The organism is Streptomyces sp. Je 1-79, assembly GCF_025195125.1.
Taxonomy (GTDB): domain Bacteria; phylum Actinomycetota; class Actinomycetes; order Streptomycetales; family Streptomycetaceae; genus Streptomyces.
Genome location: NZ_JAMGSL010000015.1, coordinates 110,874 through 165,227 on the forward strand (window position 1 = coordinate 110,874; position 54,354 = coordinate 165,227).

At 71.5% G+C, this 54,354-nt stretch carries 59 protein-coding genes and 3 pseudogenes (2 of these 62 running past the window's edge); 24 read left to right on the forward strand and 38 right to left on the reverse strand.

Features of this window, described 5'->3' with window-relative positions:
• The 6 genes from M5362_RS27710 to M5362_RS27735 all read right to left on the reverse strand — a co-directional run.
• Positions 1–259: the 5' end (the start) of a DoxX family protein gene (locus M5362_RS27710; protein WP_260230522.1), read on the reverse strand. The gene continues 1,322 nt to the left of window position 1, outside the view; the window shows 259 of its 1,581 coding nt (coding positions 1–259); the start codon lies at positions 257–259; its stop codon lies beyond the left edge, outside the window.
• 152 nt (positions 260–411) lie between these two features.
• The gene (gene rlmB, locus M5362_RS27715; RefSeq protein WP_260230523.1) at positions 412–1,371 is read right to left on the reverse strand and encodes a 23S rRNA (guanosine(2251)-2'-O)-methyltransferase RlmB; all 960 of its coding nucleotides are present in this window, start codon (positions 1,369–1,371) and stop codon (positions 412–414) included.
• A 76-nt stretch (positions 1,372–1,447) separates the two neighbouring features.
• Entirely contained in the window at positions 1,448–2,845 is a 1,398-nt protein-coding gene (gene cysS, locus M5362_RS27720) for a cysteine--tRNA ligase (RefSeq protein ID WP_260230524.1), read from the reverse strand.
• Positions 2,846–2,922: 77 nt separating this feature from the next.
• Complete coding sequence (ispF, locus tag M5362_RS27725; protein WP_260230525.1) at positions 2,923–3,447, reverse strand: 2-C-methyl-D-erythritol 2,4-cyclodiphosphate synthase; 525 nt, start codon at positions 3,445–3,447, stop codon at positions 2,923–2,925.
• Positions 3,437–4,186, reverse strand: coding sequence for a 2-C-methyl-D-erythritol 4-phosphate cytidylyltransferase (gene ispD, locus M5362_RS27730; protein WP_260230526.1), 750 nt, complete (start codon positions 4,184–4,186; stop codon positions 3,437–3,439). The genes ispF and ispD overlap by 11 nt, the downstream gene beginning before the upstream one ends.
• 477 nt (positions 4,187–4,663) lie before the next feature.
• A complete protein-coding gene (locus M5362_RS27735; protein WP_003953493.1) occupies positions 4,664–5,146 on the reverse strand; it encodes a CarD family transcriptional regulator in 483 nt (160 codons plus the stop codon).
• Positions 5,147–5,854: 708 nt separating this feature from the next.
• On the opposite strand from M5362_RS27735, the gene M5362_RS27740 reads away from it, so the two are divergent.
• Positions 5,855–6,523, forward strand: a complete 669-nt coding sequence (locus M5362_RS27740; protein ID WP_260230527.1) for a DUF461 domain-containing protein — start codon at positions 5,855–5,857, stop codon at positions 6,521–6,523.
• Between the two features lie 161 nt (positions 6,524–6,684).
• Here M5362_RS27740 and M5362_RS27745 read toward each other — a convergent pair whose 3' ends face one another.
• Positions 6,685–7,365, reverse strand: a complete 681-nt coding sequence (locus M5362_RS27745; protein ID WP_017242433.1) for a response regulator transcription factor — start codon at positions 7,363–7,365, stop codon at positions 6,685–6,687.
• Positions 7,362–8,591: a cell wall metabolism sensor histidine kinase WalK gene (locus tag M5362_RS27750; protein ID WP_260230528.1), complete on the reverse strand. Its 1,230-nt coding sequence runs from the start codon at positions 8,589–8,591 to the stop codon at positions 7,362–7,364. Before M5362_RS27750 ends, M5362_RS27745 begins: the two co-directional genes overlap by 4 nt.
• A 262-nt stretch (positions 8,592–8,853) precedes the next feature.
• Between M5362_RS27750 and phoU the strand changes: the two genes are divergently transcribed.
• Together phoU and M5362_RS27760 are read left to right on the forward strand one after the other, a co-directional pair.
• Complete coding sequence (gene phoU, locus M5362_RS27755; protein ID WP_260230529.1) at positions 8,854–9,534, forward strand: phosphate signaling complex protein PhoU; 681 nt, start codon at positions 8,854–8,856, stop codon at positions 9,532–9,534.
• Positions 9,535–9,697: 163 nt separating this feature from the next.
• Positions 9,698–9,853, forward strand: coding sequence for a hypothetical protein (locus M5362_RS27760; RefSeq protein WP_260230530.1), 156 nt, complete (start codon positions 9,698–9,700; stop codon positions 9,851–9,853).
• Between the two features lie 77 nt (positions 9,854–9,930).
• Here M5362_RS27760 and M5362_RS27765 read toward each other — a convergent pair.
• The 4 genes and pseudogenes from M5362_RS27765 to M5362_RS27780 all read right to left on the reverse strand — a co-directional run.
• Positions 9,931–10,200: pseudogene (locus M5362_RS27765) on the reverse strand (GNAT family N-acetyltransferase); the annotation flags it as partial.
• Positions 10,201–10,265: 65 nt separating this feature from the next.
• Complete coding sequence (locus tag M5362_RS27770) at positions 10,266–11,510, reverse strand: hypothetical protein (RefSeq protein WP_260230531.1); 1,245 nt, start codon at positions 11,508–11,510, stop codon at positions 10,266–10,268.
• A 322-nt stretch (positions 11,511–11,832) separates the two neighbouring features.
• Complete coding sequence (locus tag M5362_RS27775) at positions 11,833–12,093, reverse strand: hypothetical protein (protein ID WP_260230532.1); 261 nt, start codon at positions 12,091–12,093, stop codon at positions 11,833–11,835.
• Between the two features lie 379 nt (positions 12,094–12,472).
• Complete coding sequence (locus M5362_RS27780; protein ID WP_260230534.1) at positions 12,473–12,985, reverse strand: ArsI/CadI family heavy metal resistance metalloenzyme; 513 nt, start codon at positions 12,983–12,985, stop codon at positions 12,473–12,475.
• Positions 12,986–13,089: 104 nt separating this feature from the next.
• Here M5362_RS27780 and M5362_RS27785 point away from each other — a divergent pair, with 104 nt between their 5' ends.
• The 4 genes and pseudogenes from M5362_RS27785 to M5362_RS27800 form a co-directional block, all read left to right on the forward strand.
• Positions 13,090–13,476, forward strand: a complete 387-nt coding sequence (locus M5362_RS27785) for a helix-turn-helix transcriptional regulator (RefSeq protein WP_260230535.1) — start codon at positions 13,090–13,092, stop codon at positions 13,474–13,476.
• A complete protein-coding gene (locus M5362_RS27790) occupies positions 13,473–14,213 on the forward strand; it encodes an aquaporin (protein ID WP_260230536.1) in 741 nt (246 codons plus the stop codon). The genes M5362_RS27785 and M5362_RS27790 overlap by 4 nt, the downstream gene beginning before the upstream one ends.
• 26 nt (positions 14,214–14,239) lie before the next feature.
• Complete coding sequence (locus tag M5362_RS27795) at positions 14,240–14,659, forward strand: arsenate reductase ArsC (protein WP_260230537.1); 420 nt, start codon at positions 14,240–14,242, stop codon at positions 14,657–14,659.
• Positions 14,660–14,662: 3 nt separating this feature from the next.
• Positions 14,663–14,732 (forward strand): annotated as a pseudogene (locus tag M5362_RS27800) (integrase); the annotation flags it as partial.
• Between the two features lie 100 nt (positions 14,733–14,832).
• On the opposite strand, the gene M5362_RS27805 reads toward M5362_RS27800, so the two are convergent.
• Positions 14,833–15,591: a phosphoglyceromutase gene (locus M5362_RS27805; RefSeq protein WP_260230538.1), complete on the reverse strand. Its 759-nt coding sequence runs from the start codon at positions 15,589–15,591 to the stop codon at positions 14,833–14,835.
• A gap of 126 nt (positions 15,592–15,717) precedes the next feature.
• On the opposite strand from M5362_RS27805, the gene M5362_RS27810 reads away from it, so the two are divergent.
• Positions 15,718–17,130: an MFS transporter gene (locus M5362_RS27810; RefSeq protein WP_260230539.1), complete on the forward strand. Its 1,413-nt coding sequence runs from the start codon at positions 15,718–15,720 to the stop codon at positions 17,128–17,130.
• Here the strand turns inward: M5362_RS27810 and M5362_RS27815 are convergent.
• The 3 genes from M5362_RS27815 to mshA form a co-directional block, all read right to left on the reverse strand.
• Positions 17,120–18,793 (reverse strand): glycoside hydrolase family 55 protein, encoded by a 1,674-nt coding sequence (locus M5362_RS27815; RefSeq protein WP_260230540.1) that lies wholly within the window; start codon positions 18,791–18,793, stop codon positions 17,120–17,122. The genes M5362_RS27810 and M5362_RS27815 overlap by 11 nt on opposite strands.
• A gap of 120 nt (positions 18,794–18,913) precedes the next feature.
• Entirely contained in the window at positions 18,914–19,444 is a 531-nt protein-coding gene (locus M5362_RS27820) for a YbjN domain-containing protein (RefSeq protein WP_260230541.1), read from the reverse strand.
• Positions 19,437–20,780 (reverse strand): D-inositol-3-phosphate glycosyltransferase, encoded by a 1,344-nt coding sequence (gene mshA, locus M5362_RS27825; protein ID WP_260230542.1) that lies wholly within the window; start codon positions 20,778–20,780, stop codon positions 19,437–19,439. Before mshA ends, M5362_RS27820 begins: the two co-directional genes overlap by 8 nt.
• Before the next feature lie 295 nt (positions 20,781–21,075).
• On the opposite strand from mshA, the gene M5362_RS27830 reads away from it, so the two are divergent.
• From M5362_RS27830 to M5362_RS27840, 3 genes are all read left to right on the forward strand, one after another.
• Entirely contained in the window at positions 21,076–21,867 is a 792-nt protein-coding gene (locus M5362_RS27830; protein WP_260230543.1) for a class I SAM-dependent methyltransferase, read from the forward strand.
• Between the two features lie 245 nt (positions 21,868–22,112).
• Positions 22,113–23,192 (forward strand): C40 family peptidase, encoded by a 1,080-nt coding sequence (locus tag M5362_RS27835; RefSeq protein ID WP_260230545.1) that lies wholly within the window; start codon positions 22,113–22,115, stop codon positions 23,190–23,192.
• A 351-nt stretch (positions 23,193–23,543) separates the two neighbouring features.
• Positions 23,544–24,791, forward strand: a complete 1,248-nt coding sequence (locus M5362_RS27840; protein WP_260230546.1) for a PP2C family protein-serine/threonine phosphatase — start codon at positions 23,544–23,546, stop codon at positions 24,789–24,791.
• An 81-nt stretch (positions 24,792–24,872) separates the two neighbouring features.
• Here M5362_RS27840 and M5362_RS27845 read toward each other — a convergent pair whose 3' ends face one another.
• From M5362_RS27845 to M5362_RS27860, 4 genes are all read right to left on the reverse strand, one after another.
• Positions 24,873–25,214 (reverse strand): DUF2516 family protein, encoded by a 342-nt coding sequence (locus M5362_RS27845; protein WP_260230548.1) that lies wholly within the window; start codon positions 25,212–25,214, stop codon positions 24,873–24,875.
• A gap of 86 nt (positions 25,215–25,300) precedes the next feature.
• On the reverse strand, positions 25,301–25,891 hold the full coding sequence (locus M5362_RS27850) for a hypothetical protein (RefSeq protein WP_260230549.1): 591 nt from the start codon (positions 25,889–25,891) through the stop codon (positions 25,301–25,303).
• Positions 25,892–25,919: 28 nt separating this feature from the next.
• Complete coding sequence (locus tag M5362_RS27855; protein ID WP_260230550.1) at positions 25,920–26,366, reverse strand: helix-turn-helix domain-containing protein; 447 nt, start codon at positions 26,364–26,366, stop codon at positions 25,920–25,922.
• Between the two features lie 191 nt (positions 26,367–26,557).
• Positions 26,558–26,908 carry a helix-turn-helix domain-containing protein gene (locus tag M5362_RS27860; RefSeq protein WP_260230551.1) on the reverse strand — a complete coding sequence of 117 codons (351 nt, stop codon included), beginning with the start codon at positions 26,906–26,908 and terminating at the stop codon, positions 26,558–26,560.
• Between the two features lie 50 nt (positions 26,909–26,958).
• Here M5362_RS27860 and M5362_RS27865 point away from each other — a divergent pair, with 50 nt between their 5' ends.
• From M5362_RS27865 to M5362_RS27875, 3 genes are all read left to right on the forward strand, one after another.
• Entirely contained in the window at positions 26,959–27,882 is a 924-nt protein-coding gene (locus M5362_RS27865; protein WP_260230552.1) for an NAD(P)-dependent oxidoreductase, read from the forward strand.
• 40 nt (positions 27,883–27,922) lie between these two features.
• Positions 27,923–28,408 (forward strand): MarR family winged helix-turn-helix transcriptional regulator, encoded by a 486-nt coding sequence (locus M5362_RS27870; RefSeq protein WP_260230553.1) that lies wholly within the window; start codon positions 27,923–27,925, stop codon positions 28,406–28,408.
• 194 nt (positions 28,409–28,602) lie between these two features.
• Positions 28,603–30,144: an MFS transporter gene (locus M5362_RS27875; protein ID WP_260230554.1), complete on the forward strand. Its 1,542-nt coding sequence runs from the start codon at positions 28,603–28,605 to the stop codon at positions 30,142–30,144.
• Here M5362_RS27875 and M5362_RS27880 read toward each other — a convergent pair.
• Positions 30,029–30,991 (reverse strand): annotated as a pseudogene (locus M5362_RS27880) (DMT family transporter); the annotation flags it as partial. The gene M5362_RS27875 and the pseudogene M5362_RS27880 sit on opposite strands and share 116 nt — an antisense overlap.
• 72 nt (positions 30,992–31,063) lie before the next feature.
• Here M5362_RS27880 and M5362_RS27885 point away from each other — a divergent pair.
• The 3 genes from M5362_RS27885 to M5362_RS27895 all read left to right on the forward strand — a co-directional run bounded on the left by M5362_RS27885 (position 31,064) and on the right by M5362_RS27895 (position 33,956).
• Positions 31,064–31,933 carry a LysR family transcriptional regulator gene (locus tag M5362_RS27885; RefSeq protein WP_260230555.1) on the forward strand — a complete coding sequence of 290 codons (870 nt, stop codon included), beginning with the start codon at positions 31,064–31,066 and terminating at the stop codon, positions 31,931–31,933.
• 365 nt (positions 31,934–32,298) lie between these two features.
• Positions 32,299–32,946 carry a hypothetical protein gene (locus tag M5362_RS27890; RefSeq protein ID WP_260230556.1) on the forward strand — a complete coding sequence of 216 codons (648 nt, stop codon included), beginning with the start codon at positions 32,299–32,301 and terminating at the stop codon, positions 32,944–32,946.
• Positions 32,947–33,014: 68 nt separating this feature from the next.
• Positions 33,015–33,956, forward strand: a complete 942-nt coding sequence (locus tag M5362_RS27895) for a hypothetical protein (protein WP_260230557.1) — start codon at positions 33,015–33,017, stop codon at positions 33,954–33,956.
• Here the strand turns inward: M5362_RS27895 and M5362_RS27900 are convergent.
• The gene (locus M5362_RS27900; RefSeq protein ID WP_260230558.1) at positions 33,881–34,678 is read right to left on the reverse strand and encodes a TetR/AcrR family transcriptional regulator; all 798 of its coding nucleotides are present in this window, start codon (positions 34,676–34,678) and stop codon (positions 33,881–33,883) included. The genes M5362_RS27895 and M5362_RS27900 overlap by 76 nt on opposite strands.
• 69 nt (positions 34,679–34,747) lie before the next feature.
• Between M5362_RS27900 and M5362_RS27905 the strand changes: the two genes are divergently transcribed.
• Both M5362_RS27905 and M5362_RS27910 read left to right on the forward strand, forming a co-directional pair.
• Complete coding sequence (locus M5362_RS27905) at positions 34,748–35,683, forward strand: ATP-binding cassette domain-containing protein (RefSeq protein ID WP_260230559.1); 936 nt, start codon at positions 34,748–34,750, stop codon at positions 35,681–35,683.
• Positions 35,676–36,419, forward strand: coding sequence for an ABC transporter permease (locus M5362_RS27910; RefSeq protein ID WP_260230560.1), 744 nt, complete (start codon positions 35,676–35,678; stop codon positions 36,417–36,419). The genes M5362_RS27905 and M5362_RS27910 overlap by 8 nt, the downstream gene beginning before the upstream one ends.
• Before the next feature lie 22 nt (positions 36,420–36,441).
• On the opposite strand, the gene M5362_RS27915 is transcribed toward M5362_RS27910, so the two are convergent.
• A complete protein-coding gene (locus tag M5362_RS27915) occupies positions 36,442–37,686 on the reverse strand; it encodes a GNAT family N-acetyltransferase (protein WP_260230561.1) in 1,245 nt (414 codons plus the stop codon).
• 147 nt (positions 37,687–37,833) lie between these two features.
• Positions 37,834–38,412: an ABC transporter substrate-binding protein gene (locus M5362_RS27920; protein ID WP_260230562.1), complete on the reverse strand. Its 579-nt coding sequence runs from the start codon at positions 38,410–38,412 to the stop codon at positions 37,834–37,836.
• Positions 38,413–38,538: 126 nt separating this feature from the next.
• Between M5362_RS27920 and dtd the strand changes: the two genes are divergently transcribed.
• Positions 38,539–38,964, forward strand: a complete 426-nt coding sequence (gene dtd / locus M5362_RS27925) for a D-aminoacyl-tRNA deacylase (protein ID WP_260230563.1) — start codon at positions 38,539–38,541, stop codon at positions 38,962–38,964.
• Positions 38,965–38,980: 16 nt separating this feature from the next.
• Here dtd and M5362_RS27930 read toward each other — a convergent pair whose 3' ends face one another.
• The 6 genes from M5362_RS27930 to M5362_RS27955 form a co-directional block, all read right to left on the reverse strand.
• Positions 38,981–39,946 (reverse strand): folate-binding protein YgfZ, encoded by a 966-nt coding sequence (locus tag M5362_RS27930; protein ID WP_260230564.1) that lies wholly within the window; start codon positions 39,944–39,946, stop codon positions 38,981–38,983.
• Positions 39,947–39,956: 10 nt separating this feature from the next.
• Entirely contained in the window at positions 39,957–40,394 is a 438-nt protein-coding gene (locus M5362_RS27935) for a Fur family transcriptional regulator (protein ID WP_260230565.1), read from the reverse strand.
• A 50-nt stretch (positions 40,395–40,444) separates the two neighbouring features.
• A complete protein-coding gene (locus M5362_RS27940) occupies positions 40,445–41,017 on the reverse strand; it encodes an FABP family protein (RefSeq protein ID WP_260230566.1) in 573 nt (190 codons plus the stop codon).
• A 250-nt stretch (positions 41,018–41,267) separates the two neighbouring features.
• Positions 41,268–42,227 (reverse strand): hypothetical protein, encoded by a 960-nt coding sequence (locus tag M5362_RS27945; protein ID WP_260230567.1) that lies wholly within the window; start codon positions 42,225–42,227, stop codon positions 41,268–41,270.
• On the reverse strand, positions 42,224–43,027 hold the full coding sequence (locus tag M5362_RS27950; protein WP_260230568.1) for a hypothetical protein: 804 nt from the start codon (positions 43,025–43,027) through the stop codon (positions 42,224–42,226). The genes M5362_RS27945 and M5362_RS27950 overlap by 4 nt, the downstream gene beginning before the upstream one ends.
• Positions 43,024–43,839, reverse strand: coding sequence for a hypothetical protein (locus M5362_RS27955; RefSeq protein ID WP_260230569.1), 816 nt, complete (start codon positions 43,837–43,839; stop codon positions 43,024–43,026). Before M5362_RS27955 ends, M5362_RS27950 begins: the two co-directional genes overlap by 4 nt.
• 104 nt (positions 43,840–43,943) lie before the next feature.
• On the opposite strand from M5362_RS27955, the gene M5362_RS27960 reads away from it, so the two are divergent.
• Entirely contained in the window at positions 43,944–44,306 is a 363-nt protein-coding gene (locus M5362_RS27960) for a DsrE family protein (protein WP_260230570.1), read from the forward strand.
• A gap of 1 nt (position 44,307) precedes the next feature.
• On the opposite strand, the gene M5362_RS27965 is transcribed toward M5362_RS27960, so the two are convergent.
• The 8 genes from M5362_RS27965 to M5362_RS28000 form a co-directional block, all read right to left on the reverse strand.
• A complete protein-coding gene (locus M5362_RS27965; protein WP_260230619.1) occupies positions 44,308–44,592 on the reverse strand; it encodes a DUF3099 domain-containing protein in 285 nt (94 codons plus the stop codon).
• Between the two features lie 610 nt (positions 44,593–45,202).
• The gene (locus M5362_RS27970) at positions 45,203–46,345 is read right to left on the reverse strand and encodes a hypothetical protein (RefSeq protein WP_260230571.1); all 1,143 of its coding nucleotides are present in this window, start codon (positions 46,343–46,345) and stop codon (positions 45,203–45,205) included.
• Positions 46,346–46,522: 177 nt separating this feature from the next.
• Positions 46,523–46,810 (reverse strand): DUF1416 domain-containing protein, encoded by a 288-nt coding sequence (locus M5362_RS27975; RefSeq protein ID WP_260230572.1) that lies wholly within the window; start codon positions 46,808–46,810, stop codon positions 46,523–46,525.
• A gap of 34 nt (positions 46,811–46,844) precedes the next feature.
• The gene (locus M5362_RS27980; RefSeq protein WP_260230573.1) at positions 46,845–47,684 is read right to left on the reverse strand and encodes a sulfurtransferase; all 840 of its coding nucleotides are present in this window, start codon (positions 47,682–47,684) and stop codon (positions 46,845–46,847) included.
• Between the two features lie 527 nt (positions 47,685–48,211).
• The gene (locus M5362_RS27985) at positions 48,212–48,901 is read right to left on the reverse strand and encodes a DUF2993 domain-containing protein (protein WP_260230574.1); all 690 of its coding nucleotides are present in this window, start codon (positions 48,899–48,901) and stop codon (positions 48,212–48,214) included.
• Positions 48,902–48,988: 87 nt separating this feature from the next.
• Positions 48,989–50,167 (reverse strand): hypothetical protein, encoded by a 1,179-nt coding sequence (locus M5362_RS27990; protein WP_260230575.1) that lies wholly within the window; start codon positions 50,165–50,167, stop codon positions 48,989–48,991.
• Positions 50,168–50,177: 10 nt separating this feature from the next.
• Entirely contained in the window at positions 50,178–50,432 is a 255-nt protein-coding gene (locus tag M5362_RS27995) for a MoaD/ThiS family protein (RefSeq protein WP_260230576.1), read from the reverse strand.
• Between the two features lie 45 nt (positions 50,433–50,477).
• Positions 50,478–51,281 carry a S9 family peptidase gene (locus M5362_RS28000; protein ID WP_260230577.1) on the reverse strand — a complete coding sequence of 268 codons (804 nt, stop codon included), beginning with the start codon at positions 51,279–51,281 and terminating at the stop codon, positions 50,478–50,480.
• A gap of 231 nt (positions 51,282–51,512) precedes the next feature.
• Here M5362_RS28000 and M5362_RS28005 point away from each other — a divergent pair, with 231 nt between their 5' ends.
• From M5362_RS28005 to M5362_RS28015, 3 genes are all read left to right on the forward strand, one after another.
• The gene (locus M5362_RS28005) at positions 51,513–52,310 is read left to right on the forward strand and encodes a response regulator transcription factor (RefSeq protein ID WP_260230578.1); all 798 of its coding nucleotides are present in this window, start codon (positions 51,513–51,515) and stop codon (positions 52,308–52,310) included.
• A gap of 24 nt (positions 52,311–52,334) precedes the next feature.
• Complete coding sequence (locus M5362_RS28010; RefSeq protein WP_260230579.1) at positions 52,335–53,360, forward strand: LacI family DNA-binding transcriptional regulator; 1,026 nt, start codon at positions 52,335–52,337, stop codon at positions 53,358–53,360.
• A 160-nt stretch (positions 53,361–53,520) separates the two neighbouring features.
• Positions 53,521–54,354 carry the 5' portion of a S1C family serine protease gene (locus M5362_RS28015; RefSeq protein WP_260230580.1) on the forward strand. 234 nt of this gene lie beyond the right edge of the window, so 834 of the gene's 1,068 nt are visible here — the first part of the coding sequence; the start codon lies at positions 53,521–53,523; its stop codon lies off the right edge, out of view.

Sequence of the window (54,354 nt, forward strand, 5' to 3'; positions counted from 1 at the left end):
CGGTGGCTCCGGGCGAGGACTTTCCGGTCCATACGACGGGGCGGCGGCGCCCGGCGGCCCCGCCCGCCGCTGCTGCGGCTCCGGCGAGGGCCGGGCCGCGGGAGGCTGCGGCGAACTTCGGCTGCTGGGCCGGGGCGAGCCGCACACGGAAGCTGGCGTGGTTCACGATGACCTGCGCGGGATCGGAATCCACTTTGAGCATGCTCAGCGCGGGCTGATCGTCGAACCCTGGCCGGGGCGTTCTGGTGTCCACACTCATCTAACCGAGTGACGCGGGGTTAGGACACTGCCTTGACGGGCTCGGAATGTCCGAGACCCGTCAAGATCGCGCCATGTGTGCCGGTGTACGGGAAAGGGCCCAGCTCAGCGAGGTGGGCCCTGTCCGGGATCGTACGGCGGTGTGTGCCGAGGTCAGTTCGCGCGGCGGCGGGCGACCTCGTAGAGGACGATGCCCGCGGCGACACCGGCGTTCAGCGACTCGGCGCCACCGGGCATCGAGATGCGGACGCGGTAGTCGCAGGTCTCGCCGACGAGGCGGCCGAGGCCCTTGCCCTCGCTGCCGATGACGATGACGACGGGGCCGTCGAGCGCCTCCAGGTCCTCGACCGTGTGCTCGCCGTCGGCGGCGAGGCCGACGACCGTGAGGCCCTCCTTCTGGAATCCCTCCAGGGCGCGGGTCAGGTTGGTGACGCGGGAGACGGGCGTACGGGCGGCGGTGCCGGCCGAGGACTTCCAGGCACCCGCGGTCATCCCGGCCGCGCGGCGCTCGGGGACGACGACGCCGTGACCGCCGAAGGCGGAGACGGAGCGGACGATTGCGCCGAGGTTGCGGGGGTCGGTGACGCCGTCGAGGGCGACGATCAGCGGGTCCTCGTGGGCGTCGTGGGCGGCCGCCGTGAGGTCCTCGGGGTGGGCGTACTCGTAGGGCGGGACCTGGAGGACGAGGCCCTGGTGGTTCAGGCCGTTCGTCATCCGGTCGAGCTCCTGGCGGGGGGCCTCCATCAGGTTGATGTTGCCGCGGTCGCCGGCGAGCTTGAGCACGTCGCGGACGCGCTCGTCGTTGTCGATGAACTGCTGGACGTAGAGCGTGGTCGCGGGAACGCCGTCGCGCAGCGCCTCGAAGACCGGGTTACGGCCGACGACCATCTCCGAGGTGCCCTTGGGGCCGCCGCGGCGCGGGGCGGGGCGCCGGGCGACGGCCTGCCTCGCCTGGGCGTTGGCGATGCGGTTCTTCTTGTGTCCCTTGCGGGCGGAGGCGGGCGGCGTGGGGCCCTTGCCCTCGAGGCCCTTGCGCCGCTGGCCACCGCTGCCGATCGTCGCGCCCTTCTTGTTGGACGTACGGCGGTTCCTGCGCTGGCTGTTCCCGGCCATGACTACCTAATCCTCGGTGTTGCGTGCATAGGTCTGTAAGTGAAGTGTGCCGCCCGGCTCCCCGAGCGGCACGTCATCAGCGGTTTCCCAGCGTCCAGCGGGGGCCGTCGGGGCTGTCCTCGATGGCGAGGCCGGACTGGCTCAGCTGGTCGCGGATCGCGTCCGCGGTCGCCCAGTCCTTGCGCTCGCGGGCCGACTCGCGCTGCTGGAGCACGAGCCGTACGAGGGTGTCGACGACGCCGTGGAGCTCCTCGCCGCGGTCGGTCTCCTCGGCCCAGTGCGGGTCGAGGGGGTCGAGGCCGAGGACGCCGAGCATGGCCCGGACCTCGGCGAGGCGGGCGATGGCCTCGTCCTTGTCGTCGGCGGCGAGGGCGCTGTTGCCCTGGCGGACGGTGGTGTGGATGATCGCGAGCGCCTGCGGGACGCCCAGGTCGTCGTCCATGGCCTCGGCGAAGGCCGGCGGCACGTCGGGGGCGGGCGGGACGGTCTTGCCGGCCTTCTCGGTGACGCGCTGGACGAAGCCCTCGATGCGCGCGAACGCGGACTCGGCCTCGCGCAGGGACTCCTCGCTGTACTCGATCATCGAGCGGTAGTGCGGGGTGCCCAGGTAGTAGCGCAGGACGATGGGGCGCCAGTTCTTGACCATCTCGGAGACGAGCACCGAGTTGCCGAGCGACTTCGACATCTTCTCGCCGCTCATGGTGACCCAGGCGTTGTGCACCCAGTACGAGGCGAAGTCGTCGCCGTAGGCCTTGGCCTGGGCGATCTCGTTCTCGTGGTGGGGGAAGATCAGGTCGAGGCCGCCGCCGTGGATGTCGAAGGCGGAGCCGAGGTACTTGTGGGCCATGGCCGAGCACTCCAGGTGCCAGCCGGGGCGGCCGCGGCCCCACGGGGTCTCCCAGTCGGGCTCGCCGGGCTTGGTGGCCTTCCACATGGCGAAGTCGCGCGGGTCGCGCTTGCCGGAGACGCCCTCGTCGGGCTGGCGGAGGTCGTCGATGTCCTGGTTGGAGAGCGAGAGGTAGCCGGGGAAGGAGCGGACGTCGAAGTAGACGCTGCCGTCGGCCTCGTAGGCGTGGCCGCGCTCGATGAGTCCGCGCATCATCTCGACCATCTCGGTGACATGGCCGGTGGCGCGGGGCTCGTACGTGGGCGGGAGGCAACCGAGTACGTCGTAGCCGGAGTTGAAGGCGCGCTCGTTCTCGTAGCCGATGGACCACCAGGGGCGGTCCTGGTCGGCGGCCTTGTTGATGATCTTGTCGTCGATGTCGGTGACGTTGCGGATGAACGTGACGTCGTAGCCGCGGTACTCGAACCAGCGGCGCATGATGTCGAAGTTCAGCCCCGAACGGATGTGGCCGATGTGCGGGGCGGCCTGGACGGTGGCGCCACAGAGGTAGATCGAGACATGGCCCGGTGTGAGCGGGACGAAGTCGCGGATCTGCCGGGCGCTGGTGTCGTACAGGCGAATAGTCACCACTCCAGGGTAGTGGGCGTGTGGTAGTGCCCCGCGACCGATCGCGGGTCGCGGGGCGGGATTTTTCCGGTGGTGCGTCAGGCGGGGCGGTACACCAGCGCGGTCGCCAGGGCGGCCAGGCCCTCGGCGCGGCCGGTGAGGCCGAGGCCGTCCGTGGTGGTGCCGGAGACGGAGACGGGGGCGCCGACGGCCTCGCTCAGTGCCTTCTGCGCCTCGTCGCGGCGCTTGCCGACCTTGGGGCGGACGCCGATGACCTGGACGGCGACGTTGCCGATCTCGTACCCCTCGGCGCGGACGATGCGGGCCGCCTCGGCGAGGAGGGTGACGCCGGAGGCGCCGGACCACTCCGGGCGGGAGGTGCCGAAGTGGGCGCCGAGGTCGCCGATGCCGGCGGCGGAGAAGAGGGCGTCGCAGGCGGCGTGGGCGGCGACGTCGCCGTCGGAGTGGCCGGCGAGGCCGTAGCCGTCGTTCTCGGGGCCGTCCCACAGGAGGCCGGCGCACCACAGTTCGCGGCCCTGCTCGAAGGCGTGGACGTCGGTACCGATGCCGGTACGGGGGATCAGGGGGCCGGTACGGGGGATCAGGGGGGGCTCAGAAGCCATCGTTGGCCCTCCTGCGGGCGAGTACGGCCTCGGCGAGTACGAGGTCGAGGGGGCGGGTCACCTTGAACGCCTCCTCGTGGCCGGGGACGACGACGACGGGCGCGCCGAGCCGTTCGACCATGCCGGCGTCGTCGGTGGCGCCGTCACCGGTGAGGGCGACGGTCGCGTGCGCGTTGACGAGGGTCTCGTAGTCGAAGCCCTGCGGGGTCTGGACCGCCCGGAGCCGGGAGCGCTCGGGGGTGGCGACGACGCTCTCGGGGTCGCCCTTGGTCTGCGCGGGCTCGACCTCCTTGACGGTGTCGGCGACCGGCAGGGCGGGGACGACGGCGACGGCCCCGTCGCGGACGGCCTCGACGACCGCGTCGACGGTGTCGACCGGGACGAGCGGGCGGGCCGCGTCGTGCACGAGGACGGTGGAGACGCCCTCGGGCAGGGCTTCGAGGCCGAGGCGTACGGATTCCTGGCGGGTGTCGCCGCCGGGGACGACGAGGTAGTCGGTGCGCTCGGGGAGCGCGTGGGCGTCGAGGAGGTTCTTGACCTCGGCGGCCCCGTCGGAGGGGGCGACCACGACGACGAGGGAGACGGCGCGGGAGGCGGCCATCGCCCGGACGGCGTGGATGAGCATGGGGGTGCCGTTCAGCGCGCGGAGCGCCTTGGGGGCGCCCGGGCCGAGCCGTACTCCCCGGCCTGCCGCGGGGATCACCGCTGCGGTGCGCGCGGGACGCGTTTCGTCTGTCATCGGTTGCACTCCGGCAGGTTTGTTTCCTCGGCCGACATGGGTATGGCCTCAGCGTGCTGGACGCGACGCCTTGACCGGGCCCCTTCCGTGACGACGGTCGAGGCGTTGCGCGTGGCACAAGGACCGTGGGGCGTGAGGGGGCTGGGGTACGGGAGTTTCGTGGACGGACGCGTCACGAGACGGACGTCACTGGCGGAACCCGGACGTGTGATCACCAGGACATGAGATCACCCGGGGGACCCCGGAATCACCCGGACGTCGACATCGGGGACGTCCGCGGCGGGCGTGCGGGGGATGCCGAAGACGCGGCCCTCGGGACCGTCGCGTGAACGGGCCTCGGGAACGCCGTGCGAACGGGCCTCAGGGACGTCACGAGAGCGGACCTCGGGAACGTCCGGAGACGCGACATGCCGCAGCGCCCGGCGACGGCGCTGTGTGGAACACAGCACGTCATCGGGCACCGCGGCATCGCTTCACTCAGGACGCGAGGACCTCGTCGAGGAGAGCCTCGGCCTTGTCCTCGTTGGTGTTCTCAGCGAGCGCCAGCTCGCTCACCAGGATCTGCCGCGCCTTGGCGAGCATGCGCTTCTCACCTGCGGAGAGACCACGCTCGCGCTCCCGGCGCCACAGGTCGCGAACCACTTCGGCGACCTTGATGACATCGCCGGAGGCGAGCTTCTCGAGGTTCGCCTTGTAGCGTCGGGACCAGTTCGTGGGCTCCTCGGCGTACGGCGCGCGCAGCACCTCGAAGACCCGGTCCAGCCCATCCTGGCCGACCACATCGCGAACACCGACGAACTCCGCATTGTCCGCCGGCACACGAACCGTCAGGTCGCCCTGAGCGACCTTGAGCACCAAGTAGGTCTTGTCCACGCCTTTGATCTGGCGAGTTTCGATGGCCTCGATCAGCGCGGCCCCGTGATGGGGATAGACCACGGTGTCGCCAACCTTGAACGTCATGTGACAGGTACCCCTTCCGTGGCTATCCAGGGTAACACGGATACGGCTTCTTCTGAATGGCGTTTTCGCAGGTCAGGGCATATCTCGGGGCTTGACAACAGCGACGCGAACGTGCTGCGCCAGGCTTCCGGAAGCCGGTATTCGCAGGTCGGAGCGGCTGCGCGGACGGAGAGAAACGCGGACGTTACACCCATCCGGAGATCCCGGGAGGTGACGTGATGTCCCGTTTTGTCGGGTTCAGAGCGGGCATCTTCACGTACTCCGTTCGAGGATCGGTCACCCGTGCGGATGCATCCCGGACCGAATCCCGAATTGATCACCCGACGGTGTGACACGGGTTTTTCCGTGGGGCGGCCGATGGAATGCGCGGACGGCCACCGAATTGATCAAGTCGGTTATGTGAACGGAGCGCCAATGCGACGTGATCCGGCCATCGTGAAGCGGGTCGGCCACTCCCCCGGTCGACGCCGTGGCGACTCCACGTCGGCTCCTCTCCGGGCCCCGACGACTCCCCTCCGGGTCCCGCCGTCGGCCGCGCCGTGCGGCCGGGAGCCCGAAGGGGCGGGTCGGGTGCGGGCGGGAGAGGGTGGCTCGGTAACCTAAGCGCGCTGACGCACCTTTAGCTCGCCCTTTGGCCGGTTGGTCCTCAAGCTCGACCTCAGCCGGCCCGTCCATGCCCGTCCGTACGTCCTAGGAGATGCCGCCGCCGTGAGCCGCAGCCTTCGACGCGGCGCCCTCGCCGCCACCGCCATCGTGATCTCGATCGCCTCGCTGTCCGCCTGTGGCGCCGGCAACAACGCACAGACGCTCGGGGTCAAGCCGGACAACGCCGCCGTCACCGTCGAGGACGTGAAGATCCAGAACGCCCTGGTGATCACCCAGCCGACCGCAGGCGCGCCCGGCCCGGCCGTCGTCTCCGCGACGGTGTTCAACAACGGCAGCGCGCCGCAGACGCTCGACTCGATCACGCTGGGCGGCACCGCCGCGCCGGTCGTGCTCAAGGCGGCCACGGGCTCGGGCCCGATCACCATCCCCGCCGGCGGCTCGGTCGTCATCGGCGGCAAGGGCAACGCCTCCGCCACGATCGAGAACGGCCGCGAGGCCGTGAAGGACGGCGGCGCGCAGGAGCTCACCTTCAAGCTGAGCCGTACCGGCGACGTGGCCATGGAGGCCTTCGTCGTCCCGGCGGCCGGCTACTTCAAGGAGTTCGGCCCGACCGAGATCCCGCAGCCCCCGGCCGCCAAGCCGACCGCCACCGCCACGCCGACCGGCGAGGCCGGCCACGGCGGCGAGGCCAACGGGACCCCCTCGGGCACCGCCACCCCGAAGGACGGCACGACCCCCTCGGGCGACGCGAGCCACGCGGCCGGTCACTGACCCGCCCGGCGGGGCCGGCCACCGGCCCGCCCCGCAAGGCCGGCCACCGGCCCACCCGTACGGCGAAAGGGGCGCCCCACCGGATCACTCCGGCGGGGCGCCCCTTCGTATGCGTACACGCATGCCTACACGCATCCTGCGCGCATCCGTACGCGTGCGGTCTACGGCTCGAACTTGTAGCCCAGGCCGCGCACCGTCACCAGGTACCGCGGCGCGCCCGGGTCGGGCTCGATCTTCGCCCGCAGGCGCTTCACGTGGACGTCGAGGGTCTTGGTGTCGCCGACGTAGTCCGCCCCCCAGACCCGGTCGATCAGCTGCATACGGGTCAGGACTCGGCCCGCGTTGCGCAGCAGCATCTCCAGGAGGTCGAACTCCTTCAGCGGGAGGTCGACCTTGCCTCCGGAGACCGTGACGACGTGGCGGTCCACGTCCATACGGACCGGACCGGCCTCCAGGGCGGCCGGGGTGACCTCCTCCGGCTCGCCTCGGCGGCGCAGGACCGCGCGGATGCGGGCGACCAGCTCCCGCGAGGAGAAGGGCTTCGTCACGTAGTCGTCGGCTCCTATTTCCAGCCCGACGACCTTGTCGATCTCGCTGTCCTTGGCGGTCACCATGATGACCGGGACGTTCGAGCGGCCGCGCAGCTGGCGGCACACCTCGGTGCCGGGCAGCCCGGGCAGCATCAGGTCGAGGAGGACGAGGTCCGCCCCGTTGCGCTCGAACTCGTCGAGGCCGTCGGGCCCGGTCGCGGCGACCGCGACCTCGAAGCCTTCCTTGCGGAGCATGTACGACAGGGCGTCGCTGAAGGATTCCTCATCCTCGACGACAAGCACTCGGGTCACGGAAGGACCTCCGGGGCAGGGAGCGGTTCGGTCATGAGATCGGGGGTGGGGGAGGCAGGCGGACGGCGTTCCCGTACGGAGGCCGCCTCGGGCAGCCGCAGGGTGAAGGTGGAGCCCTGGCCTTCGGTGCTCCAGACCGTGACCTCCCCGCCGTGCGAGGCGGCCACGTGCTTGACGATGGCGAGGCCGAGCCCCGTGCCTCCGGTGGCGCGGGAGCGGGCCGGATCGACACGGTAGAAGCGTTCGAAGATCCGCTCGCGGTCCCTCTCGGAGATGCCGATGCCCTGGTCGGTCACCGCTATCTCGATCAGGTCGCCGCCGGGGGCCGCCACGCGGCGGGCGGCGATGCCCACCCTCGTACGGGCCGGTGAGTAGTTGACGGCGTTCTCGACGAGGTTGCCGAGCGCCGCGGCGAGCTGGCCGCGGCTGCCCCAGACGTGCAGGTCCGCGGTGCCTCCGGAGGCCATGGTGATCTGCTTGGTGGAGGCCGCGTGCCGGGAGCGGTCGATGGCCTCGGCGACCAGTTCGTCGACCCGTACGGGCTCGGAGTCCTCCAGCGGATCGTCGTTCTGCACCCGGGAGAGGTCGATGAGCTCCTGTACGAGGTTGGTGAGCCGGGTCGCCTCGATCTGCATACGGCCGGCGAAGCGGGTGACCGCCTCGGGGTCGTCCGAGGCGTCCATGACGGCCTCGGAGAGCAGGGAGAGGGCACCTGTCGGAGTCTTGAGCTCATGGCTCACGTTGGCGACGAAGTCGCGCCGTACCGCTTCGATACGGCGGGCCTCCGTCAGGTCCTCGACCAGCAGCAGCACCAGGCGGGAGCCGAGCGGCGCCACCCGTGCGGAGACCGCGAGGGCCTCGCCGCGTCCGGTGCCGCGCCGCGGCAGGTCGAGTTCGACCTGGCGTATCTCCCCGTCGCGGCGGGTGTCGCGGGCCATGTTGAGCATGGGCTCGACGGCCAGCTTTCCGCCGCGGACCAGTCCCAGGGCGTACGCCGCCGAGCTGGCCTTGACCACGGAGTCGCTCTCGTCGAGCACGACCGCAGAGGAGCGCAGCACGGAGAGCACGGTGTCGACACCGGGCGGGAGCACGGCGTCGGTGTGCAGGGAGGTCCGCGTGGGCCGCGCCTGGTCGCGCTCGCTCCAGCGGAACGCCAGCATGGCGATCACGCCGGTGCACACCCCGGCGATCGCTGCCAATGCGGCGACCGCCGCGTTCACGTCCATGCCATCCAGGTTATGCGGGTCGACGGACACTCTCCCAGCCGTCCGAGTGGCTGCTCGAACAGTCGTCGCCCAGAGTTCACCGTGGGGACCGTGGTGGTTCATTTGGACTGTCCGGAACAGCGGCGTACGTCGCCCAGAGTTCACCGAGGAGAAAGAGCTCATTCACTTGGGGTGGACGCGCCTGACTTGTCGGGGGCCGAACGTGGCAGCGTGGGGGTCCGAGCCCCACAGGACCCCGGACATCTGCGAGAGAGGGACATCGATGCGGGACGCGTACCACGAGGAACTTGACTCGATCGGCGAGGGCCTGGTCGAGATGGCCCGCCTTGTCGGGTCGGCTGTCGGGCGCGCCACGACGGCCATGCTCGACGCCGACCTGAAGCTCGCGGAGAGCGTGATCGCCGCGGACCAGAAGGTAGACGACCTGCAGCACGACCTGGAGGCCCGGGCGATAGCGCTGCTGGCGCGCCAGCAGCCGGTCGCCACGGACCTGCGGATCGTCGTGACGTCGCTGCGGATGAGCGCGGACCTGGAGCGGTCGGGCGACCTGGCCCAGCACGTGGCGAAGCTGGCACGGCTGCGGTTCCCGGCGACGGCGGTGCCGCGCGACCTGCACGCGACGATCCTGGAGATGGGCCAGCTGGCGCAGCGCCTGATGGCGAAGGCGGCCGAGGTCATCATCACGAAGGACGTCGACCTGGCGCTCCAGCTGGAGCAGGACGACGACGAGATGGACCTGCTGCACCGGACGCTCTTCCAGCACCTGATGGACGACCGCTGGAAGCACGGCATCGAGACGGCGGTCGACGTGACGCTGCTGGGCCGCTACTACGAGCGGTTCGCCGACCACGCGGTGTCGGTGGCGAAGCGTGTCGTGTACCTGGTGACGGGCGAGCACGCGGACGAGCTCCAGCAGTCGGACGCCCCGGTCGAGGGCGCGTAGCCCTGGGGCGGGCGGCATAGCCCTGGGGCGGGCGGCATCCGGCGGGCGGCGGGGCGCGTGGTCGGCGGCCGATGGTGTTCGCACTCCTGTGCGCCGTTGATGCGCCCGGCGGGGTGGGCATGCAATGGGGAGAGGCGATGTACGCCTTCGAGGAGGGACCCCCATGGCCGATTCCGCCACCACCGATCCCCAGCCCTCGCAGGAGGCACCGCGCGACGCGGTGTTCCTGCCCGTTCTCGGCGCCTGCGGGTGCGGCTCGGGCTGCGGCTGCGGCTGCCAGTCCGGCGGACCGTGCCAGTGCGGGGGCTGCTCGGGATAGCCACGCGATCGTGGAGCCCCGCCCGGTGCCTTCCGGGCGGGGCCCTCGCGTCACACGCGGGCGTCACAGGCAGGGCGTCACATGTCGAGCACGCCGAAGGTCTGGCCGCCGGTGGTCTCGCCGGTCGTACGGAAGCCCAGCTTGAGACAGAAGTCCCCGGGCCCGTCCTCCCCCGGCTCCCACGACACGTACATCAGGGTGCCGCCGCGCCGCCGTATCTCCTCGCGGACGGCCTCGACGGCGAAGCGCCCGTACCCCTTGCCCTGGTGGTCGGCGGCGAAGATGAGCCGGGGCCAGGCGGGCTCACCGAAGGCGTACGCCTCCGCCAGCGAGTTCGCGACGGGGGCGGAGAAGCCACGTCGGAAGCCCCCTCGCCCGCCGGGAATCGGCGGGCGAGGGGCTTCCCGGCCGGTCAGCGCTGGGCGCGGCGGCGCGTGGTGAACCAGGCCAGCGAGCCGAGGGCCACGAGAGCGGCGGCCGTCAGGGCGGCGTACAGCGACGTCGTCGAGTCGGAGCCCGTGGTGGCGAGGGAACCGGTCGTGGCCGGGGCGGAGGCGGCCGGCGGCGTCGAGGACGCGGACGCGGCCGGCGCGGCGGCGGAGCTGCTGGTGGAGGGCGTCACGGACGGGGTGGTGGAAGGCGTCGTGGACGGGGTGGTGGAGGGGGTCGTGGTGGGCGTGGGGGTGGCCTTCACCGGGCCGAGCGTGATCTTCGTGTCGGCGGCACCCGCGAAGGGATAGCTGTTCCCGGCGTCCAGGAACGTCTCGGTCCGCAGGGTGATCGGCGTGGGGCCGGTGACCGCGGTGCCGGCGGCCAGCTTGATCCGCAGGGGCACGACGCGCTCGCCCGCGTCGACGCCGAAGCCCTTCGGGATCGACGGGAGGGTCGCGAGGAAGTCGTCGCCCTTCATGACCTTCCACCGGCCGTCCACCTTCGCCTCCACGACCAGGCCTGCGTTCCGTACCTTGCTGTCGCCGTAGGAGGCGATCAGCTGGGTACGGATGGCCTGGTTGAACGCGCCGTGCCCGCCCACCTCGTAGTGCAGGTCCAGGCTCTGGCACCGGGTCTCGGGGAGACCCTCGCAGCCGCCGGTCCGGTCCAGCCAGGTGCGGAACGTGCCAGGCTGGTTGTTCGGGGCCACGTCGAAGGTCAGGGTGTCCGGGCGCTCCAGTTCGTGCTGGACGCTGGAGGCCGTCAGCTCGAAGCCGCCGTTGACCGTCGGGTAGGACTTGGTGAGGCCGATGGTGACCTTCCACGTCAGCTTGGAGCCGGCCGGGACCTTGAAGCCGTCGCCGGCGTTGCCGGAGGCCGGGTGGAAGAGGCCCTGCCAGCCACCGTCCTGGTGGCCGACGAACGCGGCGGTCGCGGGCGCGTTCACGGGCTCGACGCGGTAGGTGACGTCGGCGGTCTGGAGCGGGCTCGGTCCGTTCTGGTCGAGCAGCAGCCACGGGTGGTACTGGCGCGCCTTGGTGCCGGGGTTCTCCACGGTCAGCTCGAAGGTCTCGGTGGCGCCGCCCCGGGTGAGCGGCCCGCTCGAGGCGGGCGTTCCGAGCTCGACACGGAGCAGCGGCCGGCTGTCGGCGTGGGCGGTGAAGGGGACGAGCGCGGTACCGGCGATCGCGGCGACGACGACGGCGGAGCGGGCGCGAGCGAGCATGAGTGGATTCCCCCCAGGAATCGTCGAGGACGCGCTGACGCGGGGTCAGCGAGCCCTTGAGGGCATGGCGGTGCGGTGTGATCTGATGCGCAGAGGTGCGAGGAGTCGGCAGAGCGCCGACTCCGTGGAGCGAAGTGCTGGACTCCCGCTTCCCGTCCGGTCTTGCATTCCCCCCGGCGGCCTGCGGTGTGCCCTCATGATGGGCCACGCACGGTCGCTGATTCATCGTCACCGTGTCACCACTGGGCAACAGAGGTTCCCGGGCGTTGCCCGGCACCACGCCCGGGCCTGACGGGCGGTCAGGCTCGCGGGGCCGACCGGCTCACTCGGCCGCGTAGGCTCCGGCGAAGTAGTCGAGCCCGGGATCAGGCGGCCCGCACCGCAGGATCGCTTCCACGGCCGGCCACACCTCGACCGGTACGGGATACCAGTCGAGCATCCAGGGGTCGCCCGGGTCCGGCGTGATCACTTCCCGGAGCCGTAGAAGCTGCTCGCGACTGACGGGAAACTGCGTACGCAGGAATTCGTCCGCCTTGCTGTACCCCTCCAGGGTCCAGACGACATGGGGCTCTTCTGTGGACATCCCCGGATCGTACGAGACGAGGCCCGCCCCGGCCGTCGTGCACGGGGCTACGGTGACTCGACGGTCCTACCGCTCCGGCGAGGCCTCCCCCGGTAGATCACCCAGAGACTGACCAGAACCAGTAGCGTTCCGCAGATCGGCCACCCCACGGACCCGCCGTCGCGGTAGGTCTGGATGCCCGTCGTAAGAAGCAGGACGGAGACGGGCAGCCCTGCCCAGTCGGCTGCTCTGCTCAATCTCGCGGGGAGGGATGACTCGTTCACAGCCTGATCCTGGCAGTCGCTCACCCCTCCCACCAGATGTCATCGTCCGCCGGTGGCCACGGATCACGGATTCGCTTGCCTGCAGCCTGGCGGCTCCACCCCGCAGGGAGATGTCATCAACAGGCGCCGCACGAACAGCCGGCGGCCGCCTTCGCCTGCTCCGGCGTCTGCGCCGGGTCGATGGCCTGCTCCTCGGGGGTGCAGCAGGCCGTGGTGCCGCAGCAGGCGTCGGGCGTGGTCTCGGCGGCCTTGGTGAGGGTGTCGGCGTCGGCCTTCACGACGTAGACCTCCCAGGGCTCCTTGCCGGGGGCGGTCACCCAGACCTTGTCCTGGAGGGCGTAACAGCATGCGGTGTCGTTCTCCTCGAAGGTGGCCAGTCCGGCGTCCCTCAGGCGGGTGGTGGCGCCGGTGACCTGTTCGGTGCTCTCGACCTCCACGCCGAGGTGGTCGAGCCGGGTGTCCTCACCGGCCTCTCCCTCGATGAGAACGAGCTTGAGCGGCGGCTCGGCCACCGCGAAGTTGGCGTATCCGGGGCGACGCTTCGCGGGTTCGACACCGAACAGCTTCGAGTAGAACGCGACGGAGCCTTCGAGGTCGGCGACGCGGAGAGCGAGCTGGACGCGGGACATGGCGGTCTCCCTGATCTTCAGGTCCGGCACTGTTTCGATACTTGTCGATACAGCTTGGCAGGGTCGACGTTGCCACCGGATTAGATGCCTGTCAACATAGACGCATGTCGAAATCAGAGGTGCTGGTGATCGGACAGGACGAGCAGGCGGCGTGCTGCTCGCCGATGGTCCGTGAGCCGCTGGGCGAAGAAGACGCCGTCGACCTGGCCAAGATGTTCAAGGCCCTGTCGGACCCGATTCGGCTGCGCCTGCTCTCTCTGATCGCCTCGCATGAGGGCGGCGAAGCCTGCGTGTGTGACCTGACCGGCCCGTTCGACGTGTCCCAGCCGACGATCTCCCACCACCTGAAGGTGCTGAGGGAAGCGGGCCTGGTGGGCTCGGAACGACGCGGCACCTGGGTCTACTACTGGGTGCTGCCCGCCGCCCTCGCCCGACTCTCCTCCCTCCTCCAGGGGCCGGCCGAAGCCGTACCGGCCGGAGTGGGCAGATGACGCCTTCCCTCGGGCGCCGCGCCCTGGCCGAGCTGGTCGGTAGCGGTGCCCTCGTCGCGATCGTGGTCGGCTCCGGCATCCAGGCCACCGCGCTGACCCATGACACCGCCCTCCAGCTGCTCGCCAACTCGCTCGCCACGGTCTTCGGTCTCGGCATGCTGATCGCCCTGCTCGGCCCGGTCTCGGGGGCCCACTTCAATCCGGCCGTGACACTCGCCGTGTGGTGGACCGGACGCCGCGAGGGGGACGGGCTGGAACTGCGCGCCGTAGCGGCCTACGTGCCCGCGCAGGTCGTCGGCGGTATCGGCGGAGCCGTACTGGCGAACGCGATGTTCGCCGAACCCCTCGTCCGGCTCTCCAGCCACGACCGGTCCGCCGGTCACCTGTGGCTCGGCGAGATCGTCGCCACCACCGGTCTGGTTCTCCTGGTCCTCGGCCTGGGACGCACGGCTCAGCAGCGTCTCGGCCCGGTCCTCGTGGCGTCCTACATCGGCGCGGCCTACTGGTTCACCTCGTCCACCAGCTTCGCCAACCCGGCCGTGACCATCGCGCGCGCCTTCTCGGACACCTTCGCGGGCATCGCCCCGGCCTCCGTGCCGACCTTCATCGCCGCCCAACTCCTCGGTGCCGGGGTCGGCGTCGCCCTGGCGGTCGCCCTCTTCGGCCGTTCCGCGCCGGCGCCCGACGCCGTACCCGCATCGACAGGCGAGCCGGAACTCGCTGCCGCCGGCCGCTGAACCGCCCCGACACAGGAAGTCCGCCCGTGAGCACTCCCGCGATCCCGTCCGTACTGTTCGTCTGCGTCCACAACGCGGGCCGGTCCCAGATGGCCGCCGCCTTCCTCACCCACCTCGGCGGCGACCGGGTCGAGGTCCGCTCCGCCGGTTCCGCCCCGGCCGACACGGTGAACCCGTCCGTCGTCGCGGCCATGTCGGAAGTCGGCATCGACCTCTCCGCCGAGACACCGAAGGTGCTCACCACCGAAGCCGTCCAGGCGTCCGACGTGGTCATCACCATGGGCTGCGGCGACGCCTGCCCCTACCTCCCCGGAAAGCGCTACCTCGACTGGAAGCTGGAGGACCCCGCCGGCCAGGGCGTGGCCGCCGTACGTCGGATCCGCGATGCCATCGCGGAGCGCATCCGCGGCTTGCTGGGCGAACTCGGCATCGAGGCACGCCCGTAAAGGCTCCGCGTATACGCCCACCTGATGCCGAGCAGCCGTGAGCGGACCCGGAAGGCGATCGCGTCCGTCTACGCGGCCCCGTCGCCCTGCCGGCCCCCGGACGGCCCACGGGCACGAAGAAGCCCCCTACCCGCTGGGAACCAGCAGGTAGGGGGCCATCTCGTACGCGGTGGTTACTTCTTGCCCTGGTTCTTCACGGCCTCGATCGCCGAGGCCGCCGCCTCCGGGTCGAGGTACGTGCCGCCCGGGTTCAGGGGCTTGAAGTTCTCGTCCAGTTCGTACGTCAGCGGGATGCCCGTCGGGATGTTCAGGCCCGCGATGTCCTCGTCCGAGATGCCGTCCAGGTGCTTGACCAGGGCGCGCAGGCTGTTGCCGTGGGCCGCGATCAGGACCGTCTTGCCGTCCAGGAGGTCCGGGACGATGCCGTCGTACCAGTACGGCAGCATCCGGTCGACGACGTCCTTCAGGCACTCCGTCCGCGGGCGCAGCTCCGGCGGGATCGTCGCGTAGCGCGCGTCGTCGGACTGCGAGAACTCCGTGCCGTCCTCGAGCGGCGGCGGCGGGGTGTCGTACGAGCGGCGCCAGAGCATGAACTGCTCCTCGCCGAACTCCGCGAGCGTCTGCGCCTTGTCCTTGCCCTGGAGCGCACCGTAGTGGCGCTCGTTCAGGCGCCAGGAGCGGTGGACCGGGATCCAGTGGCGGTCCGCGGACTCCAGCGCCAGCTGCGCCGTGCGGATGGCGCGCTTCTGGAGGGAGGTGTGCAGTACGTCGGGCAGCAGGCCGGCGTCCTTGAGCAGCTCACCGCCGCGGACCGCCTCCTTCTCGCCCTTCTCGGTGAGGTTGACGTCCACCCAGCCGGTGAACAGATTCTTCGCGTTCCACTCGCTCTCGCCGTGGCGGAGGAGGATCAGCTTGTACGGTGCGTCGGCCATGCGCCCGAGCCTAATCGACGCCCGACGCTTGACGCTCCCCGTCAATTCGCTGGCGTCCGGCATGAGAGATGCGTAAGTTACGAACGCCGTGAGAGGGACTTACGCATGACAAGGGGCCGGCCACACATGTCCATCGACTCGCTCAGACGATCAGCTCGTGCGACGGTCTCCGGTCTTCCCGGCGGCTTCTGGTGGCTCTGGCTCTCCACCCTGGTCAACCGGACCGGCGCGTTCGTCCTCACCTTCCTGTCGCTCTACCTCACCCAGGAACTCGGCCACTCCGCCTGGTTCGCCGGACTCGTCGTCGCCCTCCACGGCCTCGGCGGCGTCGCCGGTTCCCCGCTCGGCGGCACGCTCACCGACAAGTGGGGCCGGCGCCCCACGATGGTCACCATGCACCTGGTGACGGCCTCCTGCGCCGTCGCCCTCGCGCTGGTCTCCACCGCCTGGGGCATCGCCGCCGTCGTCCTGCTGATGGGCGTCTCCATGCAGGCCGTCCGGCCGTCCATCCAGGCCACCATCGCCGACATGGTCCCCGAGCACGACCGCCGCCGGGCCTACGCCCTCAACTACTGGGCCCTCAACCTCGGCTTCGCCGTCGCCGCCTTCGGCGGTGGCGCCGCGATCTTCCTCGGCTACCGCACCCTCTTCCTCGTCGAGGCCGTCGCCACCGCGCTCTGCGCCGTGATCGTCTTCCTCCGCCTCCCCGAGACCCGCCCCGAGGCCCGCCGGAACCCGGCCGGCGAGATCGAGGAGAAGGACCGCGTCAGCGTCCTCGACGTACTGCGCGACGCGCCCTTCCGCACCCTCGTCCTGCTCAACCTGCTCGTCTGCCTCGTCTTCACCGCCCCGTGGGTCGGTCTGCCCCTCTCGATGGCCGCCGCCGGTCTGGAGCCGGGTGCGTACGGCGCGGTCATCGCCGTCAACGGCGTCGTGATCGTCGCCTTCCAGCTGCTGGTCAACAAGGTCACCGACAAGCGCTCGCCGGCGATGCTGCTCACCGTCTCCTCGCTGCTCTTCGCCGTCGGCACGGGCGCCACCGCGCTCGCCGGTACGCCGCTGGTCTTCGCCGCCACCGTCATCGTGTGGACCATCGGCGAGATGGTCCACGTCCCGACCAACGCCGCCGCCACCGCCAAGCTCGCCCCCGAGCACGCCCGCGGCCGCTACCAGGGCGTGATGGGCATGTCCTGGGCGCTGTCCGGTTTCCTCGCCCCGATCCTCGCGGGGTGGGTCGTGGACGGCCCCGGACCGGACTTCCTGTGGATGGCGACGGGAGTCGTCGGCGCCGTGGCCGCCCTCGGTTACGCGACGCGGCTCCGCAAGGTCCTCGACGAAGGCGAGTCCACCGATCGGGCGGGGGGCGGGGGCACGCCGCCCGCCGACGGACTCCACCCCGAGCCCCCCGCCGTCGGACTCCACCCCGAGCCCCCCGCCGTCGTCGGCGAGGACCCCGAGCCGCCCCTCGGCCAAGGCACCAGCACCGGCACCGGCACCGGCACCGGCAAGCCCGCCGCCACCGCCCCGGTCAGCGCCTGAGCGTCCGCTGTGCCTCGTACAGGTTCCGGGGGCGCACCGCCCCCGGACTCCCGTACGCCTCCACGCGCGCGTGGAGCTCCCCCACGAAGTCCGGTACGTCGATCTGGTCGAACTCCCGCACCTCGCTGATCCCGACCGTCGCGCTGTACGGCGCGATCGTGTCGATCTTGACGAGCCCCGCCCGGCCGTTGGTGACCGTCACGTTCCAGTGGGCGAAGCGCGCGCCGTACAGCGGTCCGGCCGAGGCGTCTCCGCCGTGCCGGCCGTTGTTCTCGACCGTGATCTCCGTCCGTACGTTGGCGAACGGCATGCCCCGGTGGGTGTCGAAGGTGCCCATCTCCATCACCCCGCGCGACCAGACGTTGTGGCTGGAGAGACCCTCCACGTTGATGCCGTGGAGCTGGGTGCCCGCCGGGGCGGGGACGGTACGGGCCGCGATACGGAAGTCCTCGATCAGGTTGTCGTGCGCGCCTTCGCGACAGAAGTACGGGTGGTGGGAGCCGCGTCCCTCGACCCGGGTGCGCCGCAGGGTGCAGGCGGAGGCGGCGACGAGCCCGAAGCCGTTGTCCACGTGCCGTACGACGACGTCCTCGGCCCAGCAGTCGTACGCGCACTGGAAGGTGACGCCGTTGTAGCCCTTGTCCAGGAGGTGCGGGGACTGGGGGGTCTCCACCGCTTCCAGGGTGAGGCCCTCGACGCCCGAGCCCGTGAGGGGTGCGGCGAGCGTGGTCAGGCGGGGGTCCCACTCCGGGCGGACGTCAAGCGGGAGGGGGCGTTCGAGGGTCACCTTCCGGCCCCGTACGGACATCACGCGGACCGGCCACTCGTACGGCACGTACGAGGTCAGCTTGGTCTTGTCGTCCCAGGTGTACGCCTCCGGGCCGACGCCCCCGCCCGCCATGTGCTCCAGGAGCGTGTGGCCCGCGTCGTCGGCGAGGCGGAGCAGAACCAGCTGCCCGCGGCGGACGGCTGACGGGTCGTCGACCGTCACGGACCAGTCGCCGCGCCGGGCCGGGCGGACGGTGGTCAAGGTCTCCCACTCGTCGCGCCGGTTGCCGGTCCAGCCCTCGAAGGGCCAGGCGCGGTCGCGTATCGCGGCGGTGAGGGAGGCGTGGCGGGCGTGCGGGGCGAGCCAGAGGAGGCCGCCGGCCCAGGACCAGGAGGACTTGTCGCCGCCGTAGCGCGAACCGTACGGGCCGATCAGTTCGGTGAGGTGCTTCGTGGCGAGGAGCCTCGTCCGCCCCGAGCCCGCGCCGCGCAGGACGACCCCGCTGTGGCCGATGTGGACGAGGCCGTCGATGCGGTACGTGCCGGGCGGGACGAGCACCGTGCCGCCACCGCGCTCCCCCGCCTCGGTGAGCGCCCGGTTGATGGCGGGCGCCGAGTCGGCGGAGCCGTCGGGAGTGGCGCCGTAGGAGAGGACGTTCGCGACGACCCGCGGCCGCGTCTGCCGGGTGGCGCCGCCGCGGGCGCCGGCACGGCCGACGTAGGGGATCTGGGGGTGGGTGTACGGAGAGTCCGCGTACTCCCTCCAGAGCGGTGTCGCACCCCCGGGCGCTGCCTGCTCCCCCGGCGGCGTCGGTCCCGCCGGCCGGAAGCCGGTCGTGGCGGCCACGCCCACCGCCACCGCACCGCCCACGAACTGCCTTCTGCCGATCCCCATGAGCCCGCCTTTCATGGATGTGAACGTCATTCAGATGTGCGACGGCGGCGAGCATGGCACGGTCACGGCAGGTACGGAAGGGGTCGTGCCGCTACAGGACGGCAGCCGGAGAGACGACGCTCAGTTCGCAGGCTTCTGGGTCAGGCTCGTGAACGCGTCGAGGTTCCTGGTCGACTCGCCCCGCGAGACCCGCCACGCGTACTCGCGCCGGATCGCGCTCGCGAAGCCCAGCTCCAGAAGGGTGTTGAAGGAGCCGTCCGCCTCTTCGAGGACCGAGCCGAGGAGCCGGTCCAGCTCCTCCGGGGTGACGGCGGCCAGCGGAAGCTTGCCCGCCAGATAGATGTCACCGAGGCCGTCGACCGCGTAACTCACGCCGTACAGCCTGAGATTGCGCTCCAGGAGCCAGCGGTGGACGCCCGCCTCGTTCTCGTCGGGGTGACGGATGACGAAGGCGTTGAGGGAGAGGGAGTGCCGGCCCACCCGGAGCGAGAGCGTCGTGAAGAGCTTGCGGGTGCCCGGGAGCTTCACCACGTACGACCCCGGCTCGGGGGACTCCCACTCCAGCGAGCCCTCGGAGTCGGAGGAGGCAGCCTTGAAGGTGTCCTCGATGACCCGGTGGACCTGCGCGCGGTCCCGTACGTCCTCAGCCATGGAGCGAGCGTACGCGACGGCGGTGATCGTGCATCGCCGCCGTGTACACGTCCGCCGTGCCCGAGGCCGCCGTGTCCCAGCCGAAGGACTCCGCGTGCCGGGCGGCCGCCGCGCCCATCCGGGCGGACAGCGCCGGGTCCGCCACGAAGCGGCCGAGCGCCCGGGCGTAGTCGGCCGGGTCGTGGCCCTGGACGAGGAAGCCGGTGACGCCGTCCCGTACCGCGACCGGAAGGCCACCCACCGCCGCCGCGACGACCGGGGTCCCGGCCGCCTGCGCCTCTATGGCGACCAGACCGAAGGACTCGCTGTACGAGGGCATGACCAGCACCGATGCCGCCCGGAACCAGTCGGCGAGCCGGTCCTGGCCGACCGGCGGGTGGAAGCGGACGATGTCCGCGATACCGAGCCGGGCGGCGAGCTTCTGCAGCCCCTCGGGCTTGGCGAGACCGCTGCCGCTCGGCCCGCCGACGACCGGCACGACCATGCGCGAGCGCAGCGACGGATCCCGCTCCAGGAGCACGGCCGCGGCCCGCAGCAGGATGTCGGGGGCCTTCAGCGGCTGGATACGGCCGGCGAAGACGGGGATGAAGGCGTCTGCCGGCAGCCCGAGGCGGGCGCGGGCGGCGGCCCGGCCGTCCGCCGGGCGGAAGTGGTCCAGGTTCACGCCCGGGTGGACGACCGCGACCTTCCCGGGCTGCGCGTCGTAGAAGCGGACGAGTTCGTCGGCCTCCTCGGCGGTGTTGGCGATCAGCCGGTCGGCGGCGGAGACGATCTGCGTCTCGCCGATCACCCGGGCCGCGGGTTCGGGCGTGTCGCCCTCCGCCAGCGCCGCGTTCTTGACCTTGGCCATGGTGTGCATGGCATGGACGAGCGGGACGCCCCAGCGCTCGGCGGCGAGCCAGCCGACGTGGCCGGAGAGCCAGTAGTGGGAGTGGACCAGGTCGTAGTAGCCGGGGCGGTGGCCCGCCCAGGCCTGCATCACGCCGTGCGTGAAGGCGCAGAGCTGGGCCGGCAGCTCCTCCTTGGCCAGCCCTTCGTACGGCCCGGCGTCCACATGGCGCACGAGGACGCCCGGCGCGAGCTCGACGACCGGGGCGAGGCCGCCGGTGGTGGCCCGGGTGAAGATCTCGACCTCGATGTCGATCGCGGCCAGCCGCTTGGCCAGCTCGACGATGTAGACGTTCATGCCGCCCGCGTCGCCGGTGCCCGGCTGGTGGAGGGGCGAGGTGTGGACGCTGAGCATGGCCACCCGGCGCGGGGTCCGGTGACGTCCGGGGAACCGGAGTCGGGACGGCGTCGCCAGGGAGCCGGCGAGCCGGGAGACGTACTGGCTCACGTCGACGGTCCTTCCGCTGAGTGGGGGCGTAGCGGGCACGGCAAGGAGGGCGCAGGGCGCCTTCCACGCCGCACAACACCGGAATGTCGCCATCCATTTCCGTTTTGCCAATTCATTGCCGTCCCGGGACGGCGTGGCGCCGTGCGGAGCCGGCTCCGGACCGGCACGGCTGTGGCCGGGCGGGCCGTGCGCGCCGTGGCGGTAGCGGGGTGGGCCGGGCGCCGCTGCCGGGGCTGGGGCCCTGCGGCCGTAGCCGGACGACCCGAGCCCCGCGGCCGCCCCGTACCCTCTTTCCATGGCCCCGCGCACCACCCGCCCCGTCGGCACGGCGACTCGCGGGACCACCAACCCCAACCGGCTGCGCCGCATGGACCGCTGGATCGCCGCCGTCCACGGCCCGGCCCTGCGCCGCTCCGCCGAGCCGCCCGTCGCCGTCGACCTGGGGTACGGGGCCGCGCCCTGGACCGCCGTGGAGCTGCTGGGCCGGCTGCGGACCACCGATCCGCGCACCGAGGTCGTCGGCATCGAGATCGAACCGGCCCGGGTCGCCGCCGCCCGCCCGTACGAGCGCGAGGGCCTGACCTTCCTGCACGGCGGCTTCGAGGTCCCGGTGCCCGGCGAGGTCGCGCTGATCAGGGCCGCGAACGTGCTGCGGCAGTACGACGAGGGCGCGGTGGCCGCGGTCTGGGCGCGGCTGTGCGCGCGGCTCGCGCCCGGGGGGCTGCTGGTCGAGGGGACCTGCGACGAGATCGGGCGGCGCCACGTGTGGGTGGCGCTCGACCGGACCGGTCCGCGGACGGTGACCTTCGCGACCCGGCTCGGCTCGCTCGACCGGCCGTCGGACCTCGCGGAGCGGCTGCCGAAGGCGCTGATCCACCGCAACGTGCCGGGCGAGCCGGTGCACGCGTTCCTGCGGGACTTCGACCGGGCGTGGGCGGCGGCCGCTCCGTACGCCTCGCTCGGCGCGCGCCAGCGCTGGATCAGGGCCGTACGCGATCTGGCGGCGGACTGGCCCCTGACGGACGGGTACCGGCGGTGGCGGCAGGGCGAAGTGACGGTGCGCTGGGAGGCGTTGGCGCCCCGCTGAGGCGCCACGCCGCGATCCGCCACATGCCCGCCGACAGGCCGTCCGCGCGCCAACTACCGGTGAATTCACGGTGCGTCGGGAACGCATCTCCCTCATCACTCGTCCCCTGTGGGGGAAAGTGACCCGACAGGGCCCGGTATCCCCTGTTGCTTTCACCTTTCGCGTGGCACTATCGCCAAGGTCACGACTAAGTTACTGACGGTAAATCAGATACTGGTACGGGCGGGCCGTACGAGGGGGAGCTTGTGAACCGACGCCGCTGTGTCAACGCCGCGATCACCGTGGTCTGCGCCCTGACGGTGCTGGCCTCACCCGCGCTGACGCTCCAGGCCTCGGCCGCCCCGGCCGCGCCACCGGCGGCCCCCGCGGCCCCGGCGCCGCCCGCGCCCCCGAAGAAGACCCTCGAAGAGGTACGCAAGGAGATCGACGGCCTGTACCGGCAGGCCGCCACCGCCACCGACGCGTACAACCTCGCCGAGGAGCAGACCAAGGAGCAGTCCGCCGAGATCGTGCGGCTGGCGAAGATGATCGTCGCCGGCAACGAGAAGATCGACGCGCTCAAGGCCCAGGCCGGCGCCGCGGCCCGCGCGCAGTACCGCAACGGCGGGCTTCCCGACGGCGCCCAGTTCGTCCTCACCGACGACCCGCAGCTCTTCCTGGACAACGCCGGCAGGCTCAAGGAGGGCCAGAAGGCCACCAAGGACCTGCTCGCCGAAATGACCAGGACGCAGGCCCAGTTGACCGTCTACGCCAAGGACGCGGGCACCAACTGGACCAAGCTGGAGGCCAACCGCGTCAAGCAGGCGGCGGCGAAGAAGGACATCGAGGACAAGATAGCCGCGGCCAAGAAGCTCGAGTCCGAGCTGGCGGCCGAGGAGCGGGAACGGCTGCTGCGTCTGGAGCAGCAGGAGCAGTACCGGGCGCAGACCGCCTGGGTGAACACCGGCGTCCTCGACGGCCTGAGCACCACGGCGACGCCGATGGGCAAGAAGGCGGTGGAGTTCGCGACGGCCCAGATCGGCAAGCCGTACGTCTGGGGCGCGGAGGGCCCGGCCTCGTACGACTGCTCGGGGCTGACCCAGCGGGCCTGGGGCGCGGCGGGCCGGCCCATCCCGCGCACCTCGCAGGAGCAGTGGCGGCTGCTGCCCAAGGTGGACATCAAGGACATGCGCCCGGGCGATCTGATCGTCTACTACAAGGACGCCAGCCACATCGGGATGTACGTCGGGAACGGCGCGATGGTGCACGCCCCACGGCCGGGACGGAACGTGACCCTCGCGGGCGCGGGCTCGATGGAGATCCTGGGAGTCGTCCGCCCGGAGTGACGGGCGAAGCCGCGGGAGCGCGGTGCGGGGTGACCTGAGTGACGGCCCGGTGACCCGAGCGGTGCGCGGAGCACCGGAGCGACGGCCCGGTGACCCGAGCGGCAGGCGGGGTGGCGGTTCGAGTGACCTCCGCCACCGGCGGGCACCGTCCACACCCCCGCGCGGCGTGATGTTCGTCATGGCCCCGCGGGCAACAACCTCCCCATGCGCGGCATATGCCAAGGGCCCATCGATGCTCGTACCGTGATCGCCATTCCGCTGCCCGGTGCGGTGACGCTATGGTCCCCGTCTGGCGGGACGTCGTTCGTCGCCCCGCCGCGCCCTCGGGGGGAGGGAAGGAAACCACGACCGATGCCCGTACCCGTACCGCGCCAGAGAATCGTCTCTGCTGAGGCGCCCGGCGCTGTGCCCGCTGCGACTGGCACCGATCTCACCCTTCTGGTCGTCGAGGACGACCCGGCGGGTGCCCTCGCCGTACCCGAGATGCTGGACGACGTGGACGGGACCCGCGTCCGCATCCGTACCGCCCGGAACCTGACCGAGGCCGAGCGGCTGCTCACCGACGACGTGCACTGCGTCCTGGTCGACCTGGCCCTGCCCGGGCCGCGCGCGACCGGCGACGACCCGCTCGCGCCCCTGCACCACATCCTGCGGCTCGCGCCCCGCCACGCCGTCCTGGCGCTCGCGGCCTCGGCCGACGCGGAGCTGGCGGCGGAGGCGGTACGGGTCGGGGCGCAGGACCACCTGTTCCGCGAGGAGCTCGACGGCCGGCTGCTGAGCCGGGCCATCCGGTACGCGGTCGAGCGCAAGCGGGCCGACGCGGTGCAGGTGAAGCTGACCGAGTCGCGGCTGCGGGCCCAGGAGAACGCCCGGCTGGAGCGCGGGCTGCTGCCCACGCCGCTCCTGGAGGGCTCCGACCTGCGCTTCGCCGCTCGCTACCGTCCCGGCCGCTCCCGCGCCCTGCTCGGCGGCGACTTCTACGACACGGTCCGCACCCCGGACGGCACGGTCCACGCGATGATCGGCGACGTCTGCGGGCACGGCCCGGACGAGGCGGCGCTGGGCGTGGAGCTGCGCATCGCGTGGCGCGCGCTCACCTTCGCGGGCCTCTGCGGCGACGAACTGCTCTCCACGCTCCAGAAGGTCCTGGAGCACGAACGGGAGAGCGAGGAGATCTTCGCGACGCTCTGCACGGTCGACATCGCCCCGGACGGGCGACGGGCGGGCCTGTGCCTGGCCGGGCACCCCGCGCCGCTGATCGCCCGCAAGGACCGCCCGGCGCGGCTGCTGCCGTACGAGGACGGCGGCCCGGCCCTCGGTCTGCTGCCGCGCGCCCGCTGGCCGCGCCGCCAGGTGGAGCTGGGCGGGGCCTGGAGCCTGCTGATGTACACGGACGGCCTGATCGAGGGCCGCTCGGCGGGGCCGGGCTCGCCCCGGCTCGGCCAGGACGGGATGGTCGAGATGATCAACCGGCAGCTGGCGGAGGGCCTGCGGGGCGAGGAGCTGCTCGAGGCGGCGGTCGCGGAGGTGCGGTCGCTGAACGGCGGGGAGCTGACGGACGACGTGGCGGTCCTGGCACTGGAAAGGGCCCGGGGATAGCCCCGGGCCCCTTGGGTCCGCTGAAACCGATCCGCCGCCGGTGCCCGTACGGCACCGACAGACCTACCGGCGCCAGTCGCCCTATCGGCCGCCGTTGTAGGGGCCGTACGGGCCGTCGCTGCTGGATCCGCCTCGACGGCCCCCGCTTCCGCCGGAGATCTGCTTGATGGCGGGCCGGACGTCGACCATGAAGACGATGGCCGCGATCAGGCCGGCGATCTGCAGGAACAGCATGCCCAGAAGCGGGTTCAGGACGAGGTTGATACCGAGGATGATCAGCCAGAACTTCTTGGTCTGCTTGTCGGCCGCACGATACGCGTCCTCGCGTGCCATGGCGGCGAAGACGAACGCGACGAGAGCGAAGCCGAGGAAGACCAGGTCAACCACCAGGTCGAGACCGAGGTCGAATCCTTCGCGCAACATGTCTGAACCGCCTAGTCAGTGGAGTGGGCCCTCGCGGCCAAGGTACCCGGTACAACGCACCGGGCACCCTCATCGGTGCCCCCGGGCTACTTCTCGGTGGCGGAGACCGGCTTCTTGGCGGGTGCCTTGCGGGCCGTCGCCTTGCGGGCGGGCCTGGACTCCTCGGACGTCTTCGCGGCGGGCACCTGGGCCTTGGACTCGGCCTTGACCTCGGTCTTCTTCGCCTCCGGCGCGGTCGCCGACTCCGGCTCGACGACGATGGCGATCTCGGTGATCTCCTCGGCGGCCTCACCGCGCCACGCCCGGACGGCCTCCTCGCCGTGGGCGGCGACCTCCTCGTACTTCTCGCGCGCCTTGACCGCGTACTCGGCGGCCACGCCGACGCTCCGCAGGGCCAGGTCCTGGGCGCTCTCGCCGAGCTTCTTCAGGTCGGTGTCGAGGTTGCCGACGACCTCGGCGAGCTTCGACTGCACGGTGGCCTGGGCCTCCTTGGCCCGGTCCGACACCCTCTCCTGCACGGCCTTGGGGTCGGTGTTGCGCACGGCGTCGATCCGCGCGGGCGCCTCGGCGGCGATCTGCTCGATCAGGCCGGGGACCTTCTTGGCCTGCTGGACGGCGAGGTCGGCGGTACCGGCGGCGAAGTAGAGGGGGGTACGCAGTTCTTCGATGATGGCCATGTTCGTGGTCCTCCCGGATGTGTACGTACTAGCTCGCGTGGGGTTCGGCATCGGTCTGGGTGCCCGTGGCATCGACGGCGGCGCCGTCGGTGTCGGCGGCGACTGTGCCGCCCGCCGCCTCAGCCGCCTCGGCGGCGTTCTCCTTGCGGAAGGAGTCGTAGATCTGGAGCAGCACCTGTTTCTGCCGCTCGTTTATCGAGGGATCGGCCAGGAGGACGGCGCGCGTCTCCAGCTCGTCCCGCTCCTTCTCGTCGAGGATTCCGGCCCGCACGTACAGCGTCTCGGCGGAGATCCGCAGGGCCTTGGCGACCTGCTGCAACACCTCGGCGCTGGGCTTGCGCAGGCCGCGCTCGATCTGGCTCAGATACGGATTGGACACCCCCGCGGCCTCGGCGAGCTGCCGCAACGACAGCTGCGCGGTGCGCCGCTGCTCACGGAGGTACTCGCCAAGATTGCCGACGTTGAGTGATGCCATGACGGCGACGATGCCATCACGCGCTAACTATTGCAAGCAGGTGCTTGCAAGAGTGTCGCGACTCACCGTGCAGCCACTTTTTTGTGGGTACTTGGCGGCGGACCGCGCTCCGACGAACCTTGTGGAGGGCGGTCGCGGGACCGCCGGATCCCGAGGGAGACGGGGGTGAGGGGTGCGATGCGCCAGGCGGGTCAGGAGGCCGCACGAGCCTCGATGAGCCTCTCCAGACGGCGGTGGCCCCAGTCGGAGAGAGGGGCGAGCATCTCCGAGAGCTCTCTGCCGAACTCCGTCAGGGAGTACTCCGTCTTCAGCGGAAGCGTGTCGTACACCTCCCGGTGCACCAGCCCGTCGGCCTCCATCTCGCGGAGCGCCTGAGTCAGCACCTTCTCGCTGAGGCCGGGCAGGTCGCGGCGCAGCTCACCCGGGCGGCGCGGGCCCGGTTCCAGCAGCCAGAGCAGCGCCGTCTTCCATTTTCCGTCGATCACGGCGATCGCGGCGGTCACTCCACAGACGTTCACGTCCTGGGCACGACCACGCGTCATTTCCCGCCCCTTTTCTTACGGATCATCACTGTTCTCAAGGGAGTTGGACCATGTCCTCACACACCGACCAGTCCTCCGTCACCGTACTCGGCCTCGGGCCGATGGGCCGGGCGCTCGCGGGCGCGTTCCTGGACGCGGGGGTGCGCACCACCATCTGGAACCGGACGCCGGGGCGGGAGCGGGAGCTGGTCGCGCGGGGCGCGATCGGCGCCGCGACGGCCGAGGAGGCGGTGGCGGCGAGCGGACTGACCGTCGTCTGCGTGGTGAACTACGACGCGGCGGACGCCGTTCTGCGGTGCGAGGCGGTCACCGGGGCGCTCAAGGGCCGCACGGTCGCCAATCTGACGGCCGACACACCGGACCGGGCCCGGTCCACAGCGGCCTGGGCCGCCGAGCACGGCGTGCGCTACCTGGACGGGGCGATCATGACGCCGACGACCACCATCGGCACTCCGCACGCGGTGTTCCTCCACAGCGGCCCGGAGGAGCTCTTCCGCGAACACCGGCCCGTGCTCGACGCCCTCGGCGGCACCCACACCCATCTCGGCGAGGACGTCGGCCGGGCCGCGGCCTACGACATCGCGCTGCTCGACATCTTCTGGACGGCGATGACGGGCTACGCCCACGCCCTGACGGTCGCGCGGGCGGAGGGGATCACCGCACGGGAGCTGGCCCCGTTCGCCCAGGGCATCGGCGCCATCCTGCCGCCGATCTTCGAGGGGGCCGCGGAGGAGGTGGACAACGGCACGTACTCCGGCGCGAACAACCCCCTCACCTCGGCCGCCTCGTCCATGGCACACATCGTCCACACCTCCGAGGCCCACGGCATCGACGCCGGCGTGATGCGCGCGGCGGAGGGACTCGCCCGCCGCGCCATCGGCCTGGGTCACGGCTCCGACGGGTTCCTCCGGATCGCCGAGGTCCTGGGCCGCGGCCGCGAGACGTCTCGGGGCGCCGGGTCGTCCGCTTCCTGATAATCCCTGACGGATCGAGTGTCGCCGTACCCTGGCTGACATGACAGCCATGGCACCCCAGCGCACCGAACCGGACCTGTCCTTCCTCCTGGACCACACCAGTCACGTCCTGCGGACGCGGATGGCCGCCGAACTGGGCGAGATCGGACTCACCCCCCGGATGCACTGCGTCCTGGTGCACGCCCTGGAGGAGGAGCGCACCCAGGCGCAGCTGGCCGAGATCGGGGACATGGACAAGACCACGATGGTGGTCACGGTCGACGCGCTGGAGAAGGCCGGGCTCGCCGAGCGCCGGCCCTCCAGCGCGGACCGGCGGGCCCGGATCATCGCGGTGACCGAGGAGGGGGCGAAGGTGGCGGCGAAGAGCCAGAAGATCGTCGACGGGGTGCACGAGGGCGCCCTGGCGTCTCTGCCCGCCACCGAGCGCGAGGTACTCCTGGCCGCGCTGAACCGCCTGGTCACGGGCCATCTGGAGACGCCGGCGGAGGGGGCGCGCCCGGCCCGGAGGGCGCGCCAGAAGGGCTGAGGGAACCACCCCGACCGCCCCCGCCCGACCACCCGAACCACCGCCGCCGGAGCACCCCGACCGCCCCCGCCCGGCCAACCCGGGAGTTCGAGCCGAGCCGAGCCGGCCCGCACTCCGATCCGTAAAAGATAGTCCGTAACGGAACTATCTGCTACGGTCTTTTCTGTTGCCTCCAACGACCAGGAGAGACCGCCATGCCTGCCCTCGCCACCGCCGCACGCCCCGCCTCCGTCTCCCGCTCCCGCTCGCTCGCCCTCGGCGTCCTGGCCACCGGGATGCTGATGACGATCCTCGACGGCAGCATCGTCACGGTCGCCATGCCGGCCATCCAGAGCGACCTCGGCTTCACCCCGGTCGGCCTCAGCTGGGTCGTCAACGCGTATCTGATCGCCTTCGGCTCGCTGCTCCTCCTCGCCGGCCGCCTGGGCGATCTGATCGGCCGCAGACGGATGTTCCTCGCGGGGACGGGAGTCTTCACCGCGGCGTCGCTGCTGGCCGGCGTCGCCGCCTCGCCCGGCGTCCTGATCGCCGCCCGCTTCCTCCAGGGCGTCGGCAGCGCGATGGCCTCGGCGGTCAGCCTCGGCATCCTCGTCACGCTCTTCACCGAGCCCCGCGAACGGGCCAGGGCCATCGCCGTGTTCAGCTTCACCGGCGCGGCCGGCGCCTCCATCGGGCAGGTCCTCGGCGGGGTCCTGACCGACGCCCTCACCTGGAACTGGATCTTCTTCATCAACCTTCCTATCGGCGCCGCGACCCTCCTCGTGGCCCTCACGGCCCTGCCCGACGACCGCGGCCGGGGCATCAGGGCCGGCGGCGGCGCGGACGTGCTCGGCGCGCTGCTCGTCACCGCCGGACTCATGCTCGGCATCTACGCGGTCGTCAAGATCGAGGCGTACGGCGCCACTTCGGCCCACACCCTCGGCCTCGGCGCCCTCTCGCTCGCCCTCCTCGCCGGCTTCGTCGTCCGCCAGGCCAGGACCGCGAACCCGCTCATGCCGCTGCGGATCTTCCGCTCCCGCAGCGTCTCGGGCGCCAACCTGGTCCAGATGCTGATGGTCGCCGCCCTCTTCTCCTTCCAGATCCTCGTCGCGCTCCACCTGCAGAAGGTCCTCGGGTACGGCGCCGCCGAGACCGGTCTCGCGATGCTGCCGGCCGCCGCCGTCATCGGTGCGGTGTCCCTGGGGGTCTCGGCCCGCCTCAACGCCCGCTTCGGCGAGCGCGCCGTGCTGCTCACCGGGCTCGGGCTGCTCGCGGCCATGCTCGGCCTGCTCACCCGGGTCCCCGCCGACGCCTCGTACGTCACCGACCTGCTGCCCGTGATGCTGCTGGCCGCCGGTTTCGGGCTCGCGCTGCCCGCGCTCACCTCGCTGGGCATGTCGGGTGCGAAGGAGGAGGACGCGGGCCTCGCCTCGGGTCTGTTCAACACCACCCAGCAGATCGGCATGGCGCTCGGGATCGCCGTCCTCTCCACCCTGGCCGCCGCCCGCACCGAGTCCCTCACCGAGGCGGGCCGTCCCGTCGCCGAGGCCCTGACCAGCGGCTACCACCTCGCGTTCGGCGTCGGCGCCGGTCTCCTCGCCGCCGCCTTCGTGGTCGCCCTCACCGTCCTGCGGCATCCGAAGGGCGGTGCGCAGCCGAAGAGCGGTCCGCGGCCGAAGGGCCGTCAGCAGCCGAAGAGCGGGCCGGAGGGCGGTCCGCGGCCGGAGCGGGAGCCCGCCTCGGTGACCGCCGCGTAAGCGCCACCCCGGCCAGGACGACCGCCATCCCCGCCACGACCCGCACCGTCAGCGGCTCGTCGAGCACGAGGGCCCCGAGCGCCACCGAGACCACCGGCAGCAGATAGCCGACCGTCGCGGCGCTCGTCGGGCCCTCCTCGGCGATCATCCGGTAGTTGAGGTGGAAGGTCAGACCGGTGGCGAAGACCCCGAGGACGACGACAGCGCCCACTCCCGCCCAGGTCACCGACCCCGTGCCCCCGGCCATGGCCAGGGGCGCCGGCGCGCTCAGGGCCGTCGCCGCCAGCAGCTGCGCCGCGGAGAGCGCCATGGGCGCGGTGCCCCGGCCGGTGAGCCGGCGGGCCATGTACGCGAAGGCCACCGCGTAACTCGCCGAAGCGCCGAGCAGGGCCAGGGCGCCCCCGCTCAGCAGCCCGGAGTCCCCGCTCCAGGGCGCGAAGATCAGCAGCACCCCGGCGAAGCCGAGGACCAGACCGCCGACCTTCGCCGCACCGAAGCCGCGCTCCGTGCCCAGGGCCAGACCGATGAGCAGGGACCAGAGCGGGGTGGTGGCGTTCAGGACGCCCGCGACACCGCTGTCGACGGTCTGCTCCCCGATGCCGAACAGCAGGAACGGCAGGGCGTTGCAGAAGAAGGCCGCGACCGCCAGCCGCCCCCAGGTCGTGCGGTCCCGTGGCAGTCGCTGCCCGGCCGCACACGCGAGCGCGAGGAGCACGCCCGCCCCGAGCAGGCACCGTACGAAGGTGATCCACCCCGGCGTGAGGCCGTGGTCGAGTGCCAGCTTGATCCAGAGGAAGCCCGAGCCCCAGAGCAGGGCCAGGACACCCATGCGCGTCGCCGATGTCATGGCGTCCACGGTCCCTGCCCCGACCCGACAGGACAAGCACAGAATCATGCACCCACCGTTAAGCTGTCCTACATGCTCGATGTGAGACGCATGCAGGTGCTCCGGGCCGTCGTCACCAGCGGCTCCGTCACCGCGGCCGCCGCGAACCTGGGCTACACGCCCTCCGCCGTGAGCCAGCAGATCAACGTCCTGGAGAAGGAGGCCGGCATCGCGCTGCTCGAACGCTTCGGGCGGGGCGTCCGGCCCACCGCCGCCGGGCTGCTGCTCACGGAGCACGCGGCCCTGATCGGCCGCCAGGTCGCCGAGGCCGAGACCGCGCTCGCGGACCTGCGCGCCGGGCGCACCGGCCAGGTGACCGTCCGATACTTCGCCACCGCGGGCGCCGACCTCGTCGCCCCGGCCCTGTCCCGCTTCCGGTCCGAGCATCCGGGGGTACGGGTGGACCTGAGGATCGCCGAGGGCGCGGTGCCCGACGCGGAGGCGGACCTCACGCTCGTGGTCCGGCCCCGGGGCACGCCGTCCGCCGACGGCCTCCGCCTCGTCCACCTCGTCGACGACCCGTACCGCGCCGTCCTCCCCAGGGGCCACCGGTTCGCCGACCGCAGGCTCGTCGACCTCGCCGAACTCGCGGACGAGCCGTGGGTCGGCAGCGAGCGCCCCGGCCCCTGCCTTGACGCCGTCCTGGAGGCCTGCGCGGCGGCCGGATTCACGCCGGACATCGCGGTGGAGTGCGAGGAGTACGCGACCGCCCAGGGCTTCGTCGCCGCCGGCCTCGGCATCAGCCTGGTCCCCCTGACAGGCCTGGGCAGCCGCCACCCGAACGTGGTCGTCCGCAAGGTCCGCGGCCCGGAGCCGGTCCGCTCGATCCACGCGGCGGTACGGGAGTCCTCCCTGGCCCTGCCCGCCGTACGGGACCTCCTGACGGCGCTTCAGGAGGCGTGAGCCGGCGCCCGGCCCCGCGCGATTCCCGTGCGGCGCGTGTCCGCCGTTCCGGTCGTCGCGTTGACCCGGCCGGGTCCCGGGCCGTGCGCGTCCCGGCGAGGCGTAGTGGAGTGGATCTCCGAGGGCGGGCCGGCCGGCCCCCGCGAACCAGCGAACCGGCAGCCCGGCAGGCCGGTTCGCCGACCGACCCCCGGCCCCCGGCCCCCGCGAACCAGCAGCCCGGCCCACGACACCGACAGGGAGCAACCGACGTGAGCCGAGACCACGCTCCCCGGCCGCAGGAACCGCCCCAGGAACCGCCCCAGGAGCCGTCCGCGGAACCGCCCCAGGAGCCGCCTTTGGACCCACCACCAGGCTCCCCGCCGGTGAACGCGCCTGTCGGCGAGGCCCGCTGGCCGATGGCCACCGCCGTCGTGACCGCCATGGTGCTCACCCTGCTGCTCCCCGACGACCTGCGCCTGGCACCCGTCTGGGTGCTGCCCTCCCTCGAAGGACTGCTCCTGCTGACGCTCATCGCGGGTGACCCGGGCCGGATCGACCGCCGCTCGTCCGTGCTGCGTGCCGTCTCGATCGCCCTCGTCGGCGTCCTCGCGCTCGGCGCCGTCTGGTCGACCGTCCAGCTGATCGACGACATCCTCCACGACGGGAGCGAGACCGCCTCCGCCACGAGCCTGCTCCAGACCGGAGGCACCGTCTGGGCGGGCACGGTCCTCGCCTTCTCCCTGCTGTACTTCGAGCTGGACGGCGGCGGCGCGGCGGCCCGCGCCCACGGCATGCCCCTCACGCCGGCGCTGGCCTTCCCCCAGCAGCTCAACCCCGAGCTCGCCGCCGCCGACTGGCGCCCGCGCTACGTCGACTACCTCTACCTCGGACTCACCAACGCCACCGCCTTCAGCCCCACGGACGTCATGCCGCTGGCGCCCTGGGCCAAGCTCGCGATGGCGGTCCAGTCCCTCGTCTCCCTGGTCATCCTCGGACTCGTCGTCGCCCGCGCCGTCAACGTACTCACCTAGCGGCAGACATACCGACCCATCACTGCCCATCACCGGACCTTTCGACCCAAGAGGGATACAGTCGGCTGGTGGCCGGAACGAAGGAACACTCCGAAGGAGCGGGACCGTTCACGACCCGGGTCACCTGGCGACCCGAAGCCGGGGTCACCGCCGTCTGGGAGTCGCGCCTGGCGCGCAAGCGCGCCCTGCTGACCGTCCACGCCGCGGGCGAGCCGGAACCCCGCGCGCGACCGGCGGACAGCGTCTCGGTCGGCCGCATGCGCAGGCTGAACGCCATCGCCGCGGGCGCGTTCACCGTAGGCGGCGCGCTCTTCGCCCTCGGGGCCGGGCTGGCCCAGTTCGGACCGGGCGACATCACGAGTGCCTGGATCTACTTCACCGGTGGCCTGTGCTTCAACACCGGCGGGTACGCCTCGCTGCTCCAGGCGGTCAACACGCCCGACCGGGACCACCGGGCCGGGAAGCTGGCCGCGCGACGCTGGAGATGGTGGAGCTACGAACCGGACCGGATCGACTGGCTCAGTACCTTCGTGCTGTTCGCCGGCACCCTCGTGTTCGGCATCAATCTGGTGGGCTCCCTGCTGCACGGGCTCTCGGTGCAGCAGGTGAACAGGCTCGTCTGGGCGCCCGACATGGTCGGCTGCATCCTGTTCCTGATCTCGGGGCACCTCGCGCTGGTCGAGGTCTGCCACGGCCGGCCACGGCTCCGACCGCACGACCTCTCCTGGTGGATCGTCGCGGTCAACCAGCTCGGGTCGTTCCTCTTCATGGCCTCGGCGGTCACCGCCTTCACGCGGCCCTCGACGGGGGACCTGGTGAGCGTCGCCGTCGCGAACTGGGGCACGCTCACGGGAGCGGCGTGTTTCAGCGCCGGCGGCGTGCTCCAGTTCTACGAGCGCCCCGAGCCCGCCGGCCCCGCCACGGGGGCCGGTGCTCAGCGGGACCCTTCACCCTCCACCAGCAGCGCGACCCCGTCGAGGATCCGCGCCAGGCCGAAGCGGAACTCGTAGTCCGGCTCGTCCGCCTCGTCCATCACTCCGGAGTCGAGCATTCGCGCCACCGCCGGATAGCGCTCGGGGTCGGCGAGGCGCCGCAGGGTGTGACCGTAGCGGGAGAGGACCTCGTCGGGGCTCTGTCCGCTCGCCCCGATGACCGCGGCCAGGTCGGCCATCATCAGGGCGTCGTTGCGGATGAAGCCGCCGACCAGCATGACCACCGAGACCTTGGCGCCCTCGTCGAGGCCGGTGTCCTCCAGGGCGACCATGGCCCGCTCCCACCAGGCGACGGTGTTCGGCGTCGCGGGCGGGCCGGAGAGCGGGATCCGGAGCATCCAGAGATTGCGGTGGTAGACCTCGCGGATCGTCCGGGCCCAGTGCTCGATCCCCTCCCGCCAGCCGGTGCCGGCCGGCAGTGGGGCGGGCGGGGCGCCCGTGGCGGCGTCCTGCATCAGGACGTACAGCTCGCTCTTGGCGCCGACGTATCGGTAGAGGGACATGGTCGAGACGCCGAGCTCCTTGGCGACGCGCCCCATGGAGACCGCGTCGAGTCCCTCGGCCGAGGCGACCGAGACGGCCGTCGTCACGATCCGGTCGAGGGTGAGGCCCGGTCTGGGGCCCTTGGAGGGCCGTTCGCGCAGCCCCCAGGCGGCCTCGATGCTCGCGGGCAGGAAGCCCCCGCCGCCCTCGCTCTTGCCCTCCGCCACCGGATCCGCCCTTCCTCGCTTGACGGCCATCCTAGTAATGCGTAACCCTTACACAGTAACGCGTAGGGCATACGCAGTACTGATTCCAGGGGGACCCTCATGCCATCCGCCATCGAAGCCACCGGCCTGCGCAAGGCCTACGGCCCCGTTCCCGTCCTCGACTCCCTCGACCTCCACGTCGAACAGGGCACCGTCTTCGCCCTGCTCGGCCCCAACGGCGCCGGCAAGACCACCACCGTCCGCATCCTCGCCACCCTCACCGCACCGGACTCCGGCCACGCGCGCGTGGCCGGGTACGACATCACCACCGAGCGGTCACAGGTGCGCCGCGCCATCAGCCTCACCGGCCAGTTCGCCGCCGTCGACGAGATGCAGACCGGCGCCGAGAACCTGCGCATGATGGCCCGGCTCTCCGGCCTCTCCCGTCCCGCCGCCGCCCGGCGCGCCGGCGAGCTCCTGGAACGCTTCGGCCTCTCCGACGCCGGCGGCCGCCTCGCCAGGACGTACTCGGGCGGCATGCGCCGCCGCCTCGACCTCGCCGCCGGCCTGGTCCGCGACCCCGGCGAGACCTCCGTGATCTTCCTCGACGAGCCGACCACCGGCCTCGACCCGCGCAGCCGCAAGGAGCTCTGGGGCGTGGTCCGCGCCCTCTCCGAAGGCGGTGCGACGGTCTTCCTCACCACCCAGTACCTGGAGGAGGCCGACCGGCTCGCCGACCGCATCGCCGTCATGGACGGCGGCCGTGTCGTCGCCGAGGGCACCGCGCAGGGGCTCAAGACCCGCTTCGCCGACCACCGCCTCGACCTCGTCCTGCGCGACCGGGACGGGTACCTCCAGCTCGCGGACCGCGCCGTCCACCACTCCCCCGAGACGCTGACCCTCGGCGTCCCCACAGACGGCAGCGCCGCCCAGGTCCGGGCGCTCCTCGACGAACTCGACCCCGACCGCACCGACATCGTCCGCTTCGCCCTGCGCGGCGCGACGCTCGACGACGTCTTCCTGGCACTCACGGAGAAGGAGCCCCTCCATGTCTGACGCCCTCACGATGACCGGCCGCGGGCTCCGCCTTGGCCGCCGGAACATCGACGCCGTCATCACCTCGATGATGCTGCCGATCATGCTGATGCTGGTCTTCGTCTACTTCTTCGGCGGAGCCATCGACACCGGCACGCGGTACGTCACCTACGTCGTCCCCGGCGTCCTCATCCTCTGCTCCGGCTTCGGCTCCGCCGGCACCGCCGTCGGCGTCAGCGAGGACATGAAGGGCGGGATCATCGACCGGTTCCGCTCGCTCGACATCGGCGGCACACCGATCCTCGCCGGCCACGTCGGCGCCAGCGTCGCCCGCAACCTCGTCGCCACCGTGCTCGTCCTCGGCGTGGCCTTCGCCATCGGCTTCCGGCCGAGCGCGACCCCGCTCGGCTGGCTCGCCGCACTCGGCCTGCTCCTCGCCTTCATCACCGCGATCTCCTGGATCTCCGCGGCGCTCGGGCTGCTCACCCGCACCCCCGAAGCGGCGGGCGGGATCACCTTCTTCATGATGTTCCTGCCCTACCCGAGCAGCGCGTTCGTCCCGATCGAGACCATGCCGAGCTGGCTGCACGGCTTCGCCGAGCACCAGCCGGTCACGCCCCTCATCGAGTCCATGCGCGGACTGCTGCTCGACCAGCCGGTCGGCAACACACCCTGGATCGCCCTGGCCTGGTGCGCCGGCATCCTGGCGACGGGCATCGCCGCCTCGGGAGCGCTCTTCCGCCTCCGTACGAAGTAGCCGTACGACGCGGGCGGACCGCTCAGAATATGTCCGGGCACCACGGCCGGCGCGCGGCCCGCAACAGCGCGTCCGCGCGGACGGCCGCACCGGCGGTGACCTCCTCGGCCCGGCCGAGCGCCACCAGCCGCGCCACCGACTCGTCACCGAGCGAGAGCGCGCCCAACTCGGCCATGTCCAGCGCGAGATCGGCGGACTCGGCCGTACGGGAACACTCCGCGCCCTCCGGGGAGGCATCGAGCCGGTAGCGTCCGCCGGCCAGGCCGCCCTCGTCCCGCAGCTCCAGGACGAGGGAGCCGGAACCCGTGTACGTACGCCCCTCCAGCACCTTGGCCACGTCCAGGACCCTGACCCACAGCATGTCGGCGTGGCTGAGGACCCTCGCCGCGCGCGGGTCGGGCAGGAGCAGCGGCAGGAGGTCGTCGGGGGCGCGGTGGCCCGAACGGACCGAGGTCACCCAGTCGATCGAGCACAGATACCGCCACAGCGCCCGCTCGGCGGCCGGGGTGCAGGCGATCAGGTCCCGGACGGTGACCGTGTTCACCGGCTGCTTGCCGTCGTCCCACTTGTCGTCCGAGCGGTAGGCCGCATAGCCCTCCACCTCACCGGAGTCCGAGCGGTAGACCGCGTAGAAGGGCTCGGTCCAGGACGCGGGCTGGAAGCCGAGGCCGGTGCCGCGGTCCCAGTCACGGGCGCTCCGGTTCGGGACACCCGCCCGGACACGGGCCAGACGGCGGTGCACCTCGGGGCCGAGCTTGCGGATCTCGGCGCCGTCGGAGAGATCGATCGAGCCACCGCCCTCGGGCCGGCCCGTGCGACGCGGGTCGAGGCCCGCGCGCGTCACGTCGACGACCCACTCGGTGGTCCAGGACGCGGGACCGAAGCCGTACCGTCCGTAGATCGGGTACTCGGCGGCGATCAGGGTCGCGACGGCATCGCCCCGCTCCTTCGCCGCGGCGAGATCCGCCGTCATCACCCGGCGGAGCACCCCACGGCGGCGGTGCGTCGGCGAGACGGTCACCTGGCTCACGGCGTCGGCCGCGAGCGAGCCGCCGCCGAGCGTGGACAGCTCCTGCGCGAACGTACGGAAGGTGGCCACGATCCGGCCGCGGTCGAAGACACCGAGCGTGCGCGAGAGGTCGAACAGCGGCAGCCGCTTCTCGATCTCCTCGTCCGTGACGAGCGGAGGGGTCATGAAACCCGTCTTGAGCGCGCGCAGCCAGTCACCGAACTCGGACTCGCCCACGGGGCGTACCTCAAGGCTCATGCGGGCGAGGCTATGCGCGCCGGCCGGGCCGCGCACGCGAGTTTCTGCCTGAGCGGACCTTCCCCCAGGGCCTCCCGCAGGGGCCTTTCCCCGGCGGGCTTCCCCCAGCGGGCCTTTCCCTCAAGGCCTCCCGGTCGACGGCACGGCTCAGGCCAGCAGGTCGTCCACCTGCGCCTCACCCTCGCGGTACCGGCGGGTGATCTCCGCGCTGCAGTCGTCCGCCGTCCGCTGGAGCTCCTGCCGCCGCCGCGAGACCTGCTGCTCGTACCCCGCGAGCCGTCCCATCGCCGTGTGCAGCTCGTCGTCCGTCCGCGCCCCGAGATCGGACAGCTCGACCTCCGACAGCATCTCCGCCGCCAGCCGCCGGTACTCCTCGTTCCGCGGGGTCGACAGCGTCACGTGCCGGGCCGAGGAGCCCCGCCGCGACGGCACGTCCGCGAGGATCTCCGACAGCCTGTCCAGGACCGGCGACTCCGGATCCGTACGCCGCGCGAGCTCGGCCCGCAGGATGTCGATACGGCCCTGCAGCATCCGCCGTACGTAACTGAGGTCCGCCTCGTCGCCCTGCGCGTCACGGCGCAGCGCGCGCAGCTCCGGCAGTCTCAGGGCGGCGATGTCCGGCTGCGGCCGCTCCGGCAGCGCGGGCTCGACCGTCCGCTGCACAGGCGGACGTACGCCGACTACTCCGAAACGGGCCGGCGTCTGCCCGGCGCCAGGTGCACTCATGTGAATCGTCCCCTCGACCGGTGCGGAGCCGCACCGCCTGACACGCATGGTGCCACTCCCGCACGTGCATGTGCAGGCGCTCTGCACCCGTTCAGCCCCTATGCGTAGGTCTGTAGGTTGGCCTGTATGCGTGCAGTGGTGCAGAGGGTGGACGGCGCGAGCGTCGTCGTGGCGGGCGAGACGGTCGGCGAGATCGTCGGCGAAGGACTGTGTGTGCTGGTGGGAGTCACCCACGAGGACACCCCGGAGAAAGCGGCACAACTGGCCAGAAAGCTATGGTCCGTCCGGATTCTGGAGGGTGAGAAATCCTGTTCGGACACCAATGCGCCCTTGTTGGTGATTTCTCAGTTCACCCTCTACGGGGACGCCCGCAAGGGGCGCCGGCCCACCTGGAACGCCGCCGCGCCCGGCCCGGTCGCCGAACCGCTCGTCGACGAGGTGGTGGCCCGGCTGCGCGAGCTGGGCGCGCACGTGGAGACGGGCCGGTTCGGAGCGGACATGCGCGTCTCGCTCACGAACCACGGCCCGTTCACGGTGATCGTCGAGGTCTGAGCGGAGGCCCGCCGGGCTACGGCTCGACGACGGTCTCCTGCGCGGCGGCCGTCTCCCCGGCCATCAGCTCCGCGTCCACCGGCACGTTCCGCTTCACCATCGCCAGGGCGATCGGCCCCAGCTCGTGGTGACGGGCGGAGGTGGTGATGAAGCCCAGCTGACGGCCCTCGGCACCGTCCGACGCGAGCCGGATCGGCGTGCCGTGGCCCGGCAGAAGCACCTCGCTGCCGTCCAGGTGCAGGAAGACCAGCCGCCGCGGCGGCTTCCCCAGGTTGTGGACGCGCGCGACGGTCTCCTGCCCGCGGTAGCAGCCCTTCTGCAGATGCACCGCACTGCCGATCCAGCCCAGCTCGTGCGGGATGGTCCGGTGGTCGGTCTCGAAGCCGAGCCGCGGCCGGTGCGACTCGATCCGCAGCGCCTCGTACGCCAGGATGCCCGCGGCCGGGCCGTGACCGGCCGCGAAGGACTCCAGGTCCGCACGGGGCAGGAACAGGTCGCGGCCGTGCGGGGTCTCCCGTACGACAGCGCCCGCCGGCAGCTCGGCGATGGAGCCGGCCGGGAGATGGACGACCGCGAACTCGTCCGTACGGTCGGCGACCTCCACCCGGTAGAAGAACTTCATCGACTCCAGATAGGCGATGAGCTCGCCCTGGGTGCCGGGCTCGACGTGCGCCCACACGGTCTCGCCGTCGTCGACGAGATAGAGCGCGTGCTCGATGTGACCGTTGGCGGAGAGGATCAGCGCCTCGGTGGCCCGGCCGGCGGGCAGATCGCTGACGTGCTGGGTGAGCAGCAGGTGCAGCCAGGTCAGCCGGTCGTCCCCGGAGACGGTGACGACACCGCGGTGCGAGAGATCGACGAAGCCGTCACCCGCGGCGAGGGCACGCTGCTCGCGGAACAGGTCGCCGTAGTGCGCGGCGACGCCTTCGTCACGGCCTTCGGCGGGAACGGCGCCGGGCAGGGCCAGCAGAGAGCTCTTCATGGAGGCAAGCCTACGACTGCGTACCGCTGTCCTTGTTCGAACAGTCCTGACACCGGCCGAAGATCGCGAAGTGCTTCATGTCGGTCTCGAAGCCGAAGGTCTCGCGCAGCTTCCCGGTGAACTCGGCGGCCACGTCCACATCCGCCTCGATGACGTTCGTACAGTCCCGGCAGACTAGGTGGAGGTGGTGGTGCCGGTCGGCGAGGTGGTACGTCGGCGCCCCGTGCCCGAGATGGGCGTGGGAGACGAGCCCGAGCTCCTCCAGGAGCTCCAGGGTCCGGTACACGGTGGAGATGTTCACACCGGAGGCCGTCCTGCGGACCTCGCCCAGGATGTCGTCGGGCGTCGCGTGCTCCAGCGTGTCCACGGCCTCCAGGACAAGCTGGCGCTGGGGCGTCAGCCGGTAGCCGCGCTGCCGCAGGTCGCTCTTCCAGTCGGTGCTCACCACGCCCCCCAGTGTAGGAGGGCGTGGCGGCGCACGGCTGTCCCTCGGGCGCTCTACTTGAAGAACGCGATGCCGTCGTCCGGCAGATCGCCCAGGCCGCGCGCCATCTCCGCGACCTCCTCGGGCGTCACGACCTTCTTCAGGTGCGCCGACATGTACGGGCGCAGCGGGACCTCGGGGGTCGCCTTCTCGCCCACCCACATCAGGTCGCCCTTGACGTAGCCGTAGAGCCGCTTGCCACCGCTGTACGCGCCGGCGGCCGCCGTACGGGCCACGGCGTCGGTCACCAGGTCGATCTGCGGCTTCTTGTCGGCGAGCTCGCCGTACCAGATCTCCACGATGCCCTGGTCACGGACCATGACGACCTCGACCTTGCGGTCCTTGTCGATCCGCCAGTACCCGCTCTCGCTCTCCAGCGGGCGGACCTGGTTGCCCTCGCTGTCCAGGACCCACGAGTGCGAGTGGTACTCGACGAAGTCACGGCCGTCGTGGCTGAAGGTCACGGACTGACCGAAGTTGCACTTCTCGGCGCCGGGGAAGTCGGCGACGCCCGCGCCTTCCCACGTCCCGAGGAGGAACGCGAGGGGGACGAGGTCCGGATTGAGGTCGGACGGGATCTCGATCATGAGCAGCTCTGTCGTTCCGTAGAGGTGGTTAGCGCTGGCCCTGGTACAGCTTCTTCACGGCCAGACCGGTGAACGCGAGCACGGCGACACAGACCAGGGCCAGGAGGGCTTCGAAGAAGATGATCACGGGTGCTCCTCGAATGAGCGGTGAAGGCAGAACGGGCCGGACCCCAGCTTAGTCTGCGGGGGCCCGGCCCTCTCTGTGAGGTCGGTCCGGTTGCGGACCGGGGCCTTTCCGGTCCGTGTCGGGTCAGCCCAGGAGCTGGTTCTGCAGGGCCACGGTCTGCTGGAACGGGACCGGGACGGCCTCTCCCTCACGGGACTGGGTGATCAGCGCCAGGGTGTCACCGGCCTGGATGTAGGCCCAGCGGGTCTGGTCGGCGTTCTGCGGCAGCTCCACGAAGCTGTACAGCGCGGTGTACGGCACCCTGATGTCGATCGTGACATCACTGTCCGACTGCACCCCCTCGACACCGTCGAGGAGCGGGCCGTCCACCGAGCCGGCCTGCACGGCGTCGTCCTTGAAGGCCTCGGCGAAGGCCACCGAGTTGAACCGGAGCAGGTGGATCCGGGTCGTCGTGCCGTCCGGCGTGGTCCAGCCCCGGGCCGCGACGTGCCGCAGCGCGGACTCCTTCAGCGCCTCCGACAGCTCGGCCCGGTCGTCCTTGCGGTACTGGGACAGGAACTGCTCGACGGTGACCCAGCCGCCGTTCAGCTTCGGGTCGGGCGTGGCACCCGCCGGGGCGGGCAGCAGGTACTTCCGCAGGTCGGCGTGGTGCACCTCGCCGTCGTTGCCCTCGGAGAAGGGCCGCGGCGCGTCGGCCGGGAGCGCGGGGAGGCTGAGCTTCGGGTACTCCCAGCGGCCGTCGTTCTCGGTCTCGAGACCGGGCACGTCGGTGCGCTCCATGGAGGTGATCCCGAGCGCGGTCCCGGCCCCGACGCCACCGCACACGAGCACGGCGGCCGTCCAGCGGGCGAGGGCCCACAGGAACGGCTTACGGGAGGGCTTGGGCGCGGGCGCCTCGGCAGGAAGGGGCGGCACGGCGGGCGCCGGCTGGTCCAGCTGCTCCGACTGGTCCGACGGCTCCGACTCGTCCTGCTGGCCCGTCTGCTCCTGCTCCTGCTCCTGCTGCTTCGGCTGCTCCGGCTGGTCCTGCTCCGGAAGTGTCACGTCCTCCGGAAGCGCCACGTCCGTCTGCTGCTCGGTCATACGTACTCCCCCGGGGACTTGATGTGGTCCAGCTGCTTCTGCACCAGCTTGGCGACGGCGGACCTGTCGAACGGCTTGGCGCCGGAGACGGTCACCGTGACCTCGACCTCGGAGTCGTACGCCGTGCAGTGCATCTGCTCCAGCTGCCGGGCCTTCTCCTCCTTGTCCAGGTCCTTGTCCTCGGGAACCATGAAGCAGGCGGAGTTCTTGTGCCCGCCGATCTTCGGCCCCTTGGGGAACTCGAAGAGCTCGAAGAGGTCCTTGCTCAGCTCGAACATGTCGCGGATCCGCTTCTTGTCCTTCATCTGCGAGAGGCGGATCGACACCACGGTCTCGCCGTCGTCCGCGGCGAAGGAACGGACCGCGATGCCCTTGATGCCGAGCTTCTCGACCCGCTTCTCGTACTCGCGGCGCTTCTTGCCGGAGAGCCCCTTGCCCTCCTGCTTCATCAGCGCGAGAGCCTCCCTGTCGCCCAGCTCGCCGTCGTTGCCGTACCCCTCGATGTCGGGGCCGAGGGTGTACCCCTCCGGCACCGGCAGCAGCAGCTTGCTGAGCGGCGTCGACGCCTTGCCGCGTGTCGCGCTCAGGGTGGCGGGATCCTCGTCCGCCGCCGTCCGCTCCGTCTGCTCCCAGACGATCGTCTCGGCGCTGCGGTCGGCGGAGTCGACGGTGACGGCGGTGTACGTGACGCCGCCGCCGACCGCCCCGAGGACGAGGACGGCCGGCAGGACGACCGTCAGCAGCATGCGCCCACGGCCGGGCTTCCGCGGCTCGGTCACGGTGGTCAGGTCCTCGCTCACAGGCGCCCCAGCTGTCGCTCGGCCAGGGAACCGATGTCCTTGGCGGAGATCTTCTTGGTGTCGACGATGTAGATCTCGGCCATGATGTCGCCGCGGTGGAAGTACGCCCGGGCCTCGTAGAAGTCCAGGTAGCCGGCCTTCCGCTGCACCGGGAACAGGTAGTAGCGGCCGTTGACGGAGCCCTTGACCGGCTCGCCCTCCGAGCGGGCGTAGTCCTCGTCGGTCATGTACCCCATCTGCTCCTCGGCGTGCTCCTGCGCGCCGAGGACGTCCGAGTCGCGGTACTGGACCAGCCGGATCTCGGTCAGCCGGTACTTGCCCGTCTGCCAGGACGTGCTCGCGATGCGCCGGAGACCGCTGTTGAGCTGGAAGTCCAGCGCCGAGTCCGGGCTCTTGAACCCGCCGGCGTACTGGGGCAGCGACACCCAGCCGTCGAGGTCCGAGAACTCCGCCTTCTTCGTGCCCGTCGGCCGGGGCAGCAGCAACTTGCGGAGGTCGCCGTCCGTCTTGACCCTGCGGTCCTCGGAGGCCGGCAGCTGGACGGCCTTCTGCCCCTTGGGCAGCGACTTCGGGTAGGCGAGGTCGGGCTGGTTCAGGGCGGGCAGCGCCGTCGGCTCCCGCTCGGCCTGAACGCCGTAGCCCACGGCGGTGCCGCCGACGAGGCCGAGGACGGCGGCGACGGCGATCAGCCCGACGGTGCGCCCGGTCCGTCCGGCCCGGCGCCGGGGCGGCACGGCGACGTCTTCTTGTGGTGCGTGGTCCGCGACGTGCGGTCCGCTGTCCGCGATCGGCGCGGTTTCTGTGGCTTCCAAAGGGTCCCCCCACGAGACCTGAAGCGCAGATTCCGTTATCCGCGCACAGAGCAGACACGCGAGTGGTGCATGGGGTTGCAGGGGTCCGCATTACAGTTCGGTATATGGCGAAGAAGCTCGTGATCAAGGTGACCGCCGGGGCCGACGCCCCCGAACGCTGCTCCCAGGCCTTCACCGTGGCGGCCGTCGCCGTGGCCAGTGGGGTCGAGGTCTCGCTGTGGCTGACCGGCGAGTCGTCGTGGTTCGCGCTCCCCGGCCGCGCGGCCGAGTTCGAGCTGCCGCACGCGGCGCCGCTCCCGGACCTCGTCGACTCGATCCTGGCGGCGGGAAGGATCACGCTCTGCACGCAGTGCGCGGCCCGTCGCGAGATCACGGAGAAGGACGTCCTGAAGGGCGTCCGCATCGCCGGCGCGCAGGTCTTCGTCCAGGAGGCGATGACGGACGGCACGCAGGCCCTGGTCTACTGAGTCAGGGCTCGCGCCGCTTCTTGCCGTCGAGCTCGTCCCACCACTCGTCGGACTGCGGATCCCCCGACGGATCGTCCCACCACCGGTCGTCACGCCCCCGCCGGTTCGCGACCATGGCGGCGACAGGCGGAATGACCATGGCGACGACGCACATCCCGATGGCAACGGGCATCGAGAACAACCGGACGACGGCCCAGGCGCCCACGAAGAGCAGCAGGCAGACACCCATCATCCAGAAGTAGACGTGCCGGCGACGCGCATACATATCTTCAGAGTAAGACCGCAGGGCCGTGCCTCAAGTTCTGGAAAGCGTCCAACCGATCCTCGTACGCCGAAGGCAAAGGGGACCGGCTGCAAGACCCCACTCCGACGGGCTGCTCCGAACGGTCCTGAGCAGCCTGGACCGCGGACACCGCCCGTCGGCGGGGCGCATCACGTGCACCGTCCTCCGGGCGATCAACGGTCCTCGATGCACGGACAGGGCCCGGTCTGCTGCACTGCGCGGGCGGGCGATGGGTCTCCGTACCAGCCGAGCCACGCACGTCGACGCGCGCACGCCCAGCCTCTTCCCGTCTTCCCGCGAGATACGGACTTCTCTGCCCTGCGCCGCGCGCCCAACCCCTGGCCGCGCCTCCCGATCACGACGGCCGAAGCCTCGTGACGGGACGTCTTCTCACGTGCGGTATTCGTACTCCGCATCCAGTGCTGCGCACCCCAACGGCTCGAGTACGCCGGGTCCACCACGACCACCGCCAGCCCCGCACGGCGGGCCATCGCGACCAGGCGTGACATGAATCGCCCCACCGGCATCCCCGCCACCAACTCACGGAACCGCCGGCCGGACCGCCCCGCCCAGCCGCACTGCTCCCGTCCCACCTCAAAGGCAAGGTCCTCGATCACCAGGGCGGTCGCACCGCCCCCTGGGCCGCTCGGATCACGGCACTGCACGCGTGCCGAACCTGCGCATCCCTATGGGACGCCGAACCGCTGTAGTCGACATCCACCCGGTCAGGCCGGCCCACCGGATTGCCATGGACGTCGAGACGCCACACCGCCAGATGATCGGCATTGTGATCGACACCCAGCACCCCGCCGGCCAGTGCCGCAGCCATCACGGCAGCGTCGTCCGCTCCCTCGGGCAGGCACGGGGCGACAGGCGTGAATGACGCCGTCACATAGCACCGGCCGCCGTCGAACCGAACCGTGTATCCAGCACGGTGGGCCGAGATGTGAGAGCGCCACTCGGCATCGCGATACGCGAACACGCATCGGGCATCCAACATGTAGCGGCCGAAACGATCGCAGTGCTCGCGGTGGCGCTCCGCAAGCGCCGCGGGAAGCTTGATCACCACGACGCCGTCGGGACCGACCCTCAGGGACTGATTCCCGTATGTCTTGCCCGCCTCACCGTCGGCCTCGATCCGGTTCCGCGCCTCCCACCACCGATCACGCCAGTCGCCCAGCAAGCACTGCGACCGATCCAGGTGCAGCCGTTGACGGAGAAGGTCACGACCGCCGCGCACCACATGGACCCGCCCCTGAGCGGTGGCTACAGAGACCTGGACGGCACGTGCCCGAAGTCGCTGGAGGCGACGCTGCTTCGCCGCGCGCACCGCCCGGCTGGGATAGCCCTTGATACGGGAGGCCGGGTGACGCTCACCGACGGCGACGGACAGCCGGGCCTCGATCGCGGCGATCTCGGCGCGAAGACTCCTCAGATGATCCGCCTGAGCCCTCCGGGCCAGCTGCCACTGGTCGTTCGACCCCCGCGTGATCGTGCCGGCCCAGCGCGAGGAGCTGAGCGCCGTCAACTCACGCTTCCGCCGCGCGAAGTCGGCGGCGGTGTGCCGGGTACCCAGAGCCACCCGCTCGGCCAGATCACGCACGGCGAGCCGGGACAGATACTCCGCCAGCTCACGGAGGATCAGTTCATCCCGGCCCGAGAGACGCAGCCGCGTCTTCACGCTGATCGCGCCCTTCGGGGAGGCAAGCCGAGGGGGAGCCAACACGCGCAGCCCCGAAGGCGAACGCTCGACCATGCCCCACCTCCGATCACCAGCCCGTCGAACATGACAACGAGCCGGGCGAGCGAAGGTCACACACTCGGCCGAATCCCCGTACGAAGGAAGACAGACCGAAGGGCCGTACCTCGAGCATTGGGCGTCCAACCCCCCAGGAGGCACGGCCCTGCGGCCGGTTCAGCGGTGCGGTCGGTGTCAGACCGCGATGGCGACCTCCGCGAGGCCGCCCTTCTGGGCCACGACCTGGCGGTCGGCGGTGCCGCCCGGGATCAGGGCGCGGACGGTCCAGGTGCCCTCGGCCGCGTAGAAGCGGAACTGGCCGGTGGCGGAGGTGGGGACCTCGGCCGTGAACTCGCCGGTCGAGTCCAGAAGGCGGACGTAACCGGTGACGGGCTCGCCGTCCTTGGTCACGAAGCCCTGGATCGTGGTCTCACCGGGCTTGATCGTCGAGGCGTCGGGGCCGCCGGGCTGCGCTCCACACATATTTCTGTCCTTAGGTCCGTACGTCCGGGTGGTCTTACTTGTTGGCGCCGAGCTCGATCGGCACGCCGACGAGGGAGCCGTACTCGGTCCACGAGCCGTCGTAGTTCTTGACGTTCTCGACGCCGAGCAGCTCGTGCAGCACGAACCAGGTCAGCGCGGAGCGCTCACCGATGCGGCAGTAGGCGATGGTGTCCTTCGCCAGGTCGACCTGCTCGTCCTCGTAGAGGGCCTTGAGCTCGTCGTCCGACTTGAAGGTGCCGTCGTCGTTGGCGTTCTTGGACCACGGGATGTTGCGGGCGCTCGGCACGTGGCCGGGGCGCTGCGACTGCTCCTGCGGGAGGTGGGCCGGGGCGAGGAGCTTGCCGGAGAACTCGTCGGGCGAACGCACGTCGACCAGGTTCTGGGCGCCGATCGCGGCCACGACGTCGTCGCGGAAGGCACGGATGGAGGTGTCCTGGGCCTTGGCCTTGTACTCGGTGGCCGGGCGGGCCGGCACCTCGGCGACGAGGTCGCGGGAGTCGAGCTCCCACTTCTTGCGGCCGCCGTCGAGGAGCTTCACGTCCTGGTGGCCGTAGAGCTTGAAGTACCAGTAGGCGTAGGAGGCGAACCAGTTGTTGTTGCCGCCGTAGAGGACGACCGTGGTGTCGTTCGCGATGCCCTTGGCCGAGAGGAGCTTCTCGAAGCCCTCCTGGTCGATGAAGTCGCGGCGGACCGGGTCCTGCAGGTCCTGGGTCCAGTCGATCCGGATCGCGTTGCGGATGTGGTTCTTCTCGTACGCGGAGGTGTCCTCGTCGACCTCGACGACGGCCACCTGCGGGTTGTCGAGGTTCGCCTCGACCCAGTCGGCGTCTACCAGGACGTCGCTGCGGCTCATGCTGTTCTCCTCCGGGGCAGTGTTCGGCGGTGTGGTGCGGTGTCGCGCAGAGTGGTGCGGGTACGCGTGAGTGCTGCGTACGGGCTACACGGGTGGCCCCGACCGGAGGTCGACGGGCCTGAGGAATACGGGATTCGGACGTCCCGCTCAGACGGAGCGACAGAGCATGGCGGCGATGCGGCACAGGTCTACTGCCCGCCGCTTCGTGAGATCCGCCTGTCGCTTCATGCCCACGATCGTAGGGACGGACAGGCTGCCGTGTCACCGGTGTGTCGTATTTTGAGACGCGATCGTCCGAGATGTGGGACGTGATCACGCGGAAACGGGGCCCCGCCCGGCTCGTGGGCCGGTCGGCGGGGTGCGGTTTCTACGAGTCGGACAGTGCCGTCTCACCATGTGGCCACGAGGTCGCGAGGCAGTCGTGGCACGGGCCGCGGACGCGCCGGGGGCCCGTCGTCGGTACGGGCCGCGGACGGTCGCGGGCCCGTCGCCGGCACGGGCCGCGGGCCCTGCCGGCGCTGCGCGGGTCAGCCCGCCAGGACCACGTCCGAGCCCGTCACGGCGATGGCCACGCCGTCCTCGCGCGCCTCGACCTTCTCCAGCTTCATGCCCTCGGGCAGCCCGCCGATCTCGCGGTCGAAGTCGGTCCGCTTCCGGATCAGGGACTCGATGCCCGGGATGCCCTCGCCCGGCACCTCGTCGGCGCGCACCCGGATCGTGTTCCCGTCGACCAGGGTCACCGAGGAGACGACGCTGCGCGTGACCGTACGGCCCAGGATCTCGACACCGCCGGTGACCTTCACCTTGCCGTCGCCGCCGTAGGCGATCTTCACGTCACGCTCGGCGGCCGCCGTCAGGTCCTCGTACGAGATCAGTGCGGTGCCGGTCACGGTGCGGGCGCGGGCGCTCGTGTAGTCGCCCTGGACCGTCACGTCGTGGAGCGCGGCGGTCATCTCGCTGATCCGGATCTTCCGGCTGCCGGCCGTGGCCTCGACGCCGGTGAGCACGACGTCGACCTCGTCGAACCGCTTGTCCATGGCCTGGGTCAGGAACGGGAAGCCCTTGATGTCGACGTCCGTCGAGCCGGCCCGCGCGGGGCCGAGGCGCACCCGGTCGGCGGCCTCGGACTCGGCGTAGGAGACCGCGAGCCGGTCGACGCCCACGAAGATCCCGCCGAGCACGACAGCGACGATCAGCAATACGCGCAGTGCTCGCATGACCTGCAGCCCCCCAACAACCAAAAATGCGTCCGGCCCCCGACACGAAGATCGACGTGTCGCGGGGCCGGATGGTTCCCGTGGGGGTCAGGCGAGCGCGCGCCCCAGCAGGTAGACGGCGGGCGCGGCGGCGGTCAGCGGGAGCGCGACGCCCGCGGTCATGTGGACGAACCGCGAGGGGTAGTCGTAGGAGGCGACCCGCAGCCCGATCAGGGCGCAGACCCCGGCGGCGAGGCCGAGCAGGGCCCCGGAGGTCCCCAGGTCGGTGAAGCCGCCGGCGGCGATCCCCGCACCCGCGGCGGCGAGCAGGGCCACGACGACAGAGGCCGGGCCGGGGAGCGGGAGGGCGCGGGCCACGGTGGCGGCGGCCACCGCGAGGCCGCCGACGACGACGGCGTCGGGCGCGGCGCCGAGGTGTCCGGTGGCGAGGATCGTCAGCGCGGCCGAGGCGACGGTGGCCATCAGGCCGTACATGCGCTCGTCGGGGTCGGCGTGGCTGCGCAGCTGGAGGACGAGGGTGAGGAGCACCCAGACGCCGAGGGTGCCGAGGATCGCGGCGGGGGCGTACTCCCGGCCGGCGGCGAGCAGCGCGACGTCGGCGGCGAGGCCGCCCGCGAAGGCGAGGGCGATGCCCTGCCGGGCCGGCCACATGCCGTTGAGCCGGAACCAGCCGGCGGCGGTGACGGCCTGGAGCAGGACGAGCGGGACGAGCAGTCCGTACGGGCCGAGAGCTGCGCCACCGGCGAGCAGGACGCCGAGGACCGCGGTGAGGGCGGCCGGCTGGATCCCCGGCTGGATGATCGGCGAGCGGCCCTCCGCACGGGCGCGCTGGGCGTCGGTGAGGCGAGTGTGGCCGGAGGTGGTGGGGGCGGAGTACTCGGACGCCCCCGGAGCCACGGGGGCGCCCGGGGCCACGGGGCCGGCCGGGTTCTCGTTCGGCAGCGGGTGGGCGGTGGCGGGCTGCGGAGGCAGGTACGCGGAGTCGGCGGCGAGGGGCTGGACGACCGGCTGGTACTGCGTGTCCCAGGTCTGGCCCTCCCACGTCTGTGTCACGTGGGGGTCGTGAGGCTCCTGGTGCCCGTACTGCTGCTGCCGGTCGTACTGCTCCTGGCCGTACTGCTGCTCCTGGCCGTACGACTGCTGTCCGTGGTGCTGCTGTCCGTACTGCTCCGGGCCGTGCTGCTCCTGGCCGTACTGCTCCGGGCCGTACTGCTGCCGACTTCCCCGGTACGGGTCGTACGGCGGCTGCTGCTGGTCACTGCTCATGCTGTGCGGTTCACCCTCCTGCGAACGGCGGGAGCACCTCGACCGTGCCGCCCTCGGCAAGGCGTACGGTCTCATGCGCGCGGGTCCCGACGGGGTCACCGTCGATGAGGAACGAACACCGCTGGAGTACACGGACCAGCTCGCCCGGGTGCTTCGCGCGGGCGGCCTCCAGTGCGTCGGCCAGGTTCTCGGCGGTGTACGGCTCCTCGGCGACACCGGCGGCGGCCTTGGCCGCGGCCCAGTAGCGGATGGTTCCCGCTGCCATAGCGGCGCTCCCTTCGTTCGTGTGCGCGCCGGTGTCCATGATGGGCTATCGGCGGGTCAGCCAGTCCCCCACACGGCGCAGCAGCCCCTCGTCGGCCGCGTTCTCGGCGTGGCCCATGCCGTGCTCCAGCCACAGTTCGCACCCGCCGGCGGCGGCCAGCATCCGCGGGTGGTCGACGGGGAAGTACGGGTCGCGGTCGCCGTGCACGATCAGCAGCGGGGTCGGCGCGATCATCGGGACGGCCTCCACGGGCGACAGCGGTACGGGGTCCCAGTCACGGTTGTCGATCCGTGTCCGGAGCCCGTAGCGGCCGACCAGGCGGCCGAACGGCCGGGTGATCACCCAGTGGACGCGGCGCATCGAGGGCGTGCCCCGGTAGTACCAGCGGGCGGGGGCGCTGACGGCCACGACCGCGTCCGTGTGCCCGCCGGTGTCCCGTTCCATGGCCGCGTGGCGCAGGACGACCGAGCCGCCCATCGAGAAGCCGACGGTCGCCACGCGCGCGTGGCCGAGCTTCCGGGCCCAGCGCACCGCCGCCGCGAGGTCGAGCACCTCCCGGTCCCCGACGGTGGAGCGACCACCCGAACGGCCGTGTCCGCGGAAGGAGAACGTGACGACGGCGGCGTACGCGGAGAGTGTCCGTGCGGCGCGGCGGACGGCGGGCCGGTCGGCCGACCCCGTGAAGCCGTGGGCGAGGACGACGGCCGTTTCGGTGACACCTTGTGTACAGGGTTCGTAAACAGCCTCGATACGGACACCGTCGGCGGTGAGCAAAGTGGCACGCTGGGGTCGGGACGTGATCGAGGAAACATCCACGATGTGAAATCGGCCCTCTGCCTCGGAACTCATGTGAGCTATTCTGCTTGCCAGAGGATCCGGGCAACGCAGCCCCCGGGTCCTTTTGTGTTTCCGGACCGTTGTTACGGCCGGATGAACAAAAGCTCTCAGGGCGCGAGAGCCAGCAGTGAGCAAGTGCCGCAGCAGTCCTCGCAGGGACCGAGGAGGAACCGACGTCATGGACGAGCGAACCGAGCACGACCGACCGACGACACAGTCGACCACGCGGGTGGGTGGGGTGCGATGAGTTCACTGCTGCTCCTGACCAACGCGCTCCAGCCGTCGACCGAGGTGCTTCCCGCGCTCGGCCTGCTGCTGCACAACGTGCGGGTGGCCCCGGCCGAGGGACCCGCGCTGGTGGACACCCCCGGCGCGGACGTCATCCTCGTCGACGGCCGCCGTGACCTTCCGCAGGTGCGCAGCCTCTGTCAGCTGCTGCGTTCGACCGGGCCCGGCTGCCCGTTGATCCTCGTCGTGACGGAGGGCGGTCTCGCGGCCGTCACCGCCGACTGGGGGATCGACGACGTGCTGCTCGACACCGCGGGCCCGGCCGAGGTCGAGGCCCGGCTGCGGCTGGCGATGGGGCGGCAGCAGATCGTGGCCGACGACTCCCCGATGGAGATCCGCAACGGCGATCTGTCGGTGGACGAGGCGACGTACAGCGCGAAGCTCAAGGGCCGGGTCCTGGACCTGACCTTCAAGGAGTTCGAGCTCCTGAAGTACCTCGCGCAGCACCCGGGCCGGGTCTTCACCCGCGCCCAACTCCTCCAGGAGGTCTGGGGGTACGACTACTTCGGCGGCACCCGTACGGTCGACGTCCACGTGCGGCGGCTGCGGGCCAAGCTCGGCCCCGAGCACGAGTCGCTGATCGGCACCGTCCGTAACGTCGGCTACCGCTTCGTCACCCCGGAGAAGGTCGAGCGGGCCGCCGAGGAGGCGCGGGCGCAGGAGAAGGCCCGGGTCAAGGACGCCGCGCGCGATGTCACCCCCGCGGAGGACGGGAACGTGGCGGAAGCCACAGCGCGACCTGCCGGTAGGTAGGTCACCCCGCGTAGACTGCCGCGCGTGGCCAAGGTGACGCGGGATGACGTAGCGCGACTGGCGGGTACTTCGACCGCGGTCGTGAGTTACGTCATCAACAACGGACCCCGGCCGGTTGCCCCGGCCACGCGCGAGCGTGTACTCGCCGCCATCAAGGAGCTGGGCTACCGGCCCGACCGGGTGGCGCAGGCGATGGCGTCGCGCCGCACGGACCTCATAGGCATGATCGTCCCGGACGCGCGCCAGCCGTTCTTCGCGGAGATGGCGCACGCGGTCGAGCAGGCCGCCGCCGAGCGCGGAAAGATGGTCCTCGTCGGCAATTCGGACTACCGCGACGAGCGCGAGGTCCACTACCTCCGCGCGTTCCTCGGCATGCGGGTCTCCGGGCTGATCCTGGTCAGCCAGGGCATGAGCGAGCGGGCCGCGAGCGAGATCGAGGCCTGGGACGCGCGTGTGGTGCTGCTGCACGAGCGGCCGGAGGCGCTGGACGACGTCGCGGTCGTCACGGACGACATCGGCGGCGCCCAGCTCGCCACCCGGCACCTGCTGGAGCACGGGCACCCGTACGTGGCCTGTCTCGGCGGCGTTCCGAACACCCCGGCGGTCGGCGACCCGGTCGCCGACCACGAGGAGGGCTGGCGGCGGGCGATGCTGGAGGCCGGCCGCTCGATCGAGGGCCGGCTCTTCGAGGCTCCGTACAACCGCTACGACGCGTACCAGATCGCGCTGAAGATCCTCTCCGGCCCGGACCGGCCGCCGGCGATCTTCTGCTCCACGGACGACCAGGCCTTCGGTGTGCTGCGGGCCGCGCGCGAGCTGCGGATCGACGTGCCGACGGAGCTGGCGGTGGCGGGCTTCGACGACGTGAAGGAAGCGGCGCTGACGGATCCGCCGCTGACGACGGTCTCCTCGGACCGCCCGGCGATGGCCCGGGCCGCGGTGGATCTCGTCCTGGACGACTCGCTGCGGGTCGTGGGCTCGAAGCGCGAGCGGGTGAAGCAGTTCCCGTCGGCACTGGTGATCCGCCGCTCCTGCGGCTGCGACGGCTGACGCTCCCCCGGGGCCTCGGGACTCCAGGGCACCGGGACTTCGAGGCCTCGGGCCCCGGCCGGCAGGTCCCCGGCGCCTTTATTTCGGGCATACAGGCTTCTGTCGGGCTTCTCAGGCCCTCCTCAGAGAGCTCTCATGAACGGCTCCGAGAGTCTTTCCCATGACGGACCACCAGCAGCAGCCGCAGCAGCCGTACTACCCGCCGCAGCCTCCGAGGCCGCCGTACGACCCGACGGAGCCCGTCACGACGGAGCCGGGTACGACGATCTGGCCCTCGGGGGGCCACGTGCCTCCGGCCTTCACTCCCCCGCCGCCGCCCGCGCCCGCCGCGGAGGCCCCCCTCCCGCGCCGGCGCGCCAAGCGGGGCGTCGGGCTCCTCGCCGCCGTGGCGATCGCCGCGGCCGCGATCGGTGGCGGCACCGCCACCCTGGTGCAGCAGCTGACCGCGGACAGCGCCCCGACCGCGTCCGGCGTCAGCGGGACGAACGTCTCCGCGAGCAGCAAGGGCACGGTCGCCGGGGTGGCCGAGGCCGTCTCGCCGTCGATCGTGGAGATCTCCGCGAGCTCCGCCTCCGGCAAGTCCACCGGCTCCGGCGTGATCATCACGAGCGACGGTGAGATCGTCACCAACAACCACGTGATCTCCGGCGCCTCCGCGATCAGCGTGCAGCTGTCGAACGGGAAGACGTACGAGGCGAAGGTCGTCGGGACCGACCCGGGCAAGGACCTGGCGCTGATCAAGCTGGAGGGCGCGTCCGGGCTGAAGGCGGCCACGCTCGGGAACTCCGACGACGTGAAGGTCGGCGACGAGGTCGTGGCGATCGGCTCCCCCGAGGGCCTGACGGGCACCGTCACCAGCGGCATCGTCTCCGCGCTCGACCGTGATGTGACGGTGGCCAAGGACGACGGCCAGGACCAGCGGCAACAGCAGCAGTACGACCCGCGACAGGGCTGGCCCTTCGAGTTCGGCGGGCAGGAGTTCAACGGGGACACC

Coding starts and splice junctions, on each gene's coding strand:
- M5362_RS27985 (WP_260230574.1), bottom strand. CDS start 48,901: ATGCGAGCACTGCGCGTATTGCTGATCGTCGCTGTCGTGCTCGGCGGG.
- M5362_RS27975 (WP_260230572.1), bottom strand. CDS start 46,810: ATGTGTGGAGCGCAGCCCGGCGGCCCCGACGCCTCGACGATCAAGCCC.
- M5362_RS28005 (WP_260230578.1), top strand. CDS start 51,513: ATGAGTTCACTGCTGCTCCTGACCAACGCGCTCCAGCCGTCGACCGAG.
- M5362_RS27815 (WP_260230540.1), bottom strand. CDS start 18,793: ATGGGGATCGGCAGAAGGCAGTTCGTGGGCGGTGCGGTGGCGGTGGGC.
- M5362_RS27885 (WP_260230555.1), top strand. CDS start 31,064: ATGCTCGATGTGAGACGCATGCAGGTGCTCCGGGCCGTCGTCACCAGC.
- M5362_RS27810 (WP_260230539.1), top strand. CDS start 15,718: ATGTCCATCGACTCGCTCAGACGATCAGCTCGTGCGACGGTCTCCGGT.
- M5362_RS27930 (WP_260230564.1), bottom strand. CDS start 39,946: ATGAAGAGCTCTCTGCTGGCCCTGCCCGGCGCCGTTCCCGCCGAAGGC.
- M5362_RS27915 (WP_260230561.1), bottom strand. CDS start 37,686: ATGAGCCTTGAGGTACGCCCCGTGGGCGAGTCCGAGTTCGGTGACTGG.
- M5362_RS27940 (WP_260230566.1), bottom strand. CDS start 41,017: ATGATCGAGATCCCGTCCGACCTCAATCCGGACCTCGTCCCCCTCGCG.
- M5362_RS27770 (WP_260230531.1), bottom strand. CDS start 11,510: ATGCTCGCTCGCGCCCGCTCCGCCGTCGTCGTCGCCGCGATCGCCGGT.
- M5362_RS27735 (WP_003953493.1), bottom strand. CDS start 5,146: ATGACGTTCAAGGTTGGCGACACCGTGGTCTATCCCCATCACGGGGCC.
- M5362_RS27860 (WP_260230551.1), bottom strand. CDS start 26,908: ATGACGCGTGGTCGTGCCCAGGACGTGAACGTCTGTGGAGTGACCGCC.
- M5362_RS27830 (WP_260230543.1), top strand. CDS start 21,076: ATGGCCCCGCGCACCACCCGCCCCGTCGGCACGGCGACTCGCGGGACC.
- M5362_RS27970 (WP_260230571.1), bottom strand. CDS start 46,345: ATGGTCGAGCGTTCGCCTTCGGGGCTGCGCGTGTTGGCTCCCCCTCGG.
- M5362_RS27780 (WP_260230534.1), bottom strand. CDS start 12,985: ATGTCCCGCGTCCAGCTCGCTCTCCGCGTCGCCGACCTCGAAGGCTCC.
- M5362_RS27750 (WP_260230528.1), bottom strand. CDS start 8,591: ATGGACGTGAACGCGGCGGTCGCCGCATTGGCAGCGATCGCCGGGGTG.
- M5362_RS27980 (WP_260230573.1), bottom strand. CDS start 47,684: ATGAGCCGCAGCGACGTCCTGGTAGACGCCGACTGGGTCGAGGCGAAC.
- dtd (WP_260230563.1), top strand. CDS start 38,539: ATGCGTGCAGTGGTGCAGAGGGTGGACGGCGCGAGCGTCGTCGTGGCG.
- M5362_RS27785 (WP_260230535.1), top strand. CDS start 13,090: ATGTCGAAATCAGAGGTGCTGGTGATCGGACAGGACGAGCAGGCGGCG.
- M5362_RS27855 (WP_260230550.1), bottom strand. CDS start 26,366: ATGGCATCACTCAACGTCGGCAATCTTGGCGAGTACCTCCGTGAGCAG.
- M5362_RS27850 (WP_260230549.1), bottom strand. CDS start 25,891: ATGGCCATCATCGAAGAACTGCGTACCCCCCTCTACTTCGCCGCCGGT.
- M5362_RS27960 (WP_260230570.1), top strand. CDS start 43,944: ATGGCGAAGAAGCTCGTGATCAAGGTGACCGCCGGGGCCGACGCCCCC.
- M5362_RS27995 (WP_260230576.1), bottom strand. CDS start 50,432: ATGGCAGCGGGAACCATCCGCTACTGGGCCGCGGCCAAGGCCGCCGCC.
- M5362_RS27845 (WP_260230548.1), bottom strand. CDS start 25,214: ATGTTGCGCGAAGGATTCGACCTCGGTCTCGACCTGGTGGTTGACCTG.
- M5362_RS27920 (WP_260230562.1), bottom strand. CDS start 38,412: ATGAGTGCACCTGGCGCCGGGCAGACGCCGGCCCGTTTCGGAGTAGTC.
- M5362_RS27900 (WP_260230558.1), bottom strand. CDS start 34,678: ATGGCCGTCAAGCGAGGAAGGGCGGATCCGGTGGCGGAGGGCAAGAGC.
- M5362_RS27775 (WP_260230532.1), bottom strand. CDS start 12,093: ATGTCCACAGAAGAGCCCCATGTCGTCTGGACCCTGGAGGGGTACAGC.
- rlmB (WP_260230523.1), bottom strand. CDS start 1,371: ATGGCCGGGAACAGCCAGCGCAGGAACCGCCGTACGTCCAACAAGAAG.
- M5362_RS27760 (WP_260230530.1), top strand. CDS start 9,698: ATGGCCGATTCCGCCACCACCGATCCCCAGCCCTCGCAGGAGGCACCG.
- M5362_RS27820 (WP_260230541.1), bottom strand. CDS start 19,444: ATGGCTGAGGACGTACGGGACCGCGCGCAGGTCCACCGGGTCATCGAG.
- ispF (WP_260230525.1), bottom strand. CDS start 3,447: ATGGCTTCTGAGCCCCCCCTGATCCCCCGTACCGGCCCCCTGATCCCC.
- phoU (WP_260230529.1), top strand. CDS start 8,854: ATGCGGGACGCGTACCACGAGGAACTTGACTCGATCGGCGAGGGCCTG.
- M5362_RS27805 (WP_260230538.1), bottom strand. CDS start 15,591: ATGGCCGACGCACCGTACAAGCTGATCCTCCTCCGCCACGGCGAGAGC.
- M5362_RS28000 (WP_260230577.1), bottom strand. CDS start 51,281: ATGAGTTCCGAGGCAGAGGGCCGATTTCACATCGTGGATGTTTCCTCG.
- M5362_RS27945 (WP_260230567.1), bottom strand. CDS start 42,227: ATGACCGAGCAGCAGACGGACGTGGCGCTTCCGGAGGACGTGACACTT.
- M5362_RS27990 (WP_260230575.1), bottom strand. CDS start 50,167: ATGAGCAGTGACCAGCAGCAGCCGCCGTACGACCCGTACCGGGGAAGT.
- M5362_RS27875 (WP_260230554.1), top strand. CDS start 28,603: ATGCCTGCCCTCGCCACCGCCGCACGCCCCGCCTCCGTCTCCCGCTCC.
- M5362_RS27905 (WP_260230559.1), top strand. CDS start 34,748: ATGCCATCCGCCATCGAAGCCACCGGCCTGCGCAAGGCCTACGGCCCC.
- ispD (WP_260230526.1), bottom strand. CDS start 4,186: ATGACAGACGAAACGCGTCCCGCGCGCACCGCAGCGGTGATCCCCGCG.
- M5362_RS27790 (WP_260230536.1), top strand. CDS start 13,473: ATGACGCCTTCCCTCGGGCGCCGCGCCCTGGCCGAGCTGGTCGGTAGC.
- M5362_RS27910 (WP_260230560.1), top strand. CDS start 35,676: ATGTCTGACGCCCTCACGATGACCGGCCGCGGGCTCCGCCTTGGCCGC.
- M5362_RS27865 (WP_260230552.1), top strand. CDS start 26,959: ATGTCCTCACACACCGACCAGTCCTCCGTCACCGTACTCGGCCTCGGG.
- M5362_RS27870 (WP_260230553.1), top strand. CDS start 27,923: ATGACAGCCATGGCACCCCAGCGCACCGAACCGGACCTGTCCTTCCTC.
- M5362_RS27840 (WP_260230546.1), top strand. CDS start 23,544: ATGCCCGTACCCGTACCGCGCCAGAGAATCGTCTCTGCTGAGGCGCCC.